The following is a 55,514-nucleotide window of genomic DNA, read 5'->3' as shown; positions in this document are numbered from 1 at the left end:
CGCCGGCCATCAAGGTAGACGGCAAGGTCACCAAGGTTTCGCAGCAGCCGCTGGGCAGCCAGCACACGCTGGCGCTGACCCGCTCGGTGATGAACGACCGGCAGGTGGCCGAGTTCGAGCGCACCAAGGAATGCAACTTCGCCATCTCCCCGACGGGCGTCGGGCGCTTTCGCGTCAACGCCTTCGTGCAGCAGGGCAAGGTGGGCATGGTGCTGCGCACGATTCCGGCGACGCTGCCGACCATCGACGCACTGAACATGCCGCAGGTGCTCAAGGACGTGTCCATGACCAAGCGCGGCCTGGTCATCCTGGTCGGCGCCACCGGCTCGGGCAAGTCGACCAGCCTGGCGGCCATGATCGACTGGCGCAACGAGAACTCGCAGGGCCACATCGTCACGGTCGAGGACCCGATCGAGTTCGTGCACCCGCACAAGAACTGCGTGGTCACGCAGCGTGAAGTCGGCATCGACACCGAGAGCTGGGAGGCGGCGCTGAAGAACACGCTGCGCCAGGCGCCGGACGTCATCCTCATGGGCGAGATCCGCGACCGCGAGACCATGGAGCACGCCGTGGCCTTCGCCGAGACGGGCCACCTGTGCATGGCCACGCTGCACGCCAACAGCGCCAACCAGGCGCTGGACCGGATCATCAACTTCTTCCCCGAGGAGCGGCGCGCGCAGCTGCTGATGGACCTGTCGCTCAACCTGCGTTCGCTGGTGTCGCAGCGGCTCATCCCGACCGAGGACGGCCGCGGGCGCGTGGCGGCGGTCGAGATTCTCCTGAACACGCCGCTGATCGCCGACCTCATCCTCAAGGGCGAAGTGGGCGAGATCAAGGAGATCATGAAGAAGAGCCGCAACCTGGGAATGCAGACCTTCGACCAGGCCCTGTACGACCTGTTCGAGAACCGCGCCATCGGCTTCGAGGACGCCATCCGCTTCGCGGATTCGGCGAACGACCTGCGGCTGCAGATCAAGCTCAACAGCCAGCGCGCGCGCCAGACCGACCTGTCGGCGGGCACCGAGCACTTCGCGATAGTCTGACCCCCGCTGGGCGGCCGGGGTGCGCCGACGCGCCACCTGGCGACGTGGCGCGCTAAGCTCGTGCGCATGACCAGCAGCATCCAACCCAAGACCTACTCCCCCACCCCTTCGCGCCAGGTGGCGTTCCTCGGACTGGGGGTGATGGGCTACCCCATGGCGGGCCACCTTGCCCGCGCCGGCCACGGCGTGACCGTCTACAACCGCACCGCCGCCAAGGCCGCCGACTGGTGCCGCGAACTGGCCGACGCCGCCATCGCCCCGCGCCACGCAGCCACGCCCCGCGAAGCCGCCGCCGGCGCCGACATCGTGTTCTGCTGCGTCGGTAACGACGACGACCTGCGCTCGGTGACGCTGGGCGCCGACGGCGCCTTCGCCGGCATGAAGCCCGGCGCGATCTTCGTGGACCACACCACCGCCTCGGCCAACGTGGCGCGCGAACTGGCCCGGGCCGCACTGCTGGCCGGCCTGCAGTTCATCGACGCACCGGTCTCCGGCGGACAGGCCGGCGCGCAGAACGGCGTGCTGACCGTCATGTGCGGCGGCGACGCGGCTGCCTTCGCATCGGTCCGGCCGGTGGCCGACGCCTTCGCCCGCGCCATCACCCTGCTGGGCGACAGCGGCAGCGGCCAGCTGGCGAAGATGGTCAACCAGATCGCCATCGCGGGCCTGGTGCAAGGGCTGTCGGAGGCCATCGCCTTCGGCCAGAACGCCGGGCTGGACATGGCCGCGGTGCTGGACGTGATCGGCAAGGGCGCGGCCCAGAGCTGGCAGATGGACAACCGCGGCAAGACGATGATCGAGGACCGGTTCGACTTCGGCTTCGCCGTCGACTGGATGCGCAAGGACCTGGGCCTGTGCCTGGACGAGGCGCGCCGCAATGGCTCGGCGCTGCCGGTCACCGCCGTGGTCGACCAGTTCTACGGCGACGTTCAGCGCGCCGGCGGCAATCGCTGGGACACCTCCAGCCTGGTCACGCGCCTGCGCGCGAAGGGCTGATCCGGCGCGCCGCGCGCCGGTGCCGGCTCAGCGCACCGGCGAGGTGACGGCGCCGCCGCCCGCGGGCGCCGTGCCACCGGCCGGCGGCAGCGGCTGCATGGGCGGCAGCGGCACGTTGGACGACGACGACGGGGCCGCCGACGTACCGCCCGTGGTGGCGCCGCCCGCCAGGTCGGCGGCGCTGACGATTTCCACCATGCGCACCACCTTCTGCACGCCGTCGACGCCGCGCGCGATCTCGCTGGCGCGGTCGGCCTCGGCGCGGGTGGCGATGCCCAGCAGGTACACCACGCCGCGCTCGGTCACGACCTTGAAGTTGTTGGCGAAGATGTCGCTCTGGCTGACCAGCTGTGCCTTCACCTTGCTGGTGATGTAGGTGTCGTTGGAGCGGTCCATGATCGTGCTGCCCGGGCCGACGACGATCTCGTTGTAGACGCCGCGCACGTTGTCGACCTGCCCGACAACCTCCTCGGCACGGCGGCGGTCGGCGTCGCTGCCGACGGTACCGGTCAGCAGCACCTTGCGGTTGTAGCTGACCACCGTGACGTTCATGTTGTCGTTGGCGATGTCGCGGATGCGGGCCGCACCGCGCAACTCGATGTTGGTGTCGTCCAGTTGGGCGCCCGAACTGCGCCGGTCGGTCGCGACCATGCCGGCGCCGACGGCCGCCCCGCCCACCACCAGCGGCACGCAGCCGCCCAATGCGAGGGTCAGCGCGGCGCCGGCCGTGAGCATGATCGTGAAGCGTCGAACGGCAACGGTGGCGGACGGTCTCATGAACTTCCTTCCTTCTAGACGGGGCAAACGAGGCGAAACGGGCGAAAACGTGCGGGAAGTTTAGCCCAGGGACTTTCCGGCTCCGAGCCGGAACCCGGGGCGTCGCACCGCGCTCCCCGCCTCCTCGAATTAGTCAAAAAATGTTAATGTTCGAAACATGAACACCCGGCCACGCCGTTCGACGCCGCATATCGCCGCCATGTCCGCCGTGGTTCGGGGAGCGCGCGCGTGAGGGCCTGGACGGCGGCCCGCTCGGTAGCGGCGCGCATCGGTGCGCGGCTGAGCGGCCGGGCCGCCGCACGCGGCGCACCGCTGGTGCTGGTGTTCTCGAAGGACCGCGCGATCCAGCTCGAACTGCTCCTGCGCAGCTACGCGGAGCAACTGTCGAAGCCGCTGCCGCTGACCGTGCTGTACCGCGCATCCACGCCGGCGCACCAGCAAGCCTACGAGGAAGTGTTCGCGGCGTACCAGTCGCTGCAGCTCACCGCGGTGGCGGAGCAGGCCTTCAAGCCCGACCTGCTGCGCCTGATGAAGGCCTCCGGCGCCCGCAACGTCCTCTTTCTGGTGGACGACATCGTCTTCATCCAGCCGGTGGACACGCGGCTGATCGAGCAGTGGGACACGGCGCAGGGCATTCTCAGCCTTCGCCTGGGGCGCAACATCACCCGGTCGTTCAACAGCGGCGGCATCGCGCAGGCGCAGCCCGCCGCGCTCGAGCCGGTCACCCGCGAGGAGCATGCGCTGGTGCGCTGGCGCTGGGTCGACGGGGCGCTCGACTGGTCGCTGCCCACTTCGCTGGACGGGCACCTGCTGCCGCTTCCGGACCTGATCCCGGTGGTCGAGGCCACGCACTTCAAGGCGCCCAATTCGCTGGAACGGGCCATCGGGCAATACCGGTTCCTGTTCAAGTGGCGCCACGGCTACTGCTGGGAACGCTCGCGGATCATGAACCTGCCGCTCAATACGGTGAAGACCGAAGACTTCGACTTTCCGCACCAGGGCTGGGACGCCGAGGAACTGCTGCAGGCCTTCGCGCGCGGCTACCGGCTGGACGTCGGCGGCTTGCCGCTCGCGCAGCACGACAGCTGCCACATGGAATGGCCGCCCGAGTTGCGCCCGCCGGCGCAGCGCGACGCGGCCTGAGCGTTCAGTCTTCCTGCACGCCCAGCAACTGGGCATCGACGCAGTCGCACAGGCAGTGAAGCATCAGCATGTGCACCTCGTGCACGCGCGAGGCCCGCTCATGCGGCACGGTGACCTGCACGTCGGTGTCGCGCAGGGCGCGCGCGACCGCGCCGCCCTGGCCGCCGAGCAGGGCCACGACGGTCATCTCGCGCTCGTGCGCGGCCTGGACCGCCGCCAGCACGGCGGCGGATTCGCCGCTGGCGCTCAGCGCCAGCAGCACGTCGCTGGACTCGCCCAGCGCGCGCACCTGGCGCGCGAAGCGGTCGGCGTCGGCCGCGTCGGCGCTGTCGGCGAGAAGTTCGGCGGGGTCGGACGGCAGCGCCATCGCCGCCAGTCCCGGGCGCTCGCGCTCGAAACGCCCGATGAAGTGCGCCACGAAATGCGCCGCCAGCAGCCCGGAAGGGCCTGCCCCGCAGGCGAGCACCTTGCCGCCGCTGGTCACGCAGGCCAGCACTGCCTGCACGGCGAGCGAGATCGGCTTGCTCAGTACCGGCCCGGCCTGGAACTTGAGATCGGCGCCGTCGATGAAATGCTGCTGGATCCGTTGCTCAAGCATGATGGGCCGGCATGATAGCCGCGTGCGCGCAGGCCATCATGATGGTGCATCGAAGGCCGCCCGCAGCCATTCGATGCGCTCGTGCACCAGGACCACGTCGAAGCGGCACGGCGGCGCCACCCGCAGGCGGGCAATGAAGTGGCGCGCCGCGAACACGATGCGCCGCTGCTTGAGGCCGGTGATGCTGGCGCCCGCGCCGCCGTGCGAGCCGGTGCTGCGCTGGCGCACCTCGACGAACACCAGCGTGCCGTCGCGCTCGCGCATGATCAGGTCGATCTCGCCGCCGCCGCGCCCGGGCGTCCGATAATTGCGTGCCACCGGCGTCAGGCCGGCCGCGCACAGGTATTCGAATGCGGCCGCTTCGGCGTCGTCGCCACGTTGCTTGGTCGTGACGGAATGGGCGCCGCGGCCTGCGCCCGACGCCGCTGCCCCGGCCACGCACCGGCTCCCTGTTGCCATCGTTGTTCTGCCCTTGCGCCGGAGATCGCCCATCTTGAAACCGCCAGCTGCCATCTCCGCCTCGTTCCACAGCGCGCTGCAGGCCGCCCGCGAGGCCGCGGGCTCGCAGCATTATCCGCAGGGCACGCTGTACGTCGTGGCCACGCCGATCGGAAATCTGGCAGATGTCACGCTGCGCGCGCTGCATGTGCTGGGCCTGGCAGACGCGATCGCCTGCGAGGACACGCGCCACACGCAAGGCATGCTGCGCGCCTACGGCATCGAGCCGCGCGCCGGCAGCGCCTTGCTGGCCGTGCATCAGCACAACGAGGCCGAGGCCGCCCAGGCGGTGGTGGCGCGGCTCGCGCGCGGCGAACGGGTGGCCTACGTGAGCGACGCCGGCACCCCCGGTGTGAGCGATCCGGGCGCGCGCCTGGTCGAAGCGGTGCGCGCGGCCGGCCAGCGCGTGCTGCCGCTGCCCGGCGCCAGCAGCGTGACCACGCTGCTCAGCGCGGCCGGGCTGGTGGGCGACGCCGCTGGCGCCGAGGGCGCATTCGTGTTCCAGGGGTTCCTGCCGACCAAGGCCGGCGAGCGTGCGCAGGCGGTCGAGCGGCTGCGCGGCGAAACGCGCGCGACGGTGCTGCTGGAAGCGCCACACCGCATCGATGCGCTGGCCCGCGCCCTGGCGCCGCTGGGCGAGCGGCGCGTGACGCTGGGCCGGGAGCTGACCAAGCAGTTCGAGGAGATCGCCACCGTGCCGGCGCAGGACCTTGCCGACTGGCTGGCCGCCGACGCCCAGCGCACGCGCGGCGAATTCGCGCTGGTGCTGCATCCGGCGCCCGCCGCCGGGGACGACGGCGCGCAGGCCGAACAGGTGCTGCGGCTGCTGCTGGAGGAATTGCCGCTCAAGACGGCTGTGCGCCTGGCCGCGCAGATCAGCGGCGCCGGCCGCAACGAGCTCTATCAGCGGGCGCTGGCGTTGCGCCAGGACGGCGGCGCCGGCGCCGAGGACACCGGCGCGCCGGACTGATCAGCTCTTCATCCGGATCATCATGGCCAGGATCTTCCTGGCGCGCGCGCCGTACGGCGCGGCCAGGAAGTCGATGCTGCGCACCGGGCCCTGGTAGAGGATCGGCCGCATCTTCGAGAAGGTGGTGAAGCCCTCGTAGCCGTGGTAGTGGCCCATGCCGCTGTTGCCGATGCCGCCGAACGGCAGGCTGTGCACGCTGACGTGCAGCACGCTGTCGTTGACCGTGACGCCGCCCGAGAGCGTGTTCATGATGTACCAGTCGGCCAGCGCCTTGTCGTTGGTGAACGGGTACATCGACAGCGGGCGCGGCCGCTCGTTGATGTAGCGCGCCACCTCCTCGCGGCTGGTGTACGTGCGCACCGGCAGGATCGGGCCGAAGATCTCGCGCTGCATCAGGTCCATGTCGTCGGTGACGCCGACCACCACCTTGGGGCCCATGATGCGGCGCGCCGCGTCGGGCACCTGGCCCTCGGCCAGCTCGATCACGGTCGCGCCCTTGCTGCGCGCGTCGTCCAGCGCGGCCATGAGCCGGTCATAGGAGCGCTGGTCGATCACGGCCGTGTAGCTGCCGTTGTTGATGTCCGGGTAGCTGGCCTGGAAGGCCTTGCGCGCGTGGTCGATGAATGCCTGGGTCTTGCCCTCGGGCACGAACAGGTAGTCGATGTTGGTGCAGATCTGCCCGGCATTGAGCGTCTTGGCCCACATCACGCGCTTGGCCGCGGCGGCCATGTCGTAGTCGGGCCCGATGATGGCGGGCGACTTGCCGCCCAGCTCCAGCGTCACCGGTGTGAGGTTGCGCGCGGCGTTGGCCATCACCGCCTTGCCGGTGGCCGGCGAGCCGGTGAAGAAGATGTGGTCGAACGGCAGCGAGGTGAAGGCCGGGCCGCGACCGCCGCCGTCCTCGAAGAAGCATAGCTTCGAGGGCGGGAAATAGCGCGCGGCCAGCTGCTTGAGCAGGCGCGCGGTGTGGTTGGAGTTCTCCGACATCTTCACCATGGCGGTGTTGCCGGCGGCGAAGATGCAGGTGAGCGGGTGGAAGACCATGGCCAGCGGGAAGTTCCACGGCACCACGATGCCGACCACGCCGACCGGCTGCGGCACCAGGCGGGCCTTGGCCAGCGGCATGCGCATCGGGTCGACGTGGCGCTTCTGGGGCTTCATCCACTTGCGCAGGCTCTTGATGGTTTCCTGCAGGCCGTCCAGCGTGACCGCGATCTCGGCGAACGAGGTCTCGAAGCTGGAGCGGCAGCCGTAGTCCGCGTTGACCGCATCCACCAGCGCCTGCTGGTTGTCCGCCACGAGGCGGACCACCTGCTTGAGATCCGCCACGCGCTGCTCGTAGCTGGGGTAGCGGTTGGCCTCGAAGTGGGCCCGCTGCGCCGCGAGCGCTTCGGTGAATTCGGCCGGAATGGCCAGGTGGGCAGGATCGGTGAATGCGTTCATCTTTCTCTCCGGCTTACTGAGCGGGTGCGGGGGGCTGCACCGGCTCGACGATGGCAAAGTTGCCCGGGAACGTGTCGAGCATGGCCATCAGCTCGCCCAGCTTGCGCGGGTCGCCCTGCACCTTTGCCTTGCCCGCCTTGATCACCTCGGGGAACGTGGTCTTGCCCAGGATCACCTCGTTGAGCGTGGCGCGGGTCAGCGTGAAGCTGGCGTCGGCCTTGGGATCGGCGCGACCTTCGGAATAGGTGAGCGCCGAGTTCTCGAGGTTGAGCACGTACTTCTCCTTGGTGTCGGTGAAGTCCCAGTTGAGCACGATGTGCTTGCCTTGCGCCTTGTCGGCATTCAGGCGCACGCCCAGGTAGTCCATGAACAGGCCGGTGGACAGCGCGCGCAGCGTGTCGTCGTTGAGCGTGTTGAGCGACGGCAGCTTGGGCACGCCGTTGCGCAGCTCCTGCGCGCCCATCAGGTACGCGCCGCGCCAGGTGCCGCCTTCGCTCTGGTAGCCGAGCTGCTCCAGCGCGTCGGCGCCGAGGTCGCGTGCCGCCTTGTTGGACGGATCGGCGAATACCACCTGGTTCATCACGCTGGCCACCCAGCGGTACTCGCCGGCGGCGTAGTCCTTGCGGGCATGCGCAATGACGGCGTCGGCGCCGCCCATGTACGCGACCTGCTTCTTGGCCTGCTCCACCTCCGGCAGCGGGTTCAGGTGCGCCGGGTTGGCGTCGTACCAGCCGAGGTACTTCTGGTAGATGGCGCGGGCGTTGTGGCGCAGCGTGCCGTAGTAGCTGTGCGAGGACCACTCGGCGTTCTGGCTCTCGGGCAGCTTGACCATCTCGGCGATCTGGTCGGGCTTGTAGCCTTCGTTGAGCAGGCGCACGGTCTGGTCGTGAATGAACTTGTACAGGTCGCGCTGCTTGCGCATCATCTCGTCGACCCGCTCGGCGCCCCAGGTCGGCCAGTGGTGCTGGGCGATCATGACGTCGGCACGGTCGCCGAATTTCAGGCGCGCCTCGTCGATGTAGCGCGACCAGGCCACGGCGTCGCGCACCTCGGCGCCGCGCAGCGTGTACAGGTTGTGCATGTTCTGCGTCACCACCTCGGCCGCATTGAACACCTTCTGCTGCGGGAAGTACATCATCGTCTCGGACGGCGCCTCGGAGCCGGGCGCCATCATGAACTCGATGTCCACGCCGTCGATGGTGAGCTTGGGCGTCTTGTCGGAGATGGTGTCGGTGGGCGCGATCAGGGTCAGCGTGCCGCGCGCGAGGTTCTTGCCCAGGCCGGTGTCGACGCTGCCGCGCTCGCTCGGCGGCAGGAGCGACCCGAACTGGTAGGTGGCGCGGCGGCTCATCGCGTTGCCGGCGATGATGTTCTCGGCCACCGCATGGTCCATGAAGCCTTCGGGGGCGTAGATCCTGACGCGGCCGGCGGCCACGTCTTCCTCGCTGGTGACGCCCTTGACGCCGCCGAAGTGGTCGGCATGGCTGTGGCTGTAGATCACGGCCACCACCGGCTTGCGCGGGCGGTTCTGGTAGTACAGCTCCAGGCCGGCCTTGGCGGTCTCGGCGGTCAGCAGCGGGTCGATGATGATCAGGCCGGTCTTGCCTTCGACCACGGTCATGTTGGACAGGTCCAGGCCGCGCAGCTGGTAGATGCCGTCGCTGACCTTGAACAGGCCGTGGATGGCGTTCAGCTGGGCCTGGCGCCACAGGCTCGGGTTGACCGTGTCGGCCGCCTTGTCCTTGTCGAGAAACGCGTAGGCGCCCATGTTCCAGACCGGCATCGGCCCCTTGCCGTCGATTCTGCCGCCGGGAATGGCGGCGACGAAGCCGCGCCGGGCGTCGTCGAACGCGCGCTTGTCCTGCCACGGCAGGGTCTTGGAGAAGGCTTCGTTGGCCTCGACGGTGGCAGGCTCGGCCGGCTTGGGCGCCGTCTGGGCATGGGCCGCGTGGAACGCGCAGGCGGCCGTGACAGCAGCGGCGATGAGGCGAATGTTGTTCATGTCTCTTTGGTTTGCGTTGTGGAAACGGGATCGTGGGTGTTGGTAAGCTTCAATCGCGCTCAGGCCGCGTGCGCCAGGCGGACGGCGTCCTCGCGGATCATTCGCGCCGCCTTCTCACCGATCATGATGGTGGGTGCGTTGGTGTTGCCGGAGACGACGTTGGGCATGATCGACGCGTCCGCCACGCGCAGGCCGGCGATGCCGCGCAGGCGCAGGCGTTCGTCCACCACGGCCATCGGGTCGGTGGCCGGGCCCATCTTGCAGGTGCCCACCGGGTGGTATTGCGTATCGGCGCGGTTGCGGATGTCGGCCTCGATGCCGGCCACGTCGTCGACCTTGGTCGAGTACAGCTGCTCGCCGCGAATGCCGTCGAAGGCGCGCGACTCGATGATCCGCTGCTGAAGCTGCACGCCGCGCACGAGCGCGGCGAGGTCGCGGTCGTCTGACAGGAAGCGCGGATCGATGAGCGGCGCCGCGCGCGGGTCGCGGCTGGCCAGCGTGACGGTGCCGCGGGCGTGCGGGCGCAGCAGGTCGACGTGGCAGGAGATGCCGTGGCCCATGTGCATCTTGCGGGCATGGTCGTCGACGATGGCCACCACGAAGATGAGCTGGAGGTCGCAGGCCGGCGCGTCGGGCGTGGAGCGCACGAATGCTCCCGCCGTGGCGTAGGGGGTGGTGACCAGCCCGGTGCGCTTGCTGCGCCATTCGAGCATGGCCTTGCCGAACTTCAGCCCGCCGCCGATCGAGACGCCGAAGGTCTCGGTGTTGCTGGCGGTGCGCCACGATTGCACGTGGTCGATGTGGTCCTGCAGGTTCTGGCCGACGCCGGGCACATCCAGCAGCGTCTGGATGCCCAGCGAGCGCAGGTGCGCGCCCGGGCCGATGCCCGAGAGCATGAGCACCTGCGGCGTGCCGAAGGCGCCGGCGGTCATGACCACCTCGCGCCGCGCGCGCGCCTGCTGCGTTGTGTTGCCCTGGAGGTATTCCACCCCGGTGGCGCGGCCGTTCTCGACGAGCACGCGCGAGGTCTGCGCGCGGGTGATGACCTTCAGGTTCGGGCGCGACAGGTTCGGCGTGAGGTAGGCCTTGGCCGCACTGCAGCGCTCGCCGTTCTTCTGCGTGACCTGGTAGACGAACGCGCCCTCCTGCCGGGCGCCGTTGTAGTCGGGATTGGCGGGAATGCCCTGCTCCTGCGCGGCGCGCAGGAAGACGTCCCGCAGGGGGCTCTGGTAGTGGGCATAGGTGACGTTCAACGGGCCACCCTGGCCGTGGAACTCGTTGTCGAACTGCTCGTTGTGCTCGGACTTGCGAAAGTACGGCAGCACGTCGTCGTAGCCCCAGCCCGGGTTGCCCTGCGCCGCCCAGGTGTCGTAGTCGAAGCGGTTGCCGCGCACGTAGAGCATGGCGTTGATGGAGCTCGATCCCCCCAGCGTCTTGCCGCGCGGCTGGTAGCCGCGGCGGCCGTTCAGCCCCGGCTGCGGCACCGTCTCATAACCGTAGTTGTTGATCTTGGTGGGCATCATGGCCACCACGCCGGCGGGCGCGTGGATCAGCACGCTGGTATCGGGGCCGCCGTTTTCCAGCAGGCACACGGTGACGTCGGGGTCTTCGGTCAGGCGGCTGGCGATGGTGCAGCCGGCGGAGCCGCCGCCCACGATCACGTAGTCGAACTCGTTCATTGGTCAGGTCTCCGTTGGACTCTTTTTGGGATCGCGGCAAAAGCCGGCCGCTGCGTGGCAGACTCACGCCTCGAAGGCGAGCAAGCCGGGATATGAATTGTCAAATTGGCGCAGGACGGCGGGTATGACCGATGACGACGAGGCCATGACGCCGGACGACAAAGCCGGGTTAACCCCTGGGGGACTGGGCTGGAAGCTGTCTGTCCATGACGCCGTTTTCCCGGTTCTCCCTCTCGCCGGCATCCTGACGATCGCGCAGGAGCAGAACTGGAACATCGCCGAGCTGTTCCCGAGCCTGAGCGCCCAGGACGGCCTGCCGGACGCCCGCTATTCCTATGCGGAGGCGCGCGAGGGCATTCTGCGCAGCCTTTACCGGGCACGCGGCCTGCAGCTGGCGGTGAACTCCGGCGCGCGCAAGGCGTTGCCGCACCTGGGCGCGATCGGCCCCGGCTTCGCGGCCCACCGCACCCTGGGCGAAGCGCTGCGTTTCGGACTGAGCTACCAGTTGGTGGCCGGCTCGATGCTCGACCTGCGTTTCCACGAGGACGGCCGCGAATGCTGGCTGGCCGCCCACAGCCGGTTCGACGACCCCGAACTGCGCGATTTCCTGGACATCGACCACCTGGCCACGGTCGCCAACGCCTTGCGGCAGCTGCAGCCGCACGGCCCGCCGCTGTTCAACCGGGTCGAGCTCAGCTGCGTGGCGCCAAGCCTGCGCGACAGCCTGGCCGACCTGTTCGGCGCCAACGTGACCTTCGGCCATCCGATCAGCCGGCTGGTGTTCCAGCCGGGTGCGCTCGACCGGCCGCAGCTGCTCTACAGCGCGTTGGGCATCGAGCTGGCGCGACAGGCCTGCGAGCGCGACCTGGCCATGCGCAGCCTGACGTTGCAGCGTGCCGGCACCCTGCGCAAGCGCCTGTACGACGCAAGTGGGCGCTTGCTCCCATTGTCGCGGGTGGCGGATGACCTGGACATGAGCCCGCGCAACCTGCAGCGCGCGCTGGCACGCGAAGGCCTGCGCTACTCGGACCTGCTCGATGAGCAGCGCCGCGAGGAGGCGCAGCGCCTGCTGCATGCCGGCCACTCCACCGCCCAGGTGGCAGAGAAGCTCGAGTTCAGCGACCAGCGCAGCTTCGTGCGGGCGTTCGAGCGATGGACCGGCCTGAGCCCCGCGGCCTGGCGCAAGTCACAGCAGATCGGCTGACGCGCCACGAATCTGTCAACTGTCGACACTGTCACGCAACCTTCATCGTCGGAACCTAGAGTTCCGGCCATGAAACAAGACAACGCAGACGTGGTCGTGCGCGTGAACGACGTGCGCAAGACCTTCGCGGGCCGTCCGGCGCTGCGCGGCGTGAGCCTGGCCATCCGCCGCGGCGAACGCGTGGCGCTGCTGGGCGCCTCGGGCTCCGGCAAGTCGACCCTGCTGCGGTGCCTGTGCGGCCTGGAGGTGGCCGATGCGGGCGGCGGTTCGGTGGAGGTGTTCGGGCGGCCGCTGCAGGCCGGCGGCCGGCTGGCCAGGGACATCCGGCGGCTGCGCCACGGCATCGGCGTGATCTTCCAGCAGTTCAACCTGGTCGGCCGCCTGCCGGTGATGAGCAACGTGCTGACCGGCCTGGCCGCCGAAGTGCCGCTGTGGCGCAGCCTGACCGGGCGGTTCACGCTGGACCACAAGGCCCGCGCGCTGGACGCGTTGGGCGCCATCGGCCTGCAGGAGCAAGCCTTCCAGCGCGCCTCGACCCTGTCGGGCGGACAGCAGCAGCGCGCCGCCATCGCCCGGGTGCTGGTGCAGGGCGCGCAACTGCTGCTGGCCGACGAGCCGGTCGCCTCGCTCGATCCGGAGTCGACGCGGCGCGTGATGGAGCAGTTGTCCGCACTCAACCGCGACGCCGGCATGACGCTGGTGGTCAGCCTGCACCACGTCAGCCTGGCACAGCGCTACTGCGACCGCGTGATTGCGCTGCGCGACGGCGAACTGGTCTACGACGGCCCGAGCGCGGCGCTGAGCGTGGCGTTCCTGCAGCAGCTGTACGGCACCGCCGCCGAGGAACTGCTGCACGACAGCGCGGCGCCGCATCCGACCGCGCCCGTACCGACCATCCAGGCCATTCCGCTGGCCGCGTGAACGCCCTGCCCTTTTCCTCTCTCTCTTTCCAAGGAAGACATCACCATGATGAAGCTCAAGACTCTCGGCGCCTGCCTGGCGCTCGCCTTCGCCGCCGGCGGCGCCATTGCCCAGGACATCAACTTCGGCGTGATCGCCACCGACTCGGCCTCGACCCAACGCGAGCGCTGGGAGCCGTTCTTCCGCGACATGGAGAAGAAGACCGGCCTGACCGTCAAGTCGTTCTACGCCCCCGACTACGCCGGCGTGATCGAGGCGATGCGCTTCAACAAGGTGCAGGTGGCCTGGTTCGGCAACAAGTCGGCCATGGAAGCCGTCGACCGCGCACAGGGCGAGGTGTTCGCCCAGGTGATGTACACCGACGGCACCTTCGGCTACAAGGGGCTGCTGATCACGCACAAGGACAGCCCGTACAAGACGCTGGACGACGTGTTCAAGAACGGCAAGTCGATCAACTTCGGCATTGGCGACCCCAACTCCACCTCGGGCTTCCTGGTGCCCACGTACTACCTGTTCTCCAAAAACAACGTGGACTACCGCACCGCCTTCAAGACCGTGCGCAACGCCAGCCACGGCGCCAACATCCAGGGCGTGCTGGCCAGGCAGGTGGACGTCGCCACCAACAACACCGAGGAAATCGACAAGCTCAAGGCCAGCAAGCCCGAACTGGCCGCGCAGCTGCGCATCCTGTGGGAAAGCCCGCTGATCCCGAGCGACCCGTTCGTCTGGCGCAATGACCTCGACCCGGCCGTGAAGACCAAGCTCAAGAACTTCGTCGTCAACTACGCCAAGACCGACCCCGAGGAAAAGGCGATCCTCAAGAACATCTACAACTACGGCGGCTTCCGCGCGTCCAGCAACGAACAGCTGGTGCCGATCCGGCAGCTGGAGCTGTTCAAGGACCGCTCGAAGATCGCAGCCGACGAGCACATGGACCCGGCCGCCAAGACCAAGGCACTGGCCGAGCTCGACGCCAAGCTCGCGGTCCTGAAGCTGTGACCGTCGCCGGCACCACCATGGCCGCGCCAGCGCCCAGCGCGGCGTCGCTCGAACTGCTGCGCGCCCGCGTCGCTGCCGAGCGGACCGGCCTGCCGCAGATGCTGGCCTGGGGCCTCGTGCTGGCGCTGCTGGCATGGGCCTGGCGCGGCGCCGAGATCCGCCCGCTGGACCTGCTGCGCGACTCCGGCAACATCGGCACCTACGCGAGCGAGTTCTTTCCGCCGGACTTCCACGACTGGCGCATCTACCTGCGCGAGATGGTGGTGACGATCCACATCGCCATCTGGGGCACGCTGCTGGCCGTCGTGGCCGCCGTGCCCGCGGGGCTGCTGTGCGCATCCAACGTCGCACCGGCGTGGATCCGCCAGCCCGTGCGAAGGCTGATGGACGCCTGCCGCGCCATCAACGAGATGGTGTTCGCCATGCTGTTCATCGTGGCCGTCGGCCTCGGCCCCTTCGCCGGCGTGCTCGCGCTGGCCGTGCACACCACCGGCACCCTCGCCAAGCTGTTCTCCGAAGCCGTCGAGGCCATCGACCCGCGTCCGGTCGAAGGCATCCGAGCCACCGGCGCGCACAAGCTGGTCGAAGTGCTCTACGGCGTGGTGCCGCAGGTGCTGCCCCTGTGGCTGAGCTTCACGCTCTACAGGTTCGAGTCGAACGTGCGCTCCGCCTCGGTGGTCGGCATGGTCGGCGCCGGCGGCATCGGCGTGGTGCTGTTCGAAGTGATCCGCAGCTTCGAATACTCGCAGACCTGCACGGTGCTGATCATCCTGGTGGTGACGGTGTCGTTGATCGACCTGGCTTCTGGGTGGGTGCGGGGGCGGTTTATTTGAGGGTGGGCGGGAGCGGGTGGTGGCCAGGGGAATCGCCCAAGTCACCAGATTTCACGGTTAACTGCGAAATGAAGAAGCAATCATCAAATTCGTTTGACGATTCGATAACCTTTGTGTCTCCACTATCCAGGAGACACTTTGTTTGCAGTCATTGCCGAGAACGACGAGTCGCCATGGGCCGATGAAACCGGCACGCTCTATCACTTCCCCAAGCGCTACAAACCGATCCTGCGGCCGGGAGCACAAGTCATTTATTACAAGGGAAAGATGCGCAACGCATCTTTTGCGTCGAGGCGCCTTACAGCCGAACCTCACTACTTTGGCATTGCTTCGATCGGTAGCGTGCATGCCGATAGGCAGAGCAATAAGGGCGACCTGTTCGCGACTATCGAAAACTATCAGCCGTTCGGCATTGCCGTCGCGATGAAGGACGCACTAGGCGCGTACTACGAGCGAATTCCTGCGAATCGGATCGCAAACTACTGGCGTGATGGGGTGAGAGCTATCGATGAGGCCGTCTACAACACAGTAGCGGCCGCAGCACACGTCAGGCCGGACCCAGCTAACAACGTCAAGGCTCCACCGCCCGATGCTTTACCTAGCGATGATTTCGAATCAGGACAAGAAGGTGATCCCACGCTGCGCTATGTAACGACGTACGAACGCGATCCGCGCTACCGTCGACAGGCACTTGCAATCCACGGTTATCGATGCGCAGCCTGCGACCTCAGTCTCGGCGAACGATATGGGCCATACGCCGACGGACTGATTCACGTGCACCATGTACAGCCTGTTTCTACTTACGCGACGCCTCGCCGCATCAACCCCGCGATAGATCTGATTCCGTTGTGCCCGAACTGCCACGCAGTAATTCACAGAGGGAAGACGAAAACACTCACAGTAGACGAACTGCGGGCGATGCTTGTGTGTGCCGGCTAAGCTGGCCCGGGTACGGGCTCGCGTCACAGTGTGAACGCCTGCCGATGAGGCTGTCCCGAGAAAACGAAAAAGGCCGGAGGCATGTGGAAGCTTCCGGCCTTTGAATTGGTCCCGCCGCCAGGAATCGAACCTGGATCTCAGCCTTCGGAGGGCCGAATTCTATCCGTTGAAATACAGCGAGTGAGCCGGGCGCGAACGTCCGGCAGCCGGCTATTTTAGCCTAGCGCCGCACGATGTGCCGCCGCTGGTTCCGTCCGGTGGCACAGCGGCCAGTTCCGCGCATTGCGGGCCCAGGCCCAACCCGGTCAGGTACACCATGAGCAGGCGCCGCCCGGCGTCGACCAGGTCGAAGGCTTCGGGCTCGAGCAGCCAGTCCTCGATGAGGCCACCCACCAGCGAATGCAGGCCCTGCGCGGCAGTGGCGACCGGCAGCGCCAGCCGGTGGCCGGCCTGGCGCGCGGCGGTGCCCAGCGCATGCTCGAGGTCGGACAGGAACATGCGGCGCGATTCGAGGTGGCGCCGCTGCACGGCTTCCATCTCGTCGGTGTATTCGATCTTGCGGGTGGCGATGTCAAACACGCGGCGGACCTGCAGGTCCGAAGAAATCACGCGCAGCGCGGCGTCCAGCGTCTGCTGCACGCCCAGCAGGGGCTGGTCGGCGCGGGCCTGCATGCCGGCGCGGTTGGCGGCCTCCAGCGGCAGCGTCACGCGGTCCATCATGGCGTTGAACAGGTCGGCCTTGTCCTTGAAGTGCCAGTACACGGCGCCGCGGGTGGCGCCCGCGGCCTGGGCGATCTGCTGCAACGTGGTGCGCGACACCCCCTGCGACTGGAACAGCAGTTCGGCCGCGTCCAGCAGGGACTCACGCGTGGCGAGTGCCTCTTCCTTGGTGCGACGTGCCATGTCTCGACTGCCTTGCTTGATTGGTGCGTTTGTTGCGTATGCGCTGCGTGGCTGCCCAAATTGACCCCACAGGTCAGACTATACATCCATGAATGTATGTATACTAGCCACCTAAATCGAGACGCCCCGACTTCGTTCGCCCGTGCATGACCTGCATGCGGGTGCGGTGGGGCGCTTGTCGCCGTTTTCTGTCATTGCCTCCTTTCCCGAAGGAATCCCATGCCTCTTCTGCATGATGTCTCTCGTCCGTTCCCGACCCGGCTGGCCGCAGGCGTGCTCACTCTGGCCATCGCGGTCCTGCTCAGCGCCTGCGGCAAGGGCGAGGCACCCGCTGCCGCCGGCGCCGGTGGCCCCAAGATGCCGGCGCCCGAGGTGGGCGTGGTGGTGGCCACGCCCGGCGACGTGGGCCTGCTGGTCGAACTGCCCGGCCGACTCGAAGCCTCGCGCGTGGCGCAGGTGCGCGCCCGCGCCGCCGGCATCCTGCAAAAGCGCCTGTTCCGCGAGGGCAGCGACGTGAAGGCCGGCCAGCCGCTGTTCCAGATCGATTCGGCGCCGTACAAGGCGACCGCCATGAGCGCCGAGGCCAGCCTGGCGCGAGCCGAGGCCAACGCCGTGCAGGCGAAGGCGCTGGCCGAGCGCTACAAGCCGCTGGTCGAGGCCAATGCGGTGAGCAAGCAGGAATACGCCAAGGCGGTCGCCGACTGGAAGGCGGCCGAGGCCGACGTCGGTGTTGCCCGCGCCGCGGTGCAAACGGCGCGCATCAACCTGGGGTACGCCAGCGTCACCGCGCCCATTTCGGGCCGCATCGGCCGCGCGCTGGTGACCGAAGGCGCGCTGGTCGGCCAGAACGAGGTGACCGAACTCGCGGTGATCCAGCAGATCGACCCGATGTACGTCAACTTCACCCAGTCGGCCACCGAGGTGCTGAAGCTGCGCCGCGCCATGGAAGCCGGCCAGTTCAAGCGCACCGACGACGCCGCCGGCGCGAGCGTGCGCGTGGTGCTGGAAGACGGCACCGCGTACGCGCTGCCGGGCAAGTTGCTGTTCTCGGACCTGACGGTCGACCCGACTACCGGCCAGATCACGCTGCGCGCCGAGGTGCCCAACCCGAACGGCGTGCTGCTGCCCGGCCTGTACGTGCGCGTGCGGCTCGAGCAGGCGCAGGCCACCAACGCCATCACCGTGCCGCAGCAAGCCGTCACGCGTACGCAGGAAGGCGACACGCTGAAGGTGGTCGGCGACGACGGCAAGGTCAGCGTGCGCAAGGTCAAGATCAGCGCCGGCCAGGACAACCGCTGGGTGGTGCTCGACGGCCTGAAGGCCGGCGAGAAGGTGATGGTCGACGGCTTCCAGAAGCTGCAGATGATGCCGCCCGGCACGCCGGTCAAGCCCGTGCCGTGGACGCCGCCCGCGCCCCAGACCGCCGAAGCGCCGGCCGCCCCTGCCCCGGCTGCTGCCGCCGCCAAGCCTGCCGACGCCGCGCCCGCCAAGGCGCCGGCGGCGGCCCCGAAGCAATAAAGGGAGCCTTCCCGCATGGCCAAGTTCTTTATCGATCGCCCCATCTTCGCGTGGGTGATCGCCTTGTTCATCATGGTGGTCGGCGGCGTGGCGATCACGCAGCTGCCCATCGCACAGTACCCGCCGGTGGCGCCGCCATCGATCGTGATCAACGCGGCCTACCCGGGCGCCTCGGCCCAGACGCTGGAAGACAGCGTGCTGGCCGTGATCGAGCGCGAGATGAACGGCGCGCAGGGGATGATCTACATGGAGTCGGTGGCGCAGGCCGACGGCACCGGGCAGATCACCATCAGCTTCGCGCCCGGCACCAATGCCGACCTCGCGCAGGTGGATGTGCAGAACCGCCTGTCGCGCGCCACGCCGCGACTGCCGCAGGTGGTCACGCAGCAGGGCGTGCGCGTCGACAAGTCGCGCACCAACTTCCTGCTGTTCACGATGCTGTCGTCGGACAACCCCGACGTCGACACCACGGCGCTGGGCGACTACGCGGCGCGCAACGTGGTGCCCGAGCTGCAGCGGCTGCCCGGCATCGGCCAGGCGCAGCTGTTCGGCAGCGAGGCGGCCATGCGCATCTGGATCGATCCGGCCAAGCTGCAGGGCTACAAGCTGTCGTCGGCCGACGTGGTGGCCGCCATCCGCGCCCAGAACGCGCAGGTGGCCTCGGGCACCATCGGCGACCTGCCCAACGTCGCGGGCCAGGGCATCTCGGCCACGGTCACGGTGACCGGCCAGCTGGGCAACGTGGAGCAGTTCGGCAACATCGTCCTGCGCGCCAATCCGGACGGCTCGACGGTGCGCCTCAAGGACGTGGCGCGCATCGAGATCGGCGGCCAGACCTACGCCACCTCCGCACGCCTGAACGGCAAGCCGGCGGTGGGCATCGGCGTCCAGCTCGCGCCCAGCGGCAACGCGCTCGACGCGGCCAAGGCGGTGCGCGCGAAGATGGATTCGCTGTCCCAGTTCTTCCCCCAGGGCGTGAAGTGGACCATTCCGTACGACAGCTCGCGCTTCGTGAGCATCTCCATCAAGCAGGTGGCCGAGACGCTGTTCGAGGCAGTGGTGCTGGTGTTCCTGGTGATGTTCCTGTTCCTGCAGAACTGGCGCTACACGATCATCCCGACCATCGTGGTGCCGGTGGCGCTGCTGGGCACCTTCGGCACGCTGCTGGCGCTGGGCTTCTCGATCAACGTGCTGACCATGTTCGGCATGGTGCTGGTGATCGGCATCGTGGTGGACGACGCCATCGTGGTGGTCGAGAACGTCGAGCGCATCATGAGCGAGGAAGGGCTGCCGCCCTTGCAGGCCACGCGCAAGGCCATGCAGCAGATCTCCGGCGCCATCATCGGCGTGACGGTGGTGCTGGTCTCGGTGTTCGTGCCGCTGGCCTTCTTCGCCGGCTCCACCGGCAACATCTACCGCCAGTTCTCGGCGGTGATGGTGGCGTCGATCTGCTTCTCGGCGTTCATGGCCCTGTCGCTCACGCCGGCGCTGTGCGCCACGCTGCTCAAGCCGGTGGAAGCCGGGCACCATCACGAGAAGCGCGGCTTCTTCGGCTGGTTCAACCGCGGCTTCTCGCGCACGGCCAAGGGGTATGAGGGCCTCGTCTCGCGCATCCTGCGCCGCGCCGCGCGCTACCTGATCATCTACGCGGCCATCGTGGCGGCGCTGGTGCTCGTCTACCAGCGCATCCCGAGCTCCTTCCTGCCGCAGGAAGACCAGGGCAACATCATCGTGAACGTGCAGCTGCCGCCCGGTGCGACGCAGGAGCGCACGCTGGCGGTGATGGAGCAGGTCGAGGGCTACATCCTCAAGCAGCCCGAAGTGCAGAGCATGGTGGCCGTAATGGGCTTCAGCTTCTCCGGCCAGGGGCAGAACGCGGGCCTGGCCTTCGTGACGCTCAAGGACTGGGACGAGCGCAAGGATCCGCAGCACTCGGCCTCGGCGCTGGCGGGCCGCGCGTTCGGCGCGCTGTCGCGCATCCGTGACGCCTTCATCTACCCGCTCAGCCCGCCGCCCATTCCCGAGCTGGGCAACTCGAGCGGCTTCAGCTTCCGCCTGCAGGATCGCTCCGGCGCCGGGCACGAGGCGCTCGTCAACGCGCGCAACCAGATGCTGGGCATGGCCTCCCAGAGCAAGGTGCTGAGCCAGGTGCGCCCGGACGGCCTGGAAGACGCGCCGCAGTTGCAGATCGTCATCGACCGCGACAAGGCCAACGCCCTGGGCGTGGGCTTCGACGCGATCAACTCCGCGCTGTCGACCTCGCTGGGCTCGTCGTACGTCAACGACTTCCCGAACCGTGGCCGCATGCAGCGGGTGGTGGTCCAGGCCGACGCGCCGGCGCGCATGCAGCCGGAAGACTTGCTCAAGATCAACGCCAGCAACAGCAAGGGCGAGCCGGTCCCGCTGTCGGCGTTCGCCACCACGCAGTGGGCCAATGGCGCGACGCAGACGGTGCGCTACAACGGCTACCCGTCGATGCGCATCAGCGGCGACGCAGCGCCGGGCTACAGCACCGGCGCCGCCATGGCCGAGATGGAAGCGCTGGCGGCCAAGCTGCCGGCGGGCTTCGGCTACGAATGGACCGGCCAGTCGCGCGAGGAAAAGCTCGCCGGCTCGCAGGCCACCATCCTGTACGCCTTCTCGATCCTGGCGGTGTTCCTGTGCCTGGCCGCCCTGTACGAGAGCTGGTCGATCCCGCTGGCGGTGATCCTGGTGGTGCCGCTGGGGGTGCTCGGCGTGCTGCTGGCGACGCTGCTGCGCGCCTATTCGAACGACGTGTACTTCCAGGTGGGGCTGATCACGATCATCGGCCTGTCGGCCAAGAACGCGATCCTGATCATCGAGTTCGCCAAGGACCTGCAGGCGCAGGGCCGCGGCGTCGTCGAATCGGCGCTGGCCGCCGCACACCTGCGGTTCCGTCCGATCGTGATGACGTCGCTGGCCTTCGGCCTGGGCGTGCTGCCGCTGGTGCTCGCCTCCGGCGCGGGCTCGGCCAGCCAGCGCGCCATCGGCACCGGCGTGCTGGGCGGCATGCTGACCGGCACCGGCCTGGCTGTCTTTTTTGTTCCGGTGTTCTTCGTGGTGGTGCGCTCGCTGTTCAAGGGCAGCGCGCGCCAGCGCGAGGCCGACCGCCGCCACGCGGAAGCCGCGGGCATCGAGGAATCGCATGGCTGACATGAACAACTTCATCCCCTCGCGCCTCGCCGCGCTGGCGGCCGCACTGGTGCTGGCCGGCTGCTCGATGGCGCCTACCTACGAGCGCCCGGCCGCGCCGGTGCCCGCAGCGTTTCCGGCCACGCCGGTCGACGGCGCAGCCGCGCGGGCACCGGCGGCCGGCACGACGGCGGCAGTCGACATCGCCTGGCAGGACTTCTTCACCGATCCGCGCCTGGCCGGCCTGATCCGCACCGCGCTGGACAACAACCGCGACCTGCGCGTGGCGATCAAGAACATCGAGGTCGCGCAGGCGCAGTTCCGCATCACGCGCTCGGCGCAGGCCCCCAACCTGTCGCTCAACGCCGGCGGCACGCGCCAGCGGCCCATGCCGTTCGTCGGCGGCGTCGGCGAGAGCGACTACGTCAACGTCGGCATCTCGGCCTGGGAGCTGGACTTCTTCGGCCGCATCGAGAGCCTCAAGGACGCGGCGCTCGCGCAGTACCTGGCCACCGAGGAGACGCGCAAGACGGTGCAGACCAGCCTGATCGCGGCGGTCGCCAACGGCTGGCTGGCGCTCATCGCGGACGAGGAATCGCTCGACATCACGCGCCAGACCCTGGCCACGCGCGAGGAAGGCCTGAAGTTGTCGAAGCTGCGCTTCGACAACGGCGTGATCTCCGAGATCGACATGCGCCTGGCCGAGTCGCTGGCCGAAGGCGCGCGCGCCACGTACGCGCAACAGCAGCGCGTGCGCATGCAGGACGAGAACGCCCTCGCCCTGCTGCTCGGCGCGCCGGTGCCGCCCGAAGCGGTCAAGGTCGGCACCAATGCCCTGGCCAGCGTCCAGCCCATGCCGGACGTGCCGGCCGGCCTGCCGTCCGACCTGCTGGCCAACCGGCCCGACGTGCGCACGGCCGAACAGCAACTGCTGGCGGCCAACGCCAACATCGGCGCGGCGCGGGCCAACTTCTTCCCGCGCATCACGCTCACCGCCAACTACGGCACGGCGAGCAACGAGTTGTCCGGCCTGTTCGAAAGCGGCTCCAAGGCCTGGTCGTTCGCGCCATCGCTGGTGCTGCCGATCTTCGACGCCGGCCGCAACCGCGCGACGCTGGACACCGCCTGGGCCAACCGCGACATCGCGGTGGCGCAGTACGAGAAGTCGGTGCAGTCGGCGTTCCGCGAGGTGGCCGACGCACTGGCGGCGCGCGCCACGCTGAGCGAACAGCTGCGCGCCCTGCGCGCCCAGGCCGATGCCGAGGAGAAGCGCTTCCGCCTGTCGGTGCTGCGCTATCGCAACGGCGTGGCCAATGCGCTGGACCTGCAGGACGCGCAGCGCTCGCTGTTCACCGCGCAGCTGGCGGCCACGCAGACGCGCCTGGACCAGCTGCAAAGCCAGGTCCTGCTCTACAAGGCGCTGGGCGGAGGCTGGACAAGCCGCTGACGGCTGAAAAGACGGGGCTTCCCTGCCCTGTGGTGCGGGCCCATCAGGGGGCGCCGCCGCCGGGCGGGCACGCATGGGGTCTCTTCTATAATCCCCGGTTGATTTGAAAAGTCCCCCTTTTGCAGCCCCACGACACTTGAGGACTCCATGAGCGACGCCGCGCACTCCGAAGAAGCCCACACTGGCCCGATCAAGAGCCCCAAGCAGCTTCTGCTGGCCGTGTTCTTTTCGTTCGTGGCGCCGATCCTGATCATCGTCGGCCTGGTGTCGTATGTGGTGTCGGGCTACAAGCCGTCCGGCTCCGCCACCGGCGAAGGCATGGACCTGTACGGCGTGTCGCAGCAAAGCCGCGACAAGGAAACCGCGCTGCGCCTGCAGCGCGTGGGCTCGATCGAAGTGCGCGACGCCAACCGCCCCCTCGCCACGGGCGAGGCCGTGTTCAAGGGCCAGTGCATCACCTGCCACGGCGCCCCCGGCATTCCCGGCGCGCCGCACCTGAACGACAAGGCCGCCTGGGCGCCGCGCATCGGCCAGGGTTACCCCACGCTGCTAGAGCATGCCCTCAAGGGCAAGGGCGCCATGCCTGCCCAAGGCGGCGGCGACTTCGAAGACCTGGAAATCGGCCGCGCCGTGGTCTACATGGCCAACGCGGGCGGTGCCACCTTCCCCGTGCCCGACCGTCCGGCCGCCGGCGCGCCGGCCGACGGCGCCAAGCCCGCGGACGCGGCGCCTGCTGCTGCTGCCGCCGCGCCCGCGCCCGCCGAGGCACCGGCCAAGCAATAAGCAGCCTCTCCGGCACCGCGGCCCGGGTGGCTTGCGGCAAACGACAAAGCCGGCCAGTGGCCGGCTTTTTTCATGGCGCGCTCGGCGATCAGCCAGGCGTGGCGGGCCGCGCCGCCACTGGGCTTTTCACGAAGCCGAAGCGCGCCGGCAGATCCATCGCACGGACCGTCTCCGGCGTCCAGCGCCCCTGCTCGATCAGTTCGGCCGCCGTCGGCACGTCCAGCGTGTGGACCAGCGCCAGCCCCGCGTCGGTGGCCAGGTACACCTTGCCGTCCTCGTCCACCAGGAAGGCCTGGGCGGACAGCGCCGCGCCGGTGTGGGCGGTCAGCTCGCCTTGGGCCGACAGGCGGCCGATCAGGGGCGTGGCTTCCAGTTCGACATAGACGCGCTGCGGACCGTTCTGGAAGAACCACTGGCCGGCCTCGTCATGCGCGTAGTTGCGGCCGATGAACGCCACGAGCTTCTCGTGCTCGAGCCTCGATCCGCGGGACTGCGGGAACGGCCCGGCAGCCTGGGCCGCGTCGTCGCGCAGGTACCAGTTGCCGCGGGCGTCCAGGGCCAGCCAGCCGAAGCAATGGGGAACGTTGGGCCACTTGGCGAGGGCCTGCTTGACGATGTCATCCATGCGGGCATTTTGCGCCGCCCGCCACGGTGCGGGCGCAGGACGGGCTCGCCGCCGCCCGTCGGCCGCCTTCAGTTCACCCGCCGGCCTGGGCCAGCCAGTTGCCGACGGCCTCGGGCATGGCCGCCACGTGGCCCGGCGGCGGGCCGGCGGCAAAACCCACGTGGCCGCCATGCTCGGGCTGCCACAGCGTCACCAGCGGCCCCACGTCCGCCTGCCGCGGCAGGCTCGCGGCAGGCACGAAGGGGTCGTTGCGCGCGTTGAGCACCAGCGACGGCACCCGGATGGCCGCGAGATGCGGTTTGGCCGAACCACGCGTCCAGTAGTCGTCGGTGTCGCGAAACCCGTGCAGCGGGGCGGTGAAGATGTTGTCGAAGGCGTACAGGTCGGGCGCCGCCAGCAGGGCCTCGCGGTCGAACAGGCCGGGATGCTGCTGCAGCTTGGCCAGCGCCTTGGGCTTCATGGTCTGAAGGAACATGCGCGTATACGACAGGCGGTTGAAGCCGCGCCCGATCGCCGCCCCGCCTGCTGCCAGGTCGAGCGGCGCGCTGACTGAGGCCAGCGCGGCGACCGTCTGCCCCGCGCTGCGGCCGGACTCCTCGGCCCAGCGCAGCAGGGCGTTGCCGCCGAGCGAGACGCCGACCGCGAACATCACGCCGCCGCCGGCCGCGGCGTGCCGCGCGCGCAGGCGCTGCAGGATCCAGCCGATCTCTTCGTAGTCGCCCGAGTGGTAGGCCCGGGGGGCGAGGTTCATCTCGCCGCTGCAGCCGCGAAAGTGCGGCACGGCGTAGTCCATGCCTCGTGCCTGCGCGAAGTCCGCGAAGGCGCGTGCATAGTGGCTCTGCGACGAGCCTTCCAGGCCGTGGAACAGCACCAGCAGCGGGCGGCCGGGCCGGGCGCCGGCCGCATCGCGGAAATCGACGTCGATGAAGTCGCCGTCCGGCGTGTTCCAGCGCTCGCGCCGATACGCCATGGGCCCGCCTCGCGGCCGGCCCGAGACCAGCGCCGCCCAGATGGTCTGCAGGTTGCCGCCCGGCAACCACGCGGGGGAAACGTAATCGAAGCCCGTCATGCCGAACGACCGCCCCTCAATGCAGCATCTGCGGCGGGTCGTGCGCCTCGACCGGCTCGTGCGGAACGCCCGGGCTGGCGTGGTGCGCCACCATGCGCCAGCCCAGGGCCGTGCGGTGGTAGATGTTGGTCGCCAGCACGAATGCGTGGCGCGGGCCTTCGGCGGTCAGCACCTCGATGCGCTCGAGCACGTTGTGGACCGCGCTGCCCAGCGTCTCGACCTTGCGCACGCGCCCGGGCGTGGCATGGATGGCGCCATTGCCGAACATCTGCTCGAAGGCGGCACGGATGGCGGCGGCGCCCACCAGGCGCGGACCGCCCGGATGCACGCAGAAGATCTCGTCGTCGTCGGCCCAGCAGGCCATGAGCGCATCGACGTCGCCGCGCTGCAGCGCCTCGTAGAAGGCGGCCTCGAGCTCATCGGCGCCGCCGCTGTCTTCCACACGTTGTCGGGACTTGGCCATCCCCCGATTCTGCCGCGCCTTCAGCCGGTGCTGGGCAGCGCCAGCCAGTCGCGCACGACCTGCTCCATGCGCCCGCCCTGCGCGGCCCGCCAGACGCACTCGGGGGCCGCCACGTGTGTGCCCGGCGGCGCCAGGCGAAGCGCCAGGTCGACGAAGTGCGCCACGCCGGCAGCGCGCACCGGCTGCTCGCTCGAGGGCAGCATGTAGCGCGCGATGGAGATCATCCAGTGGGCCAGCCGCTGCGCCGCACTGGCGTGGACGACCGCGCCGGGCTTGCGGGCGGTGCGCACCAGCACCAGGCGCTCGAAGCCGAGCGAGGCCACGGCCTGTTCGTCCAGGCTGGCCAGGCCGCGCTTGAGCGCCTCGGGCAGGCGGCCCTGGTCGTGCGGCTGCACGACGACCAGCGTCCGCACGCCGGCTTCGCGCAGCCGGCGCGCGAGGGATGGCAACTGCGCGGGAAGCGGCGTCCACAGCGCGCGTTCGCGGTCGTGGTACAGGCGCGGCGGATCGAAGCTCACCAGGGCGACGTCGGCTCGCACCTGCGCCAGCCCGGCGTCGTCGTCGGGAAAGCCGGGCGGCACCCGGACCGAATCCAGCCCGCGCAGGCCATCCTGCACCGGCTCGCGCACCAGCACCAGGGTGTGTTCGAAGCGGTGGCGTCCGGCCAGCCGGCGCACCAGTTCGTTGCCCAGCGCGCCGGTCGCGCCGGCGATGAGCAGGCGGCCGCCGGCGCCGTCCGGCCGGTGCGGCGCGGCCACCGGCCGCTGTGCCGCCTGCAGCGCGTGGAGAGGGTCGAGCGGCATGCGTTCTATGCTACCGTCTGCGTCCTTCACTGCAACGGGAGCACATACAAATGGCATTGCTGAAGCGCTGGCTGATGACGATCGCACTGGGCCTGTCGGCCGTCACCCTGACCGGGTGCGGCTACAACGACTTCCAGCGGCTCGACGAAGCGACGAAGTCCGCCTGGAGCGAGGTTCTCAACCAGTACCAACGCCGTGCCGACCTGGTGCCCAACATCGTGGCGACGGTCAAGGGCCAGGCCAACTTCGAGCAGGAGACGCTCACCCGCGTGGTCGAGGCGCGCGCCAAGGCCACGTCGATCCAGGTCACGCCGGAGACGATCAACAACCCCGAGGCCTTCAACCGCTTCCAGCAGGCCCAGGGCGAACTGTCCGGCGCGCTGTCGCGGCTGATGGCGGTGTCCGAACGCTATCCCGAACTGCAGGCCAACCAGGCGTTCCGCGACCTGCGCGTCACGCTCGAGGGCACCGAGAACCGCATCACCGTGGCGCGCAACCGCTACATCCAGACGGTGCAGGAATACAACGTGCTCGCGCGCAGCTTCCCGACCAACCTGACGGCCAAGGTGTTCAGCTACGACCCCAAGCCCAACTTCACGGTGCAGAACGAAGCCGAGATCTCCAAGCCGCCGACGGTCGACTTCGGCGCGCCCAAGAAGTAGCCGGTTGTCTTCGCGCCCCGACAGCCCGGTGATGGCGCAGGTTCCGCCGCCGACCCGCCGCGCCGCCACAGGCTCCGCGCCCTTGCGCGCCCTGCTCGTGGCGTTCGCCGGCCTCGTGCTGTGGCTGCTGGCCTGCGCGCCGGCCGCGGCGCAGGCGGTGCTGCCGGTGCCCGCGCTCGATGCCCGCGTGATCGACCAGACAGGCACGCTGCAGCCGGCGCAGAAGCAGGCGCTCGAGACCAAACTGGCGGCGCTCGAATCCGACAAGGGCTCGCAGGTCGTGGTGCTGATGGTGCCCACCACCGCGCCGGAGGACATTGCCAGCTACGCCAACCGCGTGGCCAATACCTGGAAGATCGGCCGCAAGAACGTCGGCGACGGCGTGCTCGTCATCGTCGCCAAGAACGACCGGCGCATGCGCATCGAGGTGGCCAAGACGCTCGAGGGCGCCATTCCCGACCTGATGGCCGCGCGCATCATCGACGACGGCATGAAGCCGCACTTCCGCCGGAACGACTTTGCCGGCGGCCTCGAGGCGGCGGTGGGGCAGCTGGACGCGCTCATCCGCGGCGAGGCGCTGCCGCCGGTCGAGCACTGGAACGGGCAGCCCGCCGAGCGCGGCTTCGACTTCGGCCAGCTGGCCATCTTCCTGTTCTTCGGCGTGCTGGTGGTGGGCCGGGTGCTGCGCCAGATCCTGGGCAACAAGCTGGGCGCGCTGGCGACCGGCGCGGGCGCTGGCGCCATTGCATGGCTGGTCGGCACGAGCGTGCTGCTGGCCGTGGCGGCGGGCGTGGTGGCGCTGTTGTTCACGCTGATGTCCAGCGCCTTCGTCGGCGTGCCCACGCTCGGACGCAATGCCGGCTACCGGCGCGGCGGCGGCTTCGGCGGCGGCCTGGGCGGCGGACTCGGCGGTGGCTTCGGTGGCGGCGGCTTTGGCGGCGGGGGCGGTTTCGGCTCGGGCGGCGGCGGCGACTTTGGTGGCGGCGGCGCCTCGGGGGATTGGTAGCCATGCAACAGCCAAGCGGTTTTCTCGGCAAGCTCGGCCGCCTGTGGCGGCACCGGTGGACCGACGCTGCCGACGTCCGCCGCGTGCTGCCCGACGCGCTGCTCGAACGCCTGGAGCAGCGCGTCGGCGCGAGCGAGCGCCGTCACACCGGCGAGGTGCGCATCTGCATCGAAGCCGGCCTGCCCTTCTCGTACCTGTGGCGCGGCGCGACCGCGCGCGAGCGCGCCATCGCCCAGTTCGGCAAGCTGCGCGTGTGGGACACCGAGCACAACAACGGCGTGCTGATCTACCTGCTGCTGGCCGAGCATGCGATCGAGATCGTGGCCGACCGCGGTATCGCCTCCAGGGTGAGCGCCGGCCAATGGGCCGACATGACGCGCCGCATGGGCGCGGCCTTCCGCGAAAGCCGCTTCGAGGACGGACTGACGCAGGCGCTGTCCGAGGTGTCTGCGCTGCTGGTGGAGCACTTTCCGCTGGCGCCGGGCGAAGTCGACAGCAACGAGCTGCCGGACGCGCCGGTGGTGATCTGACCGGCCCGGTTGGGCTCAGGCCGCCGGCGCGGGCAACGCCCAGACCGCGTCGCCACCCACCGCATAGAGTCGCCGCCCGGGCCCGCCCTGCACATGGAGGCCGCCGGTGAACTCGCCGAAGGCCGGCAGCACGGCCAGGCGCTCCTCGCGCACGAAGCACGCCAGGCGTACCCGATCGTGGGCACGGCCATGCAGGCTGCAGGCCGGATGCAGGTGGCCGGCCAGCACGAAGTGCGTGCCATGCGTCTGCGGATGGTGGCAACACGCGAAGGGGCCGAGCAGCCACGGCTCTTCGACGATGGCGATATCGAGTTCGGCCGGTGGGTCGCCGGCATGGCTGTCGTGATTGCCGCGCACCAGCGTGCATTCCAGTCCGGCGTGGCGGGCGCGCCAGCCGCGCAGGGCCGACAGCAGCGCAGGCGTGCGAGCCTGCGCCGCGTGCAGGAAGTCGCCGAGCAGCACCAGCCGCTGCGCGCCGAGGCCGTCGATCAGACGGTCGAGCCGGTGCAGGTTGCCGGCTGTGGTGCCGCGCGGCACCGGTTGCCCCAGAGCGCGAAAGCTCGCGGCCTTGCCCAGGTGCAGGTCGGCGACGAACAGCGTGCGCCCGCGCGGCCACCACAAGGCCCGCTCGGCCAACAGGTGCAGGCGCTCGCCGGCCCAGTCGACCAGGCAATCGCCGCTTCGGTCCAGGACGTCTTGGGCACTCATCGCCCGTCAGTGTGCCGGATCGGCGCCGAACACCAGCGTGGCTTTCACGGCCGCGCTGTCCGACGCCTGCATCGGACCGCCCGCGGCTTTCTCGAGTTGCGCCACCATGCGGGCGATGCGGTCGGCCAGCCGCTCGTTCGACAGCTGCTCGCGGAACAGCTCGACCATCAACGGGAAGGAAAAAGGCGTGGCCCGCTCCAGGGGCACCAGTTGCAGCCGGCGTGCGTTCATGCGCGCCAGGCTCTCGCCGAGGCGGCCGATCTCCAGCTCTTGCGCCAGCAACTCGCGCTGCGCCTGGTCGAGCAGCAGGTTGCCGGCGTCGTACTTGCGGAACACCTCGTAGAAGAGCGACGACGAGGCCTGCAGCTGCCGGTTGCTGCGCCGTTCGCCGGGATAGGACTGGAACACCAGCCCCGAGACGCGGGCGATCTCGCGAAAGCGCCGGCGCGTCAGCTCGCTCGCATTGAGGCTGGCCAGCACTTCGCCGAGCAATGCCTGCTCGTCGCCCTGGCGCAGCGCCTGCGGCAGCAGCGCGGCCCAGTCCACCTCCTGGGCGCACAGCAACTCGAAACCGTAGTCGTTGAAGGCCAGTGAAAAGGTGCGCGGCGCCTGCTGCGCCATGCGCCACGCCAGCAGGTTGGCCAGGCCCAGGTGCACCGGTCGGCCGGCGAAGGGATAGACGAACAGGTGCCAGCCCTCGCGGGTGCGCAGCGTCTCGGCGAGCAACTGCGTGGGCGTGGGCAGCGCCGACCAGCGCTGCTGCAGTTCGAGCAGCGGCTGCAGGCTGCGCATTTCCGGGGATTCCCAGCGGCCCTGCGCGGCCAGCGCCATCTGTTCGAGCATGGCGTCGCCGAGCGTGCTGGTCAGTGCCATGCGCCCGCCACCCCAGCGCGGGACCGCGGGACGCTTTCCTTGCGCCCGGCGCACCAGCGCCGTCATGTCGTGGATGCGCACCAGCTCCAGCAGGCGGCCGCCGAACAGGAAGCAGTCGCCGGGCTTGAGCCGCGCGACGAAGCTTTCCTCCACGCTGCCGATGCGCCCGCCGGAGAGATACTGCACCGAGATGCTGGCGTCGCTGACGATAGTGCCGATGTTCGCCCGGTGGCGGCGCGCCAGCCGTGCGTCCGGCACGCGCCAGATGCCCTGCTCGTCCGGCACCACGCGGTGATAGTCGGGATAGGCCGCCAGGGACGGCCCGCCCTGCGAGACGAAATCCAGGCACCACTGCCAGGCCTGGCGCGACAGCTGCGCATACGCGGCGGTGCCTCGCACCTCGCGGTACAGCGCCTCGGGCTCGAACCCGCCGCCCAGGGCCACCGTCACCAGGTGCTGCACCAGCACGTCGAGCGGCTGCTGCGGGCTCGGCCTGGCCTCGATGTGGCCGGCAGCCACCGCCGCACGCGCGGCAGCACCTTCGGCGATCTCCAGGCTGTGCGTCGGCACCAGCGTGATGCGAGACGGTCGACCCGGCGCATGTCCGGAGCGGCCGGCGCGCTGCAGCAGGCGGGCCACGCCTTTGGCAGAGCCGATCTGCAGCACGCGCTCGACCGGCAGAAAGTCCACGCCCAGGTCCAGGCTGGAGGTGCAGACCACCGCGCGCAGGCGCCCGTCCTTGAGCGCCAGCTCGACCCAGTCGCGCACGGCGCGGTCGAGCGAACCGTGATGCAGCGCCACCAGGCCGGCCCAGTCCGGCCGCGCCTCGATCAGCGCCGAATACCAGATCTCGGCCTGAGAGCGGGTGTTGGTGAACACCAGCGTGCTGCCGCTGGCCTCCAGCTCGCCGATCACCTGCTGCAACATGGTCAGGCCCAGGTGGCCGCCCCAGGGAAAGCGCTCGGCGCGCGGCGGCAGCAGGGTGTCGATCACGAGCTTCTTGGCCGTCTCGCCCTGCACCAGCACGCCGTCGGTGTCGCCAAGCAGCGCGTGCATCGCCTCGGGCAGATTGCCCAGCGTGGCCGACATGCCCCAGACCATCAGCTGCGCCTGCCACTGCCGCAGCCGCGCCAGCGCCAGCTGCACCTGGACGCCGCGCTTGTTGCCCATCAGCTCGTGCCATTCGTCGACCACCACCAGCCGCACGCGGCCGAGGCGCTCGCGCGCGTCTGCCCGGGCCAGCAGCAGCGACAGGCTCTCGGGCGTGGTCACCAGCACGCTGGGCAGCCGCTTGTCCTGCGCGCTGCGCTCAGCCGACCCGGTGTCGCCGCTGCGCGCCCCGGCCCGCCAATGGGGCGCAAGGTCGGGCAGCGGCCGCTGCAGGGCGCGCAGGGTGTCGGCGGCCAGGGCGCGCATCGGCGTGATCCACAGCACGGTGAGCGGCGCGGCCGCGTCTTCGCGCGGCGTGCCCTTGGACGTGCCGGCCAGTGCGAGCAGCGCGCCGAGCCAGACCGCGTAGGTCTTGCCGGCGCCGGTGGTGGCATGCAGCAGCCCCGAGCGGCCTTGCGCGATGGCCTGCCACACGGTGCGCTGGAACGCGAAGGGCTTCCAGCCGCGCGCAGCGAACCACGACTGCAGCCTGCGGGCGCCGGTCATGCTCATGGCGGCAGCAATGCAGCCAGCGTCTGCAGCGTGTCGGCCTCTGCCACCGGCTTGTCCTGGCGCCAGCGCAGCATGCGCGGAAACCGCACCGCGATGCCGCTCTTGTGGCGGGCACTGCGCGAGATGCCCTCGAACCCCAGCTCGAAGACCATCGTGGGCGTGACGCTGCGCACCGGACCGAAGCTTTCGACCGTGCTGCGGCGGATGCGGGCGTCGACCTGCGCCATCTCCGCGTCCGACAGGCCCGAGTAGGCCTTGGCAAAGGGCACGAGCTGGCGCTGCGCGGCCTCGGGCGGCCCGTCCCAGACGGCGAAGGTGTAGTCGCTGTAGAGGCTGGCACGCCGCCCGTGACCGCGCTGGGCGTAGATGAGCACGGCGTCGACGCTCATCGGATCGATCTTCCATTTCCACCAGGTTCCGGCCTCGCGCGTGCGGCCGACGCCATAGGCCGATTGGCGCTGCTTGAGCATGAGGCCCTCGACGCCTCGGGCGCGGGCCTCTTCGCGCGTGCGGCCCAGCCCGGCCCAGTCCTGCGCATCCAGCAGCGGACTGGCGATCAACGTCGGGTGCTGCAGCTGCGCCACCAGCGACTCGAGCAGCGCGCGCCGTTCGACAAAGGGCTGCGCGCGCATGTCCCGCCCGTCGGATTCGAGCAGGTCGTAGGCGATCAGTGCGGCCGGCGTCTCGCGCAGAAGGCGCGCGCCCAGCGTCTTGCGGCCGATGCGCTTCTGCAGCTCGGCGAAGGGCTGCACCCGGCCTTCGCGCCAGACCACGATCTCGCCGTCGATGACGGTGCCCTCGGGCAGCGCCTCGCCCAGTTGCGCGAGCTCCGGAAAGCGTTCGGTGATCAGCTCCTCGCCGCGCGACCAGAGCCAGCTCTGGCCGGCGCGCCGCACCAACTGCGCCCGGATGCCGTCCCACTTCCACTCGGCGAGCCAGTCACCTGTCGGGCCCAGCAGCGCGTCGAACTGGTCGACCGGCGAGGCCAGCGGATGGGCCAGGAAGAAGGGATACGGCTGGCCGCCGCGCAGGCTTTCCGCGGCCTGCGGGTCATGCGCGGCGATGAGCGCGCCATAGGCGCCGGGGTCGGGGCGGGCACCCGGGTGCGTGTAGCCCATCAGGCGCTGCGCGACCACCGTCGCGGGCACACCGCCGACGGCCGCCAGCGCCTGGGTCACCGCCAGCCGGGAGACGCCGACGCGGAAGGCGCCGGTGATGAGCTTGAAGTAGACCAGCCGCTCCTCGGGCGCGAGCTGGCGCCATTGCGAGCGCAGGCGGTCCGTGAGGTCGGCCGGCGGCAGGCCGCGCAGCGCCAGGAGGTGCTGTTCGACCCAGTCGGCCAGGCCCAGGTCATGCGCGTCGTCCGGCGGCGGCAACAGCAGCGCGATGGTTTCCGCCAGGTCGCCCACGGCCTCGTAGCTTTCGTCGAACAGCCACTGCGGCAGGCCGGCAGCCTCCTGCGCCAGCAGGCGCAGCAGCTTCGAGGGCACCAGCTGGCGCGGCTTGCCACCCGCCAGGAAGTAGACCGCCCACGCCGCGTCCCGCGGCGGGGCCTCCCGCAGGTAGCGCTGCAGCGCCGCCTGCTTGGCCAGGCTGGAGGTGCTGGCGTCCAGGTCGCGATAGAGCGCGGCGAAGGCCTTCATGATGCGGACGGCGGTGCCGACGAGGCTTCGCCCTCCTGGGCCGGCGCGGCGTCGTCCTCGTCGCCGTACTCGGTGCGAAACCCCTGCGCATCCAGTCCCAGTTCGCACAACCATCGGACCATCACGTCCACGCTGCCGTGCGTGACCCGCACGCGCTGCGCGCCCGTGGCCGCGATCGCCTGCTGCAGGCCGGGCCAGTCGGCATGGTCGCTCATGACGAAGCCGCGGTCGACGCCGCGCCGGCGGCGTGTGCCGCGCAGCAGCATCCAGCCGCTGGCGAAGGCGTCCGACCGGCCGCTGCCGAAGCGACGCAGCCATGGCGAGCCCTGCGCCGAAGGCGGCGCCAGCACCAGCGCGCGGCGCAGCGTCGCGGCGTCGATGCCCGGATCGGTGACGCGCGCCGTGGCCGGCAGGGCGACGCCGGCCTCGCGATAGACGGCGTTGAGCGGCTCGATGGCGCCGTGCACGACGATCGGGCCGATGCCCGCGTCCACGCCGTGCAGGATGCGCTGCGCCTTGCCGAAGGCGTAGCAGAACAGCACGCTGGCCCGCCCCTCCTGCGCGTTGCGCTGCCACCAGCCATTGATCTGCGCGAACAGCTCCGCCTGCCCCGGCCAGCGATAGATCGGCAGGCCGAAAGTGGATTCGGTGATGAAGCAGTCGCAGCGCACCGGCTCGAACGGGTCGCAGGTGCCGTCCGGCTCGGTCTTGTAGTCGCCCGAAGCCACCCACACCTGGCCGCCGTGCGCAAGGCGCACCTGCGCCGAGCCCAGGACGTGGCCGGCCGGATGCAGCGAGATGCGCACCCCGTTGTGCTCTACCCCCTCGCCATAGGCGAGCGTGTCGAGCCGGATGCCGGCGCCGAGGCGAGTCCGCAGGACGCCTGCGCTGGCCTCGTGGGCGAGATAGTGGCCATGGCCCTGCCGCGCGTGGTCCGAATGGCCATGGGTGACGACCGCCCTCTCGACCGGTTGCCACGGGTCGATGTAGAAGTCGCCGGGCGGGCAATAGAGCCCTTCGGGACGTGCGATGACCAGGTCGTCCGCACGCGCCCGCCCGCGCTGCGGCGCATGCCCGCGAGGGCCCGCTTCGCTATCGGGGATCGGCGCGGTCGTCATGCACCGCCATGGTAGGCGCAGCGCGCCGGCGGCCCACCCGCCATGCGACGCGACGGCGTGTGCGCCGCCGCCTACGCGCGGGCGACGCGCCGGCACAATGGGCGCACCCATGCTTCATCCGCCCCGCGCTTTCGTCTACCTGGATGCCGTCGCCCGCGCCGGCTCGATCCGCAAGGCGGCCGAGAACCTGCATGTGGCCTCGACGGCGCTCAACCGGAAGATCCTGGAGATCGAGGCCGAGATCGGCACGCCGTTGTTCGAGCGCCTTCCGCGCGGCGTGCGCCTGACGGCGGCGGGCGAAGTCCTGCTGGCCACGGTACGGCGCACCCTGGGCGACCTGCGGCTGGCCGCCTCGCAGGTCGAGCAGTTGCGCGGCCTGGTGCGCGGCGTGGTGCGAATCGGCTGCGCCGAATCGGTGTCGACCGACCTGGTGCCCGGCGTCATCGCGCAGTACCAGCGTGCGCATCCGGGCGTGCGGTTCCAGGTCGCCTCGGGCGTCACGCCGCGGCTGGTGCAGCAGTTGCTCGACGACGACGTCGATCTGGCCCTGGTGCACGACCCGCAACCGTCCGAGAGCCTGCGCGTCATCAGCGCCATCGACCAGCCGCTGTGCGCCATGCTGCGGCCGGACCATCCGCTCGCCGGCCGCGCCAGCCTGCGCCTGGCCGAGTGCCAGGGCTATCCGGTGGCACTGGGCGACCACTCCTTCGGCAGCCGCCGCCTGCTCGACGCGCTGATCGTCCGGTCGCGCCTTCAGTTCGACGTGGTGCTCGAAGCCAGCGCGGTGCAGACCCTCAAGGAGTTCACGCGCCAGACCGGCGCCATCAGCTTCCAGTTCCAGATCGGCACGCTGCGCGAGCAGGCCAGCGGTGAACTGGTTTCCATACCGCTTGACGATCGCAGCCTCGCCGGCAGCCAGCTGGTGCTCGCCGGGCGCGAAGGACGCATGCTGCCGATCGCAGCGCTGTCGTTCCAGGAAGCCCTGGTGAACCGGCTGGCAGACCTGACCGCCTGAGCGGACCGCCTGCCTGCCGCGGCGGCACTGCACACAATTTGCGCTCGCTCCGAGACAAACATTGCGCTGGAAGTGTGCGCAAATGAAATTCATACTGCCTGCAATTGTTGCAGCGCACCATGAATTCCACTTCTTTCTTCCCGTCCGGCGAACTGCGCGAGCGGCTCCTCGTCCACCGGCTCGACATGGCGCATCCGGGCGACGTCTCGTCCCTGGCAGCCCTGCTCGAGGCCGGCGAGCTCGCCGCCGGCGATGTGGTGGCGGTGATCGGCAAGACGGAAGGCAACGGCGGCGTGAACGACTTCACCCGCGGCTATTTCACGCAGTCGCTGATGGGCCTGCTTGCCCGCTACACCGGGCAGCCCGCCGAGGCACTGCAGCGCCGCGTGCCGTGCGTCCTGTCTGGCGGCACCGAGGGCGTGCTCAGTCCGCACTACGTCATCTTTGCGCGCCGGCGCGAGGCCGCTGCCGGCGCGGCTGGCGCGCTGGCCGTCGGCACAGCCTTCAGCGACCCGGTGCCGGCTCAGGACGTCGGGCGCTGGGCGCAGGTCCGGGCCGCGGCCGCCGCCGTGCGGATGGCCATGCGCCAGGCCGGCATCGAGCACCCCAAGGACGTGCGCTTCGTGCAGCTGAAATGCCCTTGCGTGACCTCGGCGCGAGCGCAGGCGGCCGAACTTGCCGGCCGGACGGTACGAACCGCCGACCCCGCGCGCTCCATGGCCTTCGCCCGTGCGGCCGGCGCGTTCGGCGCTGCGGTGGCGCTGGGCGAACTGCCGGACGATCCGGGCCTCGAGTCGGCCATGCTGTCGGACTTCAATCTCCGCTCGGACCGTGCCAGCGTCTCGTCCGGCGTGGAAGTCGACGCCGTCGAAGCCATAGTGCTGGGCCACAGCGCGCTGTGGCAGGGCTCGCTGCGAATGGCCTGCGCGCCGATGCGCGACGCACTGGACATTGCCGGCGTCGGCAACGCGTTGCAGGCGCTGGATCTTGCGGCCGCCCCGCAGTTGGACGGTGCGCAGGCGACGCGCGTGGCAGCGGTATTCGTCAAGTGCGAACCCGACCGGCGCGGGCGCGTGCGCGGCGCCCGGCACACGATGCTGGACGACACCGACATCGATGCGCAGCGGCACATCCGCGGCGCGGTGGGCGGCCTGGTCGCCGGGGTGCTGGGCGACACGCGGCTGTTCGTGTCGGGCGGGGCCGAACACCAGGGCCCGGATGGCGGCGGCCTGGTCGCGGTGATCGCCGATGCCGGTTGAGTCCGCTCCCTGGCGCATGAGCGCCGAAGCGCTCGCCCGGGCTTACGCCGACGGCAGCCTGTCGCCCGTGGAGGCGCTGCGAAGCGTGCATGCCCGCCTGCACGCGTGCAACCCGCGACTGAACGCGGTGATCGCCGTCGACGAAGCGGCCGCGCTGGCTCAGGCACGCGCCAGCGAAGCGCGCTGGCGCCTGGGCGCCCCGCTTTCCCTGCTGGACGGCGTGCCGCTGTCCGTCAAGGACAACATCGCCGTGCGCGGACTTCCCTGCACCTGGGGCAGCCAACTGTTCGCCCGCCACGTACCGGCCGCGGACGAATCGCCGGTGGCGCGGCTGCGCGCTGCCGGCGCGGTGCTGCTGGGCAAGACGAACGTCCCGGAATTCACCTTGCAGGGCTACACCGACAACGCGCTGCACGGCACGACCCGCAATCCGTGGGACACGTCCCTGACGCCCGGAGGTTCGAGCGGCGGCGCGGTGGCCGCAGTGGCGGCCGGCATCGGCCCGCTGGCATTGGCCACCGACGGGGGCGGCTCGATCCGCCGTCCGTGCGCATACGCCGGCCTGGTCGGCCTCAAGCCGGGGCGTGGGGTGGTGCCGCGCGCCGACGGACTTCCGGAGCTCCTGCCAGGCCTGGAAGAGATCGGCCCGGTCGCCCGCACCATGGCTGACCTGGCCCGCATCCTGCTCGTGATCGCACCGCAGATGCACGGCACCTCCTTTCCCCCACCGCTGACGCGCCCGCTTCGCCTGGCGTACTGGCGCAGCGTCGGTGCGAGTCCGGTCGACCCGCTCATCCTTGCCCGCACCGACGAGGTGGCGCAACAGTGGCAGGCGATGGGCTGCACGGTCGTCGAGCAAGCGTCGCCGCCCGAGGTCGAGCAGTTCAACCAACTGGCCTGGCCGGTGATCGCCGGCGCCGGCCTGGCCGCAGTCATCGACGGGCTGGCGCCCGCATCGGAGCAGGCGCTGACGCCTGCGCTGGCGCAGATGCTGGCCCAGGGCCGTGCGCGCAGCGCCGTCGAACTGCATCAGGCGCATGCGCACCGACGGGCGCTGGCGGCCGCGCTGGAGCGGGTGTTCACCGATCACGACGTGCTGCTGTCCCCCGCCTGCGCCGCGATGCCCTGGCCGGCAGGAGAAAGTCATCCCGGGCAGATCGCGGGCCAGCCCGTGGACGGCCGTGGCCACGCCGTGTTCACCGCCTTCGTCAACGGCGCCGGCTTGCCGGCACTGGCGCTGCCCTGCCGGCCTTCGGACGAAGGCTTGCCGATCGGGTTCCAACTCGTCGGCCCGGCCGGCAGCGACGCGCTGCTGTGCGCGCTCGGACAGGCGTGGGAGGACGCGGCAGGCCCGGCGTGGCGGTGGCCGGAACTGCAGGAGGACGCATTCGCATGAAGATCGTGATCATCGGCGCCGGCGTGGCCGGTGCCATCCTTGCGCGCCGCCTGGCGCTGTTGCCCGGCGTGGAGCTGCACTGCCTGGAAAAGGTGGGCGCGAACGACCATTCCGAGGCCGGCACCGGACTGAACGTCGGCCCCAACGCAATCAAGGCCCTGCGCCTGCTCGACGCGGAACTGGCGGCGCAGGTCGAGAACGCCAGCCTGCCGTGGGCGCGATGGGACATCGCTCTGACCGATGGCACGAGCCTGATGTCGCTGCCGCTGGCGCAGGTGGCCGACAACCCCGGCATCCGCATTCGCTGGTCGGAGCTGTATCGCGTGCTGCGCCAGGGCGCGGGCGCCGCGATCCACTACGACTGCACATTGGAATCGGTCGAACGCGACGCGGTCGACGGCCGGCGGACGCGCGTGCGCTATGTGCAGGACGGCCAGCGCAAGACGATCGACGGTATCGACCTGCTGATTGGCGCGGATGGCCGTTATTCGGCGGTGCGGCGCACGTTCGCAGGCGCGCCAGAACCGCGACACATCGGCGTGGCGATCCTGCGCGTGCTGGTGCCGGACACCAGCGCCGGGCTGATCGACGACTACGGCCAGTGGTTCAACGGCTGCCATCGCCTGCTGGCCTTCCGGGTGCCGCCCGCGCATGTGTACATCGCGGCCACTCATCCGGTCGAGCCGGGCGCGCCGGTGCGCGACGAGTGGAAGACCGAGGCGGCCGTACGGGCTACGTACCAGCCGGCGCACCGGCCGCCGAGCGCGCAGGTGCAATGGCTGCTCGACGCCTTGTGCGCCAACCTCGATGACGCTCATTGGGCACGCATGCAGGAGGCACCCATCCGCTACGCGGAGCCCGATGCCGGCGTTCTCTATGTCGGCGACAGCGCGCACGCCATGGCACCGACGCTCGGGCAAGGTGCGACGCAGGCCGTGGAGGACGCCTGTGCGGCGGCCCTGATCATCGAAGGCGCCGCCGCGGCCGGGCAATGGGATGTGCGCCAGTGGCTCGCGCAGATCGTGCGGGCGCGCGAGTGGCGGATGCGCTTCGTCATGTCGCTGTCCGTGCGCGCCACCGACACCATGCTCGACGGCTGCGATCCGGTGCAGGGCACGCGGTGGAAGACCGAGGCGCCGTTCCTGTCCGACCTGAGTTGCCTGTTTCGCGACGTGGCGCTGGGCCACGAGACACCGCAGAACGCCTGAACGCCATGGACAACGCCATCACCCACGGACTGTTCCACCTGGCCATCAAGACTGCGGACCTGGCGCTCACCCGCGCCTTCTGGACCGGCGTGATCGGGTTGCGAGAGGTGGCACGGCCGGATTTCGGCTATCCCGGCGCGTGGCTCGCATGCGGCCAGCCGGGGGGCCAGGCCATCATCCACATCTATGCCGGCGGCCCGGCGCTGGGCGGCGCCGCGACGGTCCCGCTGGGCAGTGCGGCCATCGACCATGTCTCGCTGGCATGCAGCGGCTACCACGCATACATCGCGCGCTTTCGCGCAGCGGGACTCGCCTGGCGCGAGTTCCTCGTGCCCGGAACCTCGCTGTGGCAGCTGTTCGTATACGACCCCAGCGGGGTTCAGCTGGAGCTCACCTTCGAGGGCGCGCTTGAACGCGGCGCCGCCCCGGACCTCTCTGCTCACCGCATCTACCGGGCCGGCGAATCCTTCTTCGACCCGAATCGCTATCCCGCACTGATTCCCATGAAACCCGGAGCCCCCAGCCATGCAACGCACTGATTTTCTTCGCCTCGCCATCCGGGCCGCCGCCGCCTTCGCGCTGGCGCTGCCCTTCACCGCGGCGCAGGCTGCCGACAAGGTGAAGTTCGGCGTGTTTCCGTCGAGCGCGGCGCTGCCCTTCTACATCGCACAGAACCGCGGCTGGTTCAAGGAAGCGGGCCTGGAAGTCGAGGAGGTTCCGATGACCAGCCATCCGCTGACCGTGCAGGCGCTGGTCGCGGGCAGCATCGACGGTGCCGCGAACCTGGTCACGCTCGAAGGCGCCAACATGGAGGCCCGCCGCCCCGGTACGCTCAAGTACATCTCGCTCAATGGCCAGAACAGCGAGCACGTGATCGAGCAATTCGTCGTCAAGTCCGGCAGTCCCGCCAAGTCGCTCAAGGATTTCAAGGGCGGCTTCAAGCTCTTTTCGGCGCCCGGTCCGGCCAACATCGGTGCGGCGCGCGCCGTGCTGAAAAAGGTGGGCCTGGTGGAAGGCAAGGACTTCACCATCCAGGAGCAGCAGATCGGCGTGCATCTGGGCGCCCTGCAATCGGGCAACTTCGACGGCGGCTATACGCTTGAGCCGGCGGCCACCATCATGGTGGCGCAGAACATCGGGCGCCGGGTCGAGACCGGCGTGATCGCCACCTATCTTCTCGGCCGCAAGGAGGCGTCCGCCTTTGCAGCCGGTGCTGTGCTTGCCGACAAGTTCATGGCCGATCGGCCGGATGTCGCCAGGCGCTTCGCCGCCGTATGGACGCGCGGCGTCGCGGCAGCGCAGACCGATTCGAGCACCCGCGGCTACCTGGTGCAGGGCATGAAGGTCCCGCCCGAACTGGCGGCGACGGTTCCGCTGCCGCGCATCGTGCCCGTGGGTGATCTGAGCGCGGCCGACTGGGCGGACTTCCAGAAATTCCTCGACATCGGCACGGAACTCGGGGTGATCAAGGACAGGATCGACGCCAGGTCCGTGTCCAAGGCCCTGTGATGCGCGGGATGACCATCGACCCGGCTCTAACCGGCACGCCCGGCAACGTCGGCGCGCCGGCCGCGGACGGCGTGCGGCGCTGGTTCGCGCCGGGCACGCACATCACGATCCGCGGCCTGAGCAAGCGCTTCGGCGACGCGCAGGTCTACGATGGATTCGACCTCGACATACCGCACGGGAAGGTCACCTCGGTCTTCGGCCCGAACGGCTGCGGCAAGAGCACGCTGATCAACATGATCGCCGGGATCCTGCCGTTCGACAGCGGCGAGATCCTGTTCGAGGGCAAGACAGCGCGCGAGACGCGCATCGGCTATGTGTTCCAGAATTACCGCGAGGCCGTCTTCCCCTGGCTGCGGGCGATCGACAACATCCGCTATCCGCTGCAGTACCTCGGCCTGGCCAAGGGCGAGCGCGAGGAGCGGATGGATCGCCTGCTGCAGGCCTTCGACGTGAAGCTCGACCTGTCGCGCTATCCCTACCAGATGTCCGGCGGTCAGCAGCAACTCGTGTCGATCATGCGCGCGCTGGTCGTGGAGCCCGAAGTGCTCTTCCTGGACGAGCCGTTCTCCGCGTTGGACTACGAAATGGTCATGTTCCTGCGCGACCGCCTGCAGAAGGTGCTGGTGGAGCGGCGCGTGACGACGCTGCTCGTCTCGCATGACCTCGACGAGGCCGTGCTGCTGGCCGACCAGGTGTTGCTGCTCACCAAGCGTCCGACCCGGGTGGCCGACAACCTGCGCTTCGACGCGCCTCGCCCGCGCACCGCCGCGACGACGGTGACGCCGGGCTTCATCGCGCTCAAGTCCGAGGCACTCGAGATCTTCCAGCGCGAGGTGCGGCGATGAAGCCGGGCTTGTCCGCCAGACTTCGCCCCCTGTGGGGCATGGCCGCGCTGGTGGCGGTGTGGGCCCTCGTGCATGCCACGAAGGCGGTCGACCCGGTCTTGCTCCCATCGCCCATGGAGGCGCTGCAGGCCTTCTGGAACGGCCTGGCGGGTGGCTCGCTCTGGGGCGACTTCGAAAAGACGATCGTGCGTACCGTCCTTTCGTTCCTGATCGCGCTAGCGATCGCGGTGCCGCTGGGCATCGTCCTGGGCGCCAACGAGAAGATCTACGAAGGAATCGAGTTCGCCATCGACTTCTTCCGCTCGACCCCGGCCTCGGCCATGTTCCCGCTTTTCCTGGTGCTGTTCGGCGTCGGCGAGCGGACCAAGATCGCCGTCGCGGCCTTCGGCGCGGCGCTGGCCATCCTGTTCAACGTGGCCTATGGCGTGATGAGCGCGCGCAAGCAACGCCAGCTTGCCGCGAGGGTGATGGGTGCGCCACGCTGGCGCGTCCTGACCGACGTCACCTTGCTGGAGTCGATGCCGCAGGTGTTCGTCGGCATGCGTTCGGGCGTGTCGATTGCGCTGGTCATCGTCATTGTGGCGGAGATGTTCATCGGCTCGACCGACGGGCTCGGTCAACGCATCATGAATGCGCAGACCATCTTCGACATGCCGGACATGTATGCCTCGATCTTCGCCGCCGGCCTGCTGGGCTACGTCATGAACCTGGTCTTCCTGGTGGCCGAACGTCGCTTCGTCCATTGGGGTGGCAAGTAAGCGGCCAGCCGCGCCGCGCTCGTCAAAATGAAAAAGCCGCCCTGACAGGCGGCTTTTTCACGTGGTGGTCATTTGTTGGCGGCCCCTCGGCCGGCGCCCGATCACTTCTTCGGGCGGAACTTGCGCAGCGCGGCGATCTGTGCGGCCATCACGGCCAGTTCGGATTGCGCCATGGCGATGTCGATCTCGCTCTTGGCATTGCGCAGCGCTTCCTCGGCGGCGGCCTTGGCGCTCTTGGCCTTCTCCTCGTCGAGATCCTTGCCGCGGATGGCGGTGTCGGACAGGACGGTGACGGTATTGGGCTGCACCTCGAGGATGCCGCCGGCAACGAAGACGAACTCCTCGCCGCCGTCCGCCGTCTCGATGCGCACGGCGCCGGGGCGGATGCGGGTGATCAGCGGCGTGTGGCGCGGATAGATGCCGAGCTCGCCGGCTTCACCGGGCAGCGCGACGAACCTGGCCTCGCCCGAGAAGATCGACTCCTCGGCGCTGACGACGTCCACGTGAATGGTGTTGGCCATTTGCTTTCCTTGTGTCTGAAGAAGGACGGATGAGCAAGCAGACGGGAGGGCCCGTCAGGCGCCGCGCACAGCCGCATACATGTACGGCAGGCACGGCAACCACGCGGGCTGCCCGATAAGCCGCTCAGGCGACCTTCTTCGCCTTTTCGAACGCTTCGTCGATCGTGCCGACCATGTAGAAGGCCTGCTCCGGCAGATGGTCGCACTCGCCGGCGACGATCATCTTGAAGCCACGGATGGTTTCGGACAGCGGCACGTACTTGCCGGGCGCGCCGGTGAACACTTCGGCCACGTGGAACGGCTGCGACAGGAAACGCTGGATCTTCCGGGCGCGGGCCACGGCCAGCTTGTCTTCCGGGGCCAGTTCGTCCATGCCGAGAATGGCGATGATGTCGCGCAGTTCCTTGTAGCGCTGCAGCGTGCCCTGCACGGAGCGGGCAACGCCGTAGTGCTCCTCGCCGACCACGTGCGGGTCGAGCTGGCGGCTGGTCGAGTCCAGCGGATCCACGGCCGGGTAGATACCCAGCGACGCGATGTCGCGCGAGAGCACCACGGTGGAGTCCAGGTGGGCGAAGGTGGTGGCAGGCGACGGGTCGGTCAAGTCGTCGGCCGGCACGTACACGGCCTGGATCGAGGTGATCGAACCGACCTTGGTGGAGGTGATCCGCTCCTGCAGGCGGCCCATTTCCTCGGCCAGCGTCGGCTGGTAGCCCACGGCCGAGGGCATGCGGCCCAGCAGTGCGGACACTTCGGTACCGGCCAGCGTGTAGCGGTAGATGTTGTCCACGAAGAACAGCACGTCACGGCCTTCGTCGCGGAACGACTCGGCAATGGTCAGGCCGGTCAGCGCCACGCGCAGACGGTTGCCCGGGGGCTCGTTCATCTGGCCGTAGACCATGGCCACCTTGGACTCGGACAGGTTCTCCTGCACGACGACCTTGGAGTCCGACATCTCGTGATAGAAGTCGTTGCCCTCGCGGGTACGCTCGCCCACCCCGGCAAACACCGAAAGGCCCGAGTGCGCCTTGGCGATGTTGTTGATGAGCTCCATCATGTTCACGGTCTTGCCCACGCCGGCGCCACCGAACAGGCCCACCTTGCCGCCCTTGGCGAAGGGACAGACCAGGTCGATCACCTTGATGCCGGTTTCCAGCAGCTCGGTCGACGGCGACAGTTCGTCGTAGGCCGGCGGCTTGCGGTGGATGGAGGCGGTGAGCTCCTGGCTCACGGGGCCGCGCTCGTCGATCGGACGGCCCAGCACGTCCATGATGCGGCCCAGCGTGGCCTTGCCCACGGGCACCGTGATGGGGGCGCCAGTGTTGGCCACGGTCAGGCCGCGGCGCAGGCCGTCGGACGAACCCAGCGCGATGGTACGCACCACGCCGTCGCCCAGCTGCTGCTGGACTTCCAGGGTCAGGCCGCCGCCTTCGAACTTCAGGGCGTCGTACACCTTGGGCATCTGGTCGCGCGGGAACTCCACGTCCACCACGGCGCCGATCACCTGGACGATCTTGCCTTCAACTGCGTTTTCTTGAGCCATCTTCTGCTCCGATAAGTATTTGATTCTGTAGAGGACCGGTCGCCTGCGGCGTATCCGTCACTCCCCGGTGGCTGCGGCTGCGCCCGCGACGATCTCGGACAGCTCGGTCGTGATGCCGGCTTGGCGGGTCTTGTTGTAGACCAGCTTGAGCTCGTTGATCACGTTGCCCGCGTTGTCCGTGGCGGCCTTCATGGCCACCATGCGCGCGGAGTGTTCCGAGGCCATGTTCTCGGCGACGGCCTGGTAGACCAGCGATTCCACGTAGCGCACCAGCAGCTCGTCGATGACGCTCTGCGCATCCGGCTCGTAGATGTAGTCCCACGAGGGCTGCCCCTTCTCGACCTGCAGCGAATCCGCCGCCAGAGGCAGCAGCTGTTCCACCACCGGCTCTTGCTTGATGGTGTTGATGAACTTCGTGTAGCACAGGTGCACCGCCGAGAGGCGGCCTTCCGCGTACGCGTCCAGCAGGGTCTTGACCGGGCCGATGAGCTTGTCGAGGTGCGGCGTGTCGCCCAGCTGGGTGACATGCGCGACCACTCGCGCGCCCACGCGGTTGAGAAAGCCCAGGCCCTTGGAGCCGATGGCAACCGTCTCGATGGCCACGCCCGCGGCCTGAGCCTCGCGCATCCGGGTGGTCACGGCCCGCAACACGTTGGTGTTGAGGCCGCCGGCCAGTCCCTTGTCGCTGGTCACGACGATGAAGCCGACGCCCTTGGACTCGTTGGCCTTCATGAAGGCGTGCGTGTACTCGGGGTTCGCCTGGCCCAGATTGGCCGCGATGTGGCGGATGCGTTCGCTGTACGGACGTGCGGCGCGCATGCGCTCCTGCGCCTTGCGCATCTTGGAGACCGAGACCATCTCCATGGCCTTGGTGATCTTCTTGGTGTTCTCCACCGATTTGATCTTGCCGCGAATTTCCTTGCCAGCTGCCATAGATACTCCTTGGGCTCCTTAGCTTGCGCGTTGCCGCGTCAGGCGAAGGACTTCTTGAACGCGGTGATGGCGGCCGTCAGTTCGGCTTCCGCGTCCTTGTCCATGGCCTTGGCACTGTCGATCTTCGCGATCAGTGCGCCATGGCTGGTCTTGAGGAACTGGTGCAGCCCGTGCTCGAAGGGCAGCACCTGCTTGATCTCGAGGTCGTCCATGAAGCCCTTGTTCACCGCGAACAGCGATGCGGCCATCAGCGAGATGGGCAGCGGGCTGTACTGGGCCTGCTTGAGCAGTTCGGTCACGCGGGCACCGCGGTCGAGCTGCTTGCGGGTGGCTTCGTCCAGGTCGGAGGCGAACTGCGCGAAGGCGGCCAGTTCGCGGTACTGCGCCAGGTCGGTACGGATACCGCCGGACAGGCTCTTGATGACCTTCGTCTGGGCCGACGAGCCCACGCGCGACACCGAGATACCGGCGTTGATGGCGGGGCGGATGCCGGCGTTGAACAGGTTGGTTTCCAGGAAGATCTGGCCGTCGGTGATCGAGATCACGTTGGTCGGCACGAACGCGGACACGTCGCCGGCCTGCGTCTCGATGATCGGCAGCGCGGTGAGGGAGCCGGTCTTGCCCTTGACTTCGCCCTTGGTGAAGGCTTCGACGTAGTCGGCATTCACGCGCGCGGCGCGCTCGAGCAGGCGGCTGTGCAGGTAGAACACGTCGCCGGGATAGGCTTCGCGGCCCGGCGGGCGGCGCAGCAGCAGAGACACCTGGCGGTAGGCCACGGCCTGCTTGGACAGGTCGTCATAGATGATCAGTGCATCTTGGCCACGGTCGCGGAAGTATTCACCCATCGTGCAGCCCGAGTAGGCCGACACGTATTGCATGGCGGCCGAATCGGAAGCAGCAGCTGCCACGACGATGGTGTATTCCATCGCACCGGCCTGCTCCAGGGAGCGCACCACGTTCTTGATCGACGACGCCTTCTGGCCGATGGCGACGTAGACGCAGACCATGTCCTGGCCCTTCTGGTTGATGATCGTGTCGATCGCCACCGCGGTCTTGCCGGTCTGGCGGTCGCCGATGATCAGCTCGCGCTGGCCGCGGCCGACGGGCACCATGGAGTCGATCGACTTCAGGCCGGTCTGCATCGGCTGGTCCACGCTCTGGCGCGCGATCACGCCCGGGGCAACCTTCTCGATGACGTCGGTCATCTTGGCGTTGATCGGACCCTTGCCGTCGATCGGCTGGCCCAGTGCGTTCACCACGCGGCCGATCAGCTCGGGGCCGACCGGCACTTCCAGAATGCGGCCGGTGCACTTGACCGTGTCGCCTTCGGAGATGTGCTCGTACTCGCCCAGAATCACGGCGCCGACGGAGTCGCGCTCGAGGTTCAGCGCCAGGCCGAAGGTCGGAGTGCCGTCGGCGGTGGCCGGGAACTCCAGCATTTCGCCCTGCATCGCGTCGGAAAGGCCGTGCACGCGCACGATACCGTCCGTCACCGACACCACGGTGCCTTCATTGCGGATGTTGGCGCTGACGCCCAAGCCCTCGATGCGGCTCTTGATCAGTTCGGAGATCTCTGCGGGATTGAGTTGCATGACTCTTTCCTTTGCTTTCTTTCAAGGAGCTGCCGGCCTCAGGCCGTCAGCACGACTTTCATTTGTTCGAGGCGCGCCTTGACGGAGGTGTCGAGCACCTCGTCACCCACCACCACGCGGACGCCGCCGATCAGCGACGGATCGAGCGACACGGACAGCTTGAGCTTGCGGCCGAACCGCTTCTCGAGTGCCGCGCCCAGTTGGGCCAGCTCGGCGTCCGGGATCGGGAAGGCGCTTTGCACCAGCGCGTCGGACACGCCGCCCTGGGCATTGGCCAGCACGCGGAACTGCCGAGCGATCTCGGGCAGGGCCGCGAAGCGCCCGTTGTCCAGCACCGTGGCGAGGAAGTTGGTCGCCGCGGCGGGAAGCTGGGAGCCGGCCACCCCGGAGATCACGCCCATCACCTGTTCGGCCGTGGCCTTGGGGTTGTCGGCGAGCGCCTTGAGCTGCGGATCGGCCGCGATCGCGGCGACGCGATCGAGCCAGGCGGTGGTGCCGCCCAGATCCGACGCGGATGCGTCGAACAGCGCTTCCGCGTACGGGCGGGCAATGGTGGCGAGTTCTGCCATGGGGGTCCTTCTGCCTCGGGGCTCGTTACAGCTCGGTCTGCAGGCGGGAAAGCAGGTCGGCGTGAACGCCGGCGTTGACTTCCTTGCGCAGGATCTGTTCCGCACCCTTGACGGCCAGCGCAGCAACCTGCTCGCGCAGGACTTCGCGGGCCTTCACGGCTTGCTGGTCTGCCTCCGCGCGGGCGGCGGCAATGATCTTGTTGCCTTCTTCCGTGGCGCGGGCCTTGGCGTCCTCGATGATGGACTGGGCATGGCGCTCGGCGTCGGCCAGGCGTTGTTGCGAGTCGTTGCGCGCCTGGCTCAGTTCGGCTTCGACGCGCTGGTTGGCGGCGCTCAGCTCGGCCTTGGCCTTGTCGGCAGCAGCCAGACCATCGGCGATCTTCTTGGCGCGCTCATCCAGCGCCTGGGCGATCGGTGGCCAGACAAATTTCATCGTGAACCCGACCAGGATCAGGAACACGATCATCTGGACGATCAGGGTACCGGTAATGCTCACTTTTCACCCTCTCTTTGGGAATGGGCCCGAAGACGCTCCCGAAGGTTTGACACAGGTCGACAGTCGCCGGCCGATTACTTGGCGACGGCTGCGATCTGCGCCAGGAACGGGTTGGCGGTGGCGAACCACAGGGCCACACCGGTACCGATGATGAACGAGGCGTCGATCAGGCCGACCAGCAGGAACATCTTGGTCTGCAGTTCGCCCATCAGCTCGGGCTGGCGTGCGGCCGATTCCAGGTACTTGCTGCCCATGATGCCGATGCCGACGCAAGCGCCGAAGGCGCCAAGACCGATGATCAGGCCGGCGGCCAGGGCAACAAAGCTGATAACTTCCATGATGACTCCTAAGGGACTTTGGTTGACGAGAAAAAAAAGAAAGGAAAAACGAAAGCGGTAAACGATCAGTGGTGGTCGTGTGCCTGGCCGATGTACACCAGCGTCAGCATCATGAACACGAAGGCCTGCAGCGTGATGATCAGGATGTGGAAGATCGACCAGATGGTGCCGGCGATGATGTGGCCGATGGCAAGCAGGATGCCCGTGCCCGACAGGCTCCAGGCGCCGCCCATCAGCGCGATCAGCAGGAAGATGAGTTCGCCGGCGTACATGTTGCCGAACAACCGCATGCCGTGCGAGATCGTCTTGGCGACGAACTCGATGATCTGCATCGCGAAGTTGAAGGGATACAGCGCCCAGTGGTTGCCGAACGGCGCGGTGAACAGCTCGTGGATCCAGCCGCCCAGGCCCTTGATCTTGACGTTGTAGAACAGGCAGATCAGCAGCACGGCGACCGACAGGCCCATGGTCACCGACAGGTCGGCGGTGGGCACCACGCGCAGGTAGGCATGGTGCGGATCGTGGCCGGCGGCGCCGTAGAACTTGGCCCACAGCGCGGGCAACAGGTCCACCGGCAGCAGGTCCATCGCGTTGAGCATGAAGATCCAGACGAACACGGTCAGCGCCAGAGGCGCGACGAACTTGCGGCTGGTGGCGTTGTGCACGATGCCCTTGGCCTGCTGGTCGACCATCTCGACCAGGACCTCGACCGCCGCCTGGAAGCGGCCCGGCACGCCGGACGTCGCCTTGCGCGCACCCAGCCAGAGCAGCCAGCAGCCGATCACGCCCAGCAGGATCGAGAAGAAGATGGAGTCAAAATTGAAGACGGTGAAGTCGGCAATGCTTCCGGGCTTGGCGCTCTGGTAGTGCGTCAAGTGGTGGATGATGTATTCACCCGCGCTTTGCCCTTGTTCTGCAGCGTTCTCAGCAGCCATCTGTTACTCGTTCAAAAAGTTACCCGCGCCGCTTGCGTCCCGGGGCGACGATCACCGTCAACCAGTACGCCTGCATCGCGACCACCAAGCCCGCCAGCATTGCCGGCCAGCTCAGCGCCGTGACCAGCCTCGGGGCAGCGAACAACATCGCCACCGTCAAGGCCAACTTGACCAATTCCCATACAAAGAACCCCAGCATCGCCGTGCTGGCGTTCAGGGACGCCAGGCGCCCCGTCAACCCGCGGGCAAAAACCGCCGCCGGAATCACCACCGACAGCGCGCCATACCCGGCGGACCAACCTACATTCTTTTGCCCCGTCAGGCCCCAGGCGACCAGCGCCACCAGGAGACCCGCCACGATTTGCCCCAGGATGACCCGCCACGGCGAGATCTGGGGACTGCGCTCGCGCAACTCGTGCGCCTCCTCGGCGCTGAGTCGCTTGAAACCTGCGTCAGGATCTTCCTTGGGCTGCCAGTCGTCCCATTCCTTTTCGGTGATGGGCTTCGGCGGGGCTTTTGGCCCCTTGCTCAGGCTCTCCTTCGGGTTCTGTGCGGCGGGGGCGGTTTTTGTCATTGGAGTCGTGCCCTCACTCTGATCCGCGCAGAACTTGTCCGCAAATTTCACAAAGCCATTGATTATAAGTAAAAACCCATGAGGCCCAGCCCGGCGTGCGCCCCGGCCGCTTGGAATGTCGCGCATTGGCCCCATGTCGACTTGTTAGACCCTTGACCCAGGAACTCGAGCATGAGCACACCGACCCCTCCCGAAGCACCCGCCACCGATCCGCGCAAGGACTCGCTCATCGAGTACCCCTCGAAGTTTCCCATCAAGGTGATGGGGCTCAACGCCGACGGGTTCGTCACGGCGCTGACGCACGTCGCGAAGCAGTACGACCCGGAGTTCGACGCATCCACCGTGGAGTTGCGCGACAGCAAGGCCGGCAAATACCTGGGCGTGACGCTCACCATCACCGCGACCAGCCGCGAACAGCTCGACGACCTGTACCGCGCGCTGTCCTCGCACCCGATGGTCAAGGTCGTCCTCTGAGCGCGATGGACGGGCCCGCGGCAGCCAGCGGCTTCGAGTCCCGCCTGCTTGGGCGCGTCGACTATGCCGCCACCTGGCAGGCCATGCGCGAGTTCACGCTCGCGCGCGCCGACGGTGCGCCGGACCAGCTCTGGATCTGCGAGCACGCGCCGGTCTTCACCCAGGGGCTGGCCGGCAAGGCCGATCACCTGCTCGCACCCGGCGACATCCCGGTGGTGCAGACCGACCGGGGCGGCCAGGTGACCTACCATGGCCCGGGGCAGGTCGTGGCCTACCCGCTGATCGACCTGCGCCGTGCCGGCTATTTCGTCAAGGAATACGTCTACCGGATCGAGGAATCGGTGATCCGCACGCTGGACCACTTCGGCGTGACCGGCCACCGGGTGGCCGGCGCGCCCGGCATCTACGTGCGGCTCGACGACCCTTTTTCGCATGCGGCGCTGACCGGCCCGGCGCCGGCCGGCGACCCGTTCCGCGGCCTCGGCAAGATTGCCGCGCTGGGCATCAAGGTCAGCCGCCATTGCACCTACCACGGGGTGGCGCTGAACGTCGCGATGGACCTGGAACCCTTCGGCCGGATCAACCCTTGCGGGTACAGCGGGCTGAAAACGGTCGATCTTTCTACAATCGGGGTCCAGGTCGCCTGGGAGGAATCCGCCCACGTGCTGGGCAGCAAGCTGCTTGCCTACCTGGAGCCCTGATCCCGCCATGAGCCCCCGCCCGGCCGCCCCGAAGGGAGCTCGCACCGCAGTGCGAAGCACGAAGGTTATTGAATGAGCACCCCAGAAGTCGTCCGCGAGGCGCAAAGCGCCGCCGAATACAACCCGCTGGCCAAGCAGAAGGCCGCCGCCAAGCTATCGCGAATCCCGGTCAAGGTCGAGCACGGCGAAGTGCTCAAGAAGCCCGAGTGGATCCGCGTTCGCGCCGGCAGCCCGACCACGCGCTTCTACGAGATCAAGAAGATCCTGCGCGAAAGCAACCTGCACACCGTGTGCGAGGAAGCTTCGTGCCCCAACATCGGCGAATGCTTCGGCAAGGGCACCGCCACCTTCATGATCATGGGTGACAAGTGCACCCGCCGCTGCCCATTCTGCGACGTCGGCCACGGCCGGCCGGACCCGCTGGACAAGGACGAGCCGCTGAACCTGGCGCGCACGATCGCGGCGCTGCGGCTCAAGTACGTGGTGATCACCAGCGTCGACCGCGACGACCTGCGCGACGGCGGCAGCGGCCACTTCGTCGACTGCATCCGCCATGTGCGCGAACTCTCGCCCGAAACCCAGATCGAGATCCTGGTGCCCGACTTCCGCGGCCGCGACGACCGTGCGCTCGAGATCCTCAAGGCCGCGCCGCCGGACGTCATGAACCACAACCTGGAAACCATCCCGCGCCTGTACAAGGAAGCGCGCCCGGGCAGCGACTACCAGTTCAGCCTGAACCTGCTCAAGAAGTTCAAGGCGCTGCACGCCGGCGTGCCGACCAAGAGCGGCCTGATGGTCGGACTGGGCGAGACCGACGAGGAAATCCTGCAGGTCATGCGCGACATGCGCGCGCACGACATCGACATGCTGACCATCGGCCAGTACCTGGCGCCCAGCAACAGCCACTTGCCGGTGCGCCGCTACGTGCACCCCGACACCTTCCGGATGTTCGAGGAAGAGGCCTACAAGATGGGCTTCTCGCACGCGGCGGTCGGCGCCATGGTGCGCTCGAGCTACCACGCCGACCAGCAGGCGCACGCGGCCGGCGTCTGAGGCACCGGCCGCGCGGCCGCCTGCCCGGCGCGTGGGTGACAGCGCACGGGGACGCGGCGGATGTAGGCTTGCGCCCATGAGCGACGCCCTCTCCCTTGCCCTTTCCCAGGACTTCGGCCTGATCGCCGACCTGGTCCGCCTGCATGCCGCCGGACGCCCCGACGCACCTGCCTTGCGCGACGAGCGCGACACGCTGACCTGGTCGCAGCTCGACCGCCTGATGGACCGCGTGGCCGCTGCGCTGCAGGCCGCCGGCTTGTCCGTGGGCGACGCGTTGGCCGTCTGCGCCACGCCGTCCGTGCGCTACGCCGCCGTCTTCCTGGGCGCCTTGCGCGCCGGCGTCGCGGTGGCGCCGCTGGCGCCGAGCTCGACCCCGCAGAGCCTGGCGCGCATGGTGCAGGATGCGGACGCGCGGCTGCTCTTCCTCGACGGCACCACCCGCGCGCTGCTGCAGGAAGTGCCCGCGGCCGTTTCTCGCGTCGCGCTGGACGACCAGCCGCAAACCCAGGAGCAGGCCCTCGCCGACTGGCTGGCACCCGATGGCAGCCGGCCGGCGCCGGCCGCCATCGCCCCGGCCACACCGTTCAACATCATCTATTCCTCCGGCACCACCGGCGAGCCCAAAGGCATCGTGCAAGGCCATGGCATGCGCTGGGCCCATGTACGGCGCGGCGCCAGGTACGGCTACGGGCCGCAGTCGGTCACGCTGGTGTCGACCCCGCTGTACTCCAACACCACCCTGGTGGTGTTCTTTCCGACCATCGCCTACGGCGGCTGCGCCGTGCTGATGTCGAAATTCGACGCCGGCCGCTACCTGCAACTGGCGCAAGACCTGCACGTGACCCACACGATGCTGGTGCCGGTGCAGTACCAGCGGCTGATGGCGCATCCGGGATTCGAGAGCTTCGACCTGAAAGCTTTCCAGGCCAAGTTCTGCACCAGCGCGCCCTTTTCCGCCGCGCTCAAGGCGGACGTGCTGGCCCGGTGGCCCGGCGGCCTGATCGAGTTCTACGGCATGACGGAAGGCGGCGGCACGTGCATCCTCGAGGCGCACGCGCATCCGGACAAGCTGCACACCGTGGGCCGGCCCGCCGAAGGCAGCGACATCCGTCTGATCGACGAGGCGGGCCGCGAGGTCGCGCCCGGCGAAGCAGGCGAGGTGGTGGGCCATTCGGCGGGCATGATGGTCGGCTACCACGGCCAGCCCGAAAAGACGCGCGAGGCCGAGTGGTTCGATGCGCAGGGCAAGCGCTTCATCCGCACCGGCGACATCGGGCGCTTCGATGTCGACGGCTTCCTGACCTTGTTCGACCGCCGCAAGGACATGATCATCAGCGGCGGCTTCAACATCTATCCGAGCGACCTGGAGGCAGTGCTTCGCGAGCACCCCGCCGTGCTCGATGCCTCGGTGATCGGCATTCCGAGCGCCGAGTGGGGCGAGACCCCGGCGGCCTTCGTCGTGCTCAGGCCCGAGGCCGCGGCGACGCAGGCCGAGACGCTGCGCGAATGGGCCAACGCGCGCGTGGGCAAGACCCAGCGCATCGCGCGGATCGCCTTCATCGACGAACTGCCGCGCAGCGCCATCGGAAAAGTGCTCAAGCGCGAACTGCGTGAGCGACTGGCCGACGCCCCGCGCTGAAGGGGCGCCCGCCGCGCCTGCGATGACCACTCCAGCGACCGACACCCGTGCCGCGCCCGACGCCGCCGCAACCCTGTACGCGCTTGGCGCGATCGCGCTGTGGGCCACGCTCGCCTCGCTCGGCACCGCGCTGGCGCACCTGCCACCCTTTCTCCTGACCGGCCTGTCGCTGCTGGTGGGCAGTGTGCTGAGCTGGCCGGCCGTGTGGCGCGACCGAAAGGCCTGGGCGGTGCCGCCGGCGACGCTCGCGCTGGGCGTGTACGGGCTGTTCGGGTTTCACTTCCTGCTGTTCATCGCCCTGCGCATCGCGCCGCCTGTAGAGGCCAACCTGGTCAACTACCTGTGGCCATTGTTCATCGTGGTGCTCGCTCCCCTGCTGTTGCCGGGCGTGCGCCTGCGGCCGGTGCACGTCGTAGCCGCCCTGCTCGGCTTCGCCGGCGCTGCCATTGCCATCCTCGGCGCGCGCGGCGACGCCGGACCGGCGGCGGACGGACGCTCGATGTGGGGCTTCGTGCCGGCGCTCGCCTCGGCCTTCATCTGGGCCAGCTACTCGCTATGGACGAAGCGGGTGCGGCATTTCCCGACCGCGGCCATCGGCCTGTTCGGCCTGGTTTCCGGCTTGCTTGCGCTGGCCTGCCACGCGTTGCTCGAACCCGCGGCGAAGCTCACGGTGGAGGACGGCATGCTGGTGCTGCTGTGCGGCCTCGGCCCGCTGGGCGCCGCCTTCTACCTGTGGGACAAGGCGCTCAAGGGCGGCGACGCGCGCAGCATCGGCATCCTGAGCTACATCACGCCGCTGGCATCGACGGCGCTGCTGCTGGTCGTCACGGGCCGGCCGCTCAATTTAGGCATCGCGCTGGCAGCCGGCATGATCATCGCGGCGGCCATCCTGGGTACGCGGGCGCGCTGACGTCGGCCGGCGCGGCTTGGCGCGAGCCCGCCTGCGCGCCCGCCTGGGCGAGCTGCGCGAGGGGCAGGCGCACCACGGCCGACAACCCAGGGTGCGCATTGCGCAGCTCGAGTCTGCCGCCGTGGGCCTGCGCTACCAGCGCGCACAGGTACATGCCCAGGCCCACGCCGCCGGTCGCGCGGGCGCGCGCACTGTCGCTGCGGTAGAAAGGCTCGGCCAGTCGCGCGAGCTGGGCCTC

Annotated in this window: 54 protein-coding genes and 1 tRNA gene (1 of these 55 running past the window's edge); 29 read left to right on the top strand and 26 right to left on the bottom strand. The window is 69.0% G+C overall.

Going from position 1 to position 55,514, the window contains the following annotated elements; genetic code table 11:
• On the top strand, positions 1-1,043 hold the 3' portion of the coding sequence (locus VES41_RS00665) for a PilT/PilU family type 4a pilus ATPase (RefSeq protein ID WP_324811667.1). Its footprint begins 94 nt before the window's first position; the window shows 1,043 of its 1,137 coding nt (coding positions 95-1,137); its start codon lies beyond the left edge, outside the window; its stop codon occupies positions 1,041-1,043.
• 66 nt (positions 1,044-1,109) lie between these two features.
• A complete protein-coding gene (locus VES41_RS00660) occupies positions 1,110-2,039 on the top strand; it encodes an NAD(P)-dependent oxidoreductase (protein WP_324811665.1) in 930 nt (309 codons plus the stop codon).
• A 27-nt stretch (positions 2,040-2,066) separates the two neighbouring features.
• Here VES41_RS00660 and VES41_RS00655 read toward each other — a convergent pair whose 3' ends face one another.
• On the bottom strand, positions 2,067-2,816 hold the full coding sequence (locus VES41_RS00655; protein WP_324811663.1) for a BON domain-containing protein: 750 nt from the start codon (positions 2,814-2,816) through the stop codon (positions 2,067-2,069).
• A gap of 228 nt (positions 2,817-3,044) precedes the next feature.
• On the opposite strand from VES41_RS00655, the gene VES41_RS00650 reads away from it, so the two are divergent.
• A complete protein-coding gene (locus VES41_RS00650) occupies positions 3,045-3,959 on the top strand; it encodes a hypothetical protein (RefSeq protein WP_324811661.1) in 915 nt (304 codons plus the stop codon).
• Positions 3,960-3,963: 4 nt separating this feature from the next.
• On the opposite strand, the gene VES41_RS00645 is transcribed toward VES41_RS00650, so the two are convergent.
• Together VES41_RS00645 and VES41_RS00640 are read right to left on the bottom strand one after the other, a co-directional pair.
• Complete coding sequence (locus VES41_RS00645) at positions 3,964-4,557, bottom strand: SIS domain-containing protein (RefSeq protein ID WP_324811659.1); 594 nt, start codon at positions 4,555-4,557, stop codon at positions 3,964-3,966.
• A gap of 36 nt (positions 4,558-4,593) precedes the next feature.
• A complete protein-coding gene (locus VES41_RS00640) occupies positions 4,594-4,995 on the bottom strand; it encodes a YraN family protein (protein ID WP_324811657.1) in 402 nt (133 codons plus the stop codon).
• A gap of 73 nt (positions 4,996-5,068) precedes the next feature.
• Between VES41_RS00640 and rsmI the strand changes: the two genes are divergently transcribed.
• Entirely contained in the window at positions 5,069-6,025 is a 957-nt protein-coding gene (gene rsmI / locus VES41_RS00635) for a 16S rRNA (cytidine(1402)-2'-O)-methyltransferase (protein WP_324811839.1), read from the top strand.
• On the opposite strand, the gene VES41_RS00630 is transcribed toward rsmI, so the two are convergent.
• From VES41_RS00630 to VES41_RS00620, 3 genes are read right to left on the bottom strand one after another with little or no spacing between them, the layout of a single operon-like run.
• Positions 6,026-7,468 (bottom strand): coniferyl aldehyde dehydrogenase, encoded by a 1,443-nt coding sequence (locus VES41_RS00630; RefSeq protein ID WP_324811655.1) that lies wholly within the window; start codon positions 7,466-7,468, stop codon positions 6,026-6,028. It abuts the gene before it with no gap.
• Positions 7,469-7,481: 13 nt separating this feature from the next.
• Entirely contained in the window at positions 7,482-9,470 is a 1,989-nt protein-coding gene (locus VES41_RS00625) for an alkyl/aryl-sulfatase (protein WP_324811653.1), read from the bottom strand.
• Between the two features lie 59 nt (positions 9,471-9,529).
• Positions 9,530-11,149 carry a GMC family oxidoreductase gene (locus VES41_RS00620; protein ID WP_324811651.1) on the bottom strand — a complete coding sequence of 540 codons (1,620 nt, stop codon included), beginning with the start codon at positions 11,147-11,149 and terminating at the stop codon, positions 9,530-9,532.
• Between the two features lie 124 nt (positions 11,150-11,273).
• Between VES41_RS00620 and VES41_RS00615 the strand changes: the two genes are divergently transcribed.
• From VES41_RS00615 to VES41_RS00595, 5 genes are all read left to right on the top strand, one after another.
• The gene (locus VES41_RS00615) at positions 11,274-12,353 is read left to right on the top strand and encodes a helix-turn-helix domain-containing protein (RefSeq protein WP_324811649.1); all 1,080 of its coding nucleotides are present in this window, start codon (positions 11,274-11,276) and stop codon (positions 12,351-12,353) included.
• A gap of 69 nt (positions 12,354-12,422) precedes the next feature.
• Positions 12,423-13,274, top strand: coding sequence for a phosphonate ABC transporter ATP-binding protein (gene phnC / locus VES41_RS00610; protein WP_324811647.1), 852 nt, complete (start codon positions 12,423-12,425; stop codon positions 13,272-13,274).
• 48 nt (positions 13,275-13,322) lie between these two features.
• Complete coding sequence (gene phnD / locus VES41_RS00605) at positions 13,323-14,273, top strand: phosphonate ABC transporter substrate-binding protein (protein ID WP_324811837.1); 951 nt, start codon at positions 13,323-13,325, stop codon at positions 14,271-14,273.
• 17 nt (positions 14,274-14,290) lie between these two features.
• The gene (gene phnE, locus VES41_RS00600) at positions 14,291-15,106 is read left to right on the top strand and encodes a phosphonate ABC transporter, permease protein PhnE (RefSeq protein WP_324811835.1); all 816 of its coding nucleotides are present in this window, start codon (positions 14,291-14,293) and stop codon (positions 15,104-15,106) included.
• Between the two features lie 138 nt (positions 15,107-15,244).
• On the top strand, positions 15,245-16,045 hold the full coding sequence (locus VES41_RS00595; RefSeq protein WP_324811645.1) for a hypothetical protein: 801 nt from the start codon (positions 15,245-15,247) through the stop codon (positions 16,043-16,045).
• A gap of 106 nt (positions 16,046-16,151) precedes the next feature.
• Here VES41_RS00595 and VES41_RS00590 read toward each other — a convergent pair.
• Together VES41_RS00590 and VES41_RS00585 are read right to left on the bottom strand one after the other, a co-directional pair.
• Positions 16,152-16,226, bottom strand: a tRNA-Arg gene (locus tag VES41_RS00590).
• A gap of 29 nt (positions 16,227-16,255) precedes the next feature.
• Positions 16,256-16,948, bottom strand: coding sequence for a TetR family transcriptional regulator (locus VES41_RS00585; RefSeq protein WP_324811643.1), 693 nt, complete (start codon positions 16,946-16,948; stop codon positions 16,256-16,258).
• A 219-nt stretch (positions 16,949-17,167) separates the two neighbouring features.
• Between VES41_RS00585 and VES41_RS00580 the strand changes: the two genes are divergently transcribed.
• The 4 genes from VES41_RS00580 (at position 17,168) to VES41_RS00565 (ending at position 23,849) form a co-directional block, all read left to right on the top strand.
• Entirely contained in the window at positions 17,168-18,466 is a 1,299-nt protein-coding gene (locus VES41_RS00580; protein WP_324811641.1) for an efflux RND transporter periplasmic adaptor subunit, read from the top strand.
• 15 nt (positions 18,467-18,481) lie between these two features.
• Positions 18,482-21,640: an efflux RND transporter permease subunit gene (locus VES41_RS00575; protein ID WP_324811639.1), complete on the top strand. Its 3,159-nt coding sequence runs from the start codon at positions 18,482-18,484 to the stop codon at positions 21,638-21,640.
• A 1-nt stretch (position 21,641) separates the two neighbouring features.
• Positions 21,642-23,066 carry an efflux transporter outer membrane subunit gene (locus VES41_RS00570; RefSeq protein WP_324811832.1) on the top strand — a complete coding sequence of 475 codons (1,425 nt, stop codon included), beginning with the start codon at positions 21,642-21,644 and terminating at the stop codon, positions 23,064-23,066.
• Between the two features lie 147 nt (positions 23,067-23,213).
• Complete coding sequence (locus tag VES41_RS00565; protein WP_324811637.1) at positions 23,214-23,849, top strand: c-type cytochrome; 636 nt, start codon at positions 23,214-23,216, stop codon at positions 23,847-23,849.
• Between the two features lie 88 nt (positions 23,850-23,937).
• On the opposite strand, the gene VES41_RS00560 is transcribed toward VES41_RS00565, so the two are convergent.
• The 4 genes from VES41_RS00560 to VES41_RS00545 all read right to left on the bottom strand — a co-directional run bounded on the left by VES41_RS00560 (position 23,938) and on the right by VES41_RS00545 (position 26,809).
• Positions 23,938-24,474: a DUF2946 family protein gene (locus VES41_RS00560; RefSeq protein WP_324811636.1), complete on the bottom strand. Its 537-nt coding sequence runs from the start codon at positions 24,472-24,474 to the stop codon at positions 23,938-23,940.
• A gap of 73 nt (positions 24,475-24,547) precedes the next feature.
• Positions 24,548-25,543, bottom strand: coding sequence for a YheT family hydrolase (locus tag VES41_RS00555; RefSeq protein WP_324811634.1), 996 nt, complete (start codon positions 25,541-25,543; stop codon positions 24,548-24,550).
• Between the two features lie 16 nt (positions 25,544-25,559).
• The gene (locus VES41_RS00550; RefSeq protein WP_324811632.1) at positions 25,560-26,006 is read right to left on the bottom strand and encodes a YybH family protein; all 447 of its coding nucleotides are present in this window, start codon (positions 26,004-26,006) and stop codon (positions 25,560-25,562) included.
• Positions 26,007-26,026: 20 nt separating this feature from the next.
• The gene (locus tag VES41_RS00545; RefSeq protein ID WP_324811630.1) at positions 26,027-26,809 is read right to left on the bottom strand and encodes a hypothetical protein; all 783 of its coding nucleotides are present in this window, start codon (positions 26,807-26,809) and stop codon (positions 26,027-26,029) included.
• A 50-nt stretch (positions 26,810-26,859) separates the two neighbouring features.
• Here VES41_RS00545 and VES41_RS00540 point away from each other — a divergent pair, with 50 nt between their 5' ends.
• The 3 genes from VES41_RS00540 to VES41_RS00530 are packed head-to-tail and all read left to right on the top strand — an operon-like array spanning position 26,860 to position 29,007.
• A complete protein-coding gene (locus VES41_RS00540; protein ID WP_324811628.1) occupies positions 26,860-27,471 on the top strand; it encodes a LemA family protein in 612 nt (203 codons plus the stop codon).
• 31 nt (positions 27,472-27,502) lie between these two features.
• On the top strand, positions 27,503-28,477 hold the full coding sequence (locus VES41_RS00535) for a TPM domain-containing protein (RefSeq protein WP_414718980.1): 975 nt from the start codon (positions 27,503-27,505) through the stop codon (positions 28,475-28,477).
• 2 nt (positions 28,478-28,479) lie between these two features.
• The gene (locus tag VES41_RS00530; protein WP_324811624.1) at positions 28,480-29,007 is read left to right on the top strand and encodes a TPM domain-containing protein; all 528 of its coding nucleotides are present in this window, start codon (positions 28,480-28,482) and stop codon (positions 29,005-29,007) included.
• A gap of 15 nt (positions 29,008-29,022) precedes the next feature.
• On the opposite strand, the gene pdeM is transcribed toward VES41_RS00530, so the two are convergent.
• The 4 genes from pdeM to VES41_RS00510 are packed head-to-tail and all read right to left on the bottom strand — an operon-like array spanning position 29,023 to position 35,011.
• Positions 29,023-29,715, bottom strand: a complete 693-nt coding sequence (gene pdeM / locus VES41_RS00525) for a ligase-associated DNA damage response endonuclease PdeM (protein ID WP_324811622.1) — start codon at positions 29,713-29,715, stop codon at positions 29,023-29,025.
• Positions 29,716-29,721: 6 nt separating this feature from the next.
• Positions 29,722-32,250: a ligase-associated DNA damage response DEXH box helicase gene (locus tag VES41_RS00520; RefSeq protein ID WP_324811620.1), complete on the bottom strand. Its 2,529-nt coding sequence runs from the start codon at positions 32,248-32,250 to the stop codon at positions 29,722-29,724.
• Positions 32,247-33,893, bottom strand: coding sequence for an ATP-dependent DNA ligase (locus VES41_RS00515; protein ID WP_324811618.1), 1,647 nt, complete (start codon positions 33,891-33,893; stop codon positions 32,247-32,249). The genes VES41_RS00520 and VES41_RS00515 overlap by 4 nt, the downstream gene beginning before the upstream one ends.
• Entirely contained in the window at positions 33,890-35,011 is a 1,122-nt protein-coding gene (locus tag VES41_RS00510) for a ligase-associated DNA damage response exonuclease (RefSeq protein WP_324811616.1), read from the bottom strand. The genes VES41_RS00515 and VES41_RS00510 overlap by 4 nt, the downstream gene beginning before the upstream one ends.
• A 109-nt stretch (positions 35,012-35,120) precedes the next feature.
• On the opposite strand from VES41_RS00510, the gene VES41_RS00505 reads away from it, so the two are divergent.
• The 8 genes from VES41_RS00505 (at position 35,121) to VES41_RS00470 (ending at position 43,001) form a co-directional block, all read left to right on the top strand.
• Positions 35,121-36,026: a LysR family transcriptional regulator gene (locus VES41_RS00505; RefSeq protein ID WP_324811614.1), complete on the top strand. Its 906-nt coding sequence runs from the start codon at positions 35,121-35,123 to the stop codon at positions 36,024-36,026.
• 119 nt (positions 36,027-36,145) lie between these two features.
• Positions 36,146-37,285, top strand: coding sequence for a ring-opening amidohydrolase (locus tag VES41_RS00500; RefSeq protein ID WP_324811612.1), 1,140 nt, complete (start codon positions 36,146-36,148; stop codon positions 37,283-37,285).
• A gap of 16 nt (positions 37,286-37,301) precedes the next feature.
• On the top strand, positions 37,302-38,681 hold the full coding sequence (locus VES41_RS00495; protein ID WP_324811610.1) for an amidase: 1,380 nt from the start codon (positions 37,302-37,304) through the stop codon (positions 38,679-38,681).
• Positions 38,678-39,889, top strand: coding sequence for an NAD(P)/FAD-dependent oxidoreductase (locus VES41_RS00490; RefSeq protein ID WP_324811608.1), 1,212 nt, complete (start codon positions 38,678-38,680; stop codon positions 39,887-39,889). Before VES41_RS00495 ends, VES41_RS00490 begins: the two co-directional genes overlap by 4 nt.
• 5 nt (positions 39,890-39,894) lie before the next feature.
• Positions 39,895-40,428, top strand: a complete 534-nt coding sequence (locus VES41_RS00485) for a VOC family protein (protein ID WP_324811606.1) — start codon at positions 39,895-39,897, stop codon at positions 40,426-40,428.
• Positions 40,415-41,398, top strand: a complete 984-nt coding sequence (locus VES41_RS00480; protein ID WP_324811604.1) for an ABC transporter substrate-binding protein — start codon at positions 40,415-40,417, stop codon at positions 41,396-41,398. The genes VES41_RS00485 and VES41_RS00480 overlap by 14 nt, the downstream gene beginning before the upstream one ends.
• Positions 41,398-42,243 carry an ABC transporter ATP-binding protein gene (locus tag VES41_RS00475; protein ID WP_324811603.1) on the top strand — a complete coding sequence of 282 codons (846 nt, stop codon included), beginning with the start codon at positions 41,398-41,400 and terminating at the stop codon, positions 42,241-42,243. The genes VES41_RS00480 and VES41_RS00475 overlap by 1 nt, the downstream gene beginning before the upstream one ends.
• Positions 42,240-43,001, top strand: coding sequence for an ABC transporter permease (locus tag VES41_RS00470; RefSeq protein ID WP_414718977.1), 762 nt, complete (start codon positions 42,240-42,242; stop codon positions 42,999-43,001). The genes VES41_RS00475 and VES41_RS00470 overlap by 4 nt, the downstream gene beginning before the upstream one ends.
• Before the next feature lie 101 nt (positions 43,002-43,102).
• Here VES41_RS00470 and VES41_RS00465 read toward each other — a convergent pair whose 3' ends face one another.
• The 9 genes from VES41_RS00465 to VES41_RS00425 all read right to left on the bottom strand — a co-directional run bounded on the left by VES41_RS00465 (position 43,103) and on the right by VES41_RS00425 (position 50,499).
• Entirely contained in the window at positions 43,103-43,522 is a 420-nt protein-coding gene (locus VES41_RS00465) for a F0F1 ATP synthase subunit epsilon (RefSeq protein WP_324811599.1), read from the bottom strand.
• A gap of 124 nt (positions 43,523-43,646) precedes the next feature.
• On the bottom strand, positions 43,647-45,062 hold the full coding sequence (gene atpD, locus VES41_RS00460; protein WP_324811597.1) for a F0F1 ATP synthase subunit beta: 1,416 nt from the start codon (positions 45,060-45,062) through the stop codon (positions 43,647-43,649).
• 57 nt (positions 45,063-45,119) lie between these two features.
• Positions 45,120-45,995 carry a F0F1 ATP synthase subunit gamma gene (gene atpG / locus VES41_RS00455; RefSeq protein WP_324811595.1) on the bottom strand — a complete coding sequence of 292 codons (876 nt, stop codon included), beginning with the start codon at positions 45,993-45,995 and terminating at the stop codon, positions 45,120-45,122.
• Positions 45,996-46,033: 38 nt separating this feature from the next.
• Positions 46,034-47,587 (bottom strand): F0F1 ATP synthase subunit alpha, encoded by a 1,554-nt coding sequence (atpA, locus tag VES41_RS00450; protein WP_324811593.1) that lies wholly within the window; start codon positions 47,585-47,587, stop codon positions 46,034-46,036.
• 38 nt (positions 47,588-47,625) lie between these two features.
• A complete protein-coding gene (locus VES41_RS00445) occupies positions 47,626-48,156 on the bottom strand; it encodes a F0F1 ATP synthase subunit delta (protein WP_324811591.1) in 531 nt (176 codons plus the stop codon).
• A 25-nt stretch (positions 48,157-48,181) separates the two neighbouring features.
• A complete protein-coding gene (locus tag VES41_RS00440; RefSeq protein ID WP_324811589.1) occupies positions 48,182-48,652 on the bottom strand; it encodes a F0F1 ATP synthase subunit B in 471 nt (156 codons plus the stop codon).
• A gap of 74 nt (positions 48,653-48,726) precedes the next feature.
• On the bottom strand, positions 48,727-48,990 hold the full coding sequence (gene atpE / locus VES41_RS00435) for a F0F1 ATP synthase subunit C (RefSeq protein WP_165402373.1): 264 nt from the start codon (positions 48,988-48,990) through the stop codon (positions 48,727-48,729).
• Positions 48,991-49,055: 65 nt separating this feature from the next.
• Entirely contained in the window at positions 49,056-49,925 is an 870-nt protein-coding gene (gene atpB, locus VES41_RS00430; protein WP_324811587.1) for a F0F1 ATP synthase subunit A, read from the bottom strand.
• 19 nt (positions 49,926-49,944) lie between these two features.
• Positions 49,945-50,499, bottom strand: a complete 555-nt coding sequence (locus VES41_RS00425; protein ID WP_324811585.1) for an ATP synthase subunit I — start codon at positions 50,497-50,499, stop codon at positions 49,945-49,947.
• A gap of 171 nt (positions 50,500-50,670) precedes the next feature.
• On the opposite strand from VES41_RS00425, the gene VES41_RS00420 reads away from it, so the two are divergent.
• The 5 genes from VES41_RS00420 to VES41_RS00400 all read left to right on the top strand — a co-directional run bounded on the left by VES41_RS00420 (position 50,671) and on the right by VES41_RS00400 (position 55,276).
• Complete coding sequence (locus tag VES41_RS00420) at positions 50,671-50,973, top strand: YbeD family protein (protein WP_324811583.1); 303 nt, start codon at positions 50,671-50,673, stop codon at positions 50,971-50,973.
• Positions 50,974-50,978: 5 nt separating this feature from the next.
• Entirely contained in the window at positions 50,979-51,674 is a 696-nt protein-coding gene (lipB, locus tag VES41_RS00415; protein ID WP_324811581.1) for a lipoyl(octanoyl) transferase LipB, read from the top strand.
• A gap of 72 nt (positions 51,675-51,746) precedes the next feature.
• On the top strand, positions 51,747-52,727 hold the full coding sequence (gene lipA, locus VES41_RS00410; RefSeq protein WP_324811579.1) for a lipoyl synthase: 981 nt from the start codon (positions 51,747-51,749) through the stop codon (positions 52,725-52,727).
• Positions 52,728-52,803: 76 nt separating this feature from the next.
• A complete protein-coding gene (locus VES41_RS00405; RefSeq protein ID WP_324811577.1) occupies positions 52,804-54,366 on the top strand; it encodes a class I adenylate-forming enzyme family protein in 1,563 nt (520 codons plus the stop codon).
• 22 nt (positions 54,367-54,388) lie between these two features.
• A complete protein-coding gene (locus VES41_RS00400; RefSeq protein ID WP_324811575.1) occupies positions 54,389-55,276 on the top strand; it encodes a DMT family transporter in 888 nt (295 codons plus the stop codon).
• Here the strand turns inward: VES41_RS00400 and VES41_RS00395 are convergent.
• A partial coding sequence (locus VES41_RS00395; protein WP_324811573.1) for an ATP-binding protein occupies positions 55,239-55,514 on the bottom strand: 276 nt, incomplete at its 5' end. The genes VES41_RS00400 and VES41_RS00395 overlap by 38 nt on opposite strands.

Source organism: Variovorax sp. (assembly GCF_035634955.1).
Taxonomy (GTDB): domain Bacteria; phylum Pseudomonadota; class Gammaproteobacteria; order Burkholderiales; family Burkholderiaceae_C; genus Variovorax.
The sequence above is the reverse complement of the archived record's forward strand: the minus strand, read 5'-3'. Positions and strand labels throughout refer to the sequence as shown.

Coding starts and splice junctions, on each gene's coding strand:
- atpA (WP_324811593.1), bottom strand. CDS start 47,587: ATGCAACTCAATCCCGCAGAGATCTCCGAACTGATCAAGAGCCGCATC.
- VES41_RS00495 (WP_324811610.1), top strand. CDS start 37,302: ATGAGCGCCGAAGCGCTCGCCCGGGCTTACGCCGACGGCAGCCTGTCG.
- VES41_RS00660 (WP_324811665.1), top strand. CDS start 1,110: ATGACCAGCAGCATCCAACCCAAGACCTACTCCCCCACCCCTTCGCGC.
- VES41_RS00530 (WP_324811624.1), top strand. CDS start 28,480: ATGCAACAGCCAAGCGGTTTTCTCGGCAAGCTCGGCCGCCTGTGGCGG.
- VES41_RS00565 (WP_324811637.1), top strand. CDS start 23,214: ATGAGCGACGCCGCGCACTCCGAAGAAGCCCACACTGGCCCGATCAAG.
- VES41_RS00400 (WP_324811575.1), top strand. CDS start 54,389: ATGACCACTCCAGCGACCGACACCCGTGCCGCGCCCGACGCCGCCGCA.
- VES41_RS00515 (WP_324811618.1), bottom strand. CDS start 33,893: ATGAAGGCCTTCGCCGCGCTCTATCGCGACCTGGACGCCAGCACCTCC.
- VES41_RS00490 (WP_324811608.1), top strand. CDS start 38,678: ATGAAGATCGTGATCATCGGCGCCGGCGTGGCCGGTGCCATCCTTGCG.
- VES41_RS00540 (WP_324811628.1), top strand. CDS start 26,860: ATGGCATTGCTGAAGCGCTGGCTGATGACGATCGCACTGGGCCTGTCG.
- VES41_RS00560 (WP_324811636.1), bottom strand. CDS start 24,474: ATGGATGACATCGTCAAGCAGGCCCTCGCCAAGTGGCCCAACGTTCCC.
- VES41_RS00470 (WP_414718977.1), top strand. CDS start 42,240: ATGAAGCCGGGCTTGTCCGCCAGACTTCGCCCCCTGTGGGGCATGGCC.
- VES41_RS00615 (WP_324811649.1), top strand. CDS start 11,274: ATGACCGATGACGACGAGGCCATGACGCCGGACGACAAAGCCGGGTTA.
- atpB (WP_324811587.1), bottom strand. CDS start 49,925: ATGGCTGCTGAGAACGCTGCAGAACAAGGGCAAAGCGCGGGTGAATAC.
- VES41_RS00645 (WP_324811659.1), bottom strand. CDS start 4,557: ATGCTTGAGCAACGGATCCAGCAGCATTTCATCGACGGCGCCGATCTC.
- lipA (WP_324811579.1), top strand. CDS start 51,747: ATGAGCACCCCAGAAGTCGTCCGCGAGGCGCAAAGCGCCGCCGAATAC.
- VES41_RS00570 (WP_324811832.1), top strand. CDS start 21,642: ATGAACAACTTCATCCCCTCGCGCCTCGCCGCGCTGGCGGCCGCACTG.
- VES41_RS00465 (WP_324811599.1), bottom strand. CDS start 43,522: ATGGCCAACACCATTCACGTGGACGTCGTCAGCGCCGAGGAGTCGATC.
- VES41_RS00625 (WP_324811653.1), bottom strand. CDS start 9,470: ATGAACAACATTCGCCTCATCGCCGCTGCTGTCACGGCCGCCTGCGCG.
- VES41_RS00510 (WP_324811616.1), bottom strand. CDS start 35,011: ATGACGACCGCGCCGATCCCCGATAGCGAAGCGGGCCCTCGCGGGCAT.
- lipB (WP_324811581.1), top strand. CDS start 50,979: ATGGACGGGCCCGCGGCAGCCAGCGGCTTCGAGTCCCGCCTGCTTGGG.
- VES41_RS00550 (WP_324811632.1), bottom strand. CDS start 26,006: ATGGCCAAGTCCCGACAACGTGTGGAAGACAGCGGCGGCGCCGATGAG.
- VES41_RS00655 (WP_324811663.1), bottom strand. CDS start 2,816: ATGAGACCGTCCGCCACCGTTGCCGTTCGACGCTTCACGATCATGCTC.
- VES41_RS00475 (WP_324811603.1), top strand. CDS start 41,398: ATGCGCGGGATGACCATCGACCCGGCTCTAACCGGCACGCCCGGCAAC.
- VES41_RS00505 (WP_324811614.1), top strand. CDS start 35,121: ATGCTTCATCCGCCCCGCGCTTTCGTCTACCTGGATGCCGTCGCCCGC.
- VES41_RS00620 (WP_324811651.1), bottom strand. CDS start 11,149: ATGAACGAGTTCGACTACGTGATCGTGGGCGGCGGCTCCGCCGGCTGC.
- phnD (WP_324811837.1), top strand. CDS start 13,323: ATGAAGCTCAAGACTCTCGGCGCCTGCCTGGCGCTCGCCTTCGCCGCC.
- VES41_RS00405 (WP_324811577.1), top strand. CDS start 52,804: ATGAGCGACGCCCTCTCCCTTGCCCTTTCCCAGGACTTCGGCCTGATC.
- VES41_RS00500 (WP_324811612.1), top strand. CDS start 36,146: ATGAATTCCACTTCTTTCTTCCCGTCCGGCGAACTGCGCGAGCGGCTC.
- phnE (WP_324811835.1), top strand. CDS start 14,291: ATGGCCGCGCCAGCGCCCAGCGCGGCGTCGCTCGAACTGCTGCGCGCC.
- phnC (WP_324811647.1), top strand. CDS start 12,423: ATGAAACAAGACAACGCAGACGTGGTCGTGCGCGTGAACGACGTGCGC.
- VES41_RS00445 (WP_324811591.1), bottom strand. CDS start 48,156: ATGGCAGAACTCGCCACCATTGCCCGCCCGTACGCGGAAGCGCTGTTC.
- pdeM (WP_324811622.1), bottom strand. CDS start 29,715: ATGAGTGCCCAAGACGTCCTGGACCGAAGCGGCGATTGCCTGGTCGAC.
- atpG (WP_324811595.1), bottom strand. CDS start 45,995: ATGGCAGCTGGCAAGGAAATTCGCGGCAAGATCAAATCGGTGGAGAAC.
- VES41_RS00555 (WP_324811634.1), bottom strand. CDS start 25,543: ATGACGGGCTTCGATTACGTTTCCCCCGCGTGGTTGCCGGGCGGCAAC.
- VES41_RS00425 (WP_324811585.1), bottom strand. CDS start 50,499: ATGACAAAAACCGCCCCCGCCGCACAGAACCCGAAGGAGAGCCTGAGC.
- VES41_RS00535 (WP_414718980.1), top strand. CDS start 27,503: ATGGCGCAGGTTCCGCCGCCGACCCGCCGCGCCGCCACAGGCTCCGCG.
- VES41_RS00420 (WP_324811583.1), top strand. CDS start 50,671: ATGAGCACACCGACCCCTCCCGAAGCACCCGCCACCGATCCGCGCAAG.
- VES41_RS00630 (WP_324811655.1), bottom strand. CDS start 7,468: ATGAACGCATTCACCGATCCTGCCCACCTGGCCATTCCGGCCGAATTC.
- VES41_RS00480 (WP_324811604.1), top strand. CDS start 40,415: ATGCAACGCACTGATTTTCTTCGCCTCGCCATCCGGGCCGCCGCCGCC.
- VES41_RS00520 (WP_324811620.1), bottom strand. CDS start 32,250: ATGAGCATGACCGGCGCCCGCAGGCTGCAGTCGTGGTTCGCTGCGCGC.
- VES41_RS00585 (WP_324811643.1), bottom strand. CDS start 16,948: ATGGCACGTCGCACCAAGGAAGAGGCACTCGCCACGCGTGAGTCCCTG.
- VES41_RS00575 (WP_324811639.1), top strand. CDS start 18,482: ATGGCCAAGTTCTTTATCGATCGCCCCATCTTCGCGTGGGTGATCGCC.
- VES41_RS00485 (WP_324811606.1), top strand. CDS start 39,895: ATGGACAACGCCATCACCCACGGACTGTTCCACCTGGCCATCAAGACT.
- atpD (WP_324811597.1), bottom strand. CDS start 45,062: ATGGCTCAAGAAAACGCAGTTGAAGGCAAGATCGTCCAGGTGATCGGC.
- atpE (WP_165402373.1), bottom strand. CDS start 48,990: ATGGAAGTTATCAGCTTTGTTGCCCTGGCCGCCGGCCTGATCATCGGT.
- VES41_RS00580 (WP_324811641.1), top strand. CDS start 17,168: ATGCCTCTTCTGCATGATGTCTCTCGTCCGTTCCCGACCCGGCTGGCC.
- VES41_RS00545 (WP_324811630.1), bottom strand. CDS start 26,809: ATGCCGCTCGACCCTCTCCACGCGCTGCAGGCGGCACAGCGGCCGGTG.